This is a genomic window from Kitasatospora aureofaciens (assembly GCF_019192735.1).
GTDB lineage: Bacteria > Actinomycetota > Actinomycetes > Streptomycetales > Streptomycetaceae > Kitasatospora > Kitasatospora aureofaciens_A.
The window spans coordinates 57,672-108,813 of record NZ_JAHTKP010000026.1 but is presented as its reverse complement, the minus strand read 5'-3'; the positions used below and the strand labels follow the sequence as shown (position 1 = coordinate 108,813).

The following is a 51,142-nucleotide window of genomic DNA, read 5'->3' as shown; positions in this document are numbered from 1 at the left end:
CCAGCAAGTACGGCCCGAACGCCGGACAGCACCCCCAGAAAGCCCAGACCTATACCTTCCGCGCCGACATCACCTTCTTCGAGCACGGACTCGCTTCCCGCCCTCGAAGCTAAACGCAACGGTGTTGCTCTCCTCCCCGTTCCCGACGCGGACCTGATTCCGCGTCAGGGCGACGATCGCAGCCACCGGAAACCGGATCGAGGTCGGTCCGGCAGATGATCACTCCGGTAGGCGTTCGTGGGGGTCGACACGCACGGTGGCCCGCCGTTCCTCGACTTGGCGACGGTCGGACGGTTGGATGGGCCCGCGCCGAGCCGAGGAGCCAGCACCGTGAACGACACCCCCGCCGTCGAACCCGACCCCGCCGCCGCGGCCCGCCGGATCGCCGAACGGCGCGAACAACTCGGACTCACTGAGGCCGAGTTGGCGCAGCGGGCGGCGATGGCGCCGAACTACTTCCGGTACCTGCTGGAGGCCGGGCCCGGCTTCGACCCGGGCGGCTTCGTCCGCATCGCCGCCGCGCTCGGGCTCAGCCGGGCGGAACTGCTGGAGGGCCGCCGCGACGCCCCGCCCGGGCAGGGCGGCCCCGGGCCGCGCCCGCGTCTGCTCAACCTGACCGTGCCCGAGTGCTGGGAACTGGTCGGCACCCACGGGGTGGGCCGGATCGGCCTGCCGGTGCGGCCGGGTCCGGTCGTGTACCCCGTCAACTACGTCGTGGACGACCGGTCGTTCGCCTACCGCACCGCCGCGCGCAGTTCGACGGACCCGGGCGAGGGCGCGGCGGTCTCCTTCCAGGTCGACCGCATCGACGAGTACCTCGGCCGGGGCTGGAGCGTGCTCGTCCTCGGCACGGCGCACCACGTCGGGGCCCCGGAGGAGGTGGAGCACCTCGCGGGCCTGCCGGGCGCCACCCCGTGGGTCGGCGACCGCCCGCTCTGGGTGCGGGTCCGGCCGGACACCATCACCGGACGGCGTATCGTCAGCGGGTGAGCATCGGGCAAGTGGGAGGGGTCCGCGAGGGCGCGCGGATGCGGCCGTGGCGGTTCGTGGTCTGGTTCGGCATCATCAGCCTGCTGGCGGACTTCGTGTACGAGGGCGCGCGTTCCGTCACCGGTCCGCTGCTCGCCTCGCTCGGGGCGTCGGCCGTCGTCGTGGGCGCGGTGACGGGTGCGGGCGAGGCGGCGGCGCTCGGCCTGCGGTTGGTGTCGGGGCCGCTGGCGGACCGCACCGGGCGGTTCTGGGCGCTGGCGATCGCCGGGTACGCGCTCACCGTGGTCGCAGTCCCGCTGCTCGGCATCGCCGGGGCGCTCGTCCCGGCGTGCGTGCTCGTGGTCGCGGAGCGCGTCGGCAAGGCGGTGCGCTCCCCGGCCAAGGACACCCTGCTCTCCCACGCCACCGCCGCCACCGGCCGCGGCCGGGGCTTTGCCGTCCACGAGGCACTCGACCAGGTCGGCGCGGTGGTCGGGCCGCTCACCGTCGCCGGCGTGCTGGCGGCGGGCGGCGGGTACGGCGTGGCGCTGGGCGTTCTTGCGGTCCCGGGCGCGGCGGTGCTGGTCCTACTGTGGTGGCTGCGCACCCGGGTGCCCGATCCGGCGGCGTACGAGTCGGGGGCCGGCCGAACGTCGACCTCTCCTTCGTCTTCCTCCGAACAAACCGGGCTGCCAAGGGCGTTCTGGGTGTACGCGGCGTTCACGGCCACGACCATGACCGGCTTCGCCACCTTCGGCCTGCTCTCGTACCACCTGGTCCAACGCCACCTGCTCGCGGTCTCCCTGATCCCGGTGCTGTACGCAGGCGCGATGCTCGCCGACGCGGCGGCAGCCCTCGCCGCAGGCTGGCTCTACGACCGGATCGGCCCGCGCGTCCTGGCAGGGCTCCCGGCGCTGGCCGCCGCCGTTCCCGCCCTGGCCTTCACCGACACCCTCGCGGCAGCCGTTGCCGGCGCTCTCGTCTGGGGCGCCGCGACTGGCCTCAACGAGGCAGCCCTCCGCGCCACCATCGCCGACCTGATCCCCACCCCCGGCCGCGCCACCGCCTACGGTGTCTTCGCGGCCGTCACCGGCACTGCGACGCTGGCCGGCGGAGTCCTGACCGGCGCCCTCTACGAGGCGTCGATCCCGGCGCTCGTGACGACCGTCGTCGCCATCCAGGCGGCAGCACTGGTGGTGCTGGCAGTCGTCCGGAGGGCATGACGCCTGGTCAGGCATAGCCAGGATTGCTGCCATGGCCTGTTCCGTGCCCGTCGAAGCGCCTGCGCGGCCGCTCACGCATGGCGTGGTCGCCGTCAACATCCCACGGACAGTCACTCGATGCAGCGAAATCCGGGGATGGTGCGTATTGCTTTTGACGCAGCCCCCGTTCTCCAGTTGCGGTGCCAGTGTCGCCTGGTTTGGGGGGCGAGCCGACACATTTCCCGAGTGGCTACTTCCGGCGGGAGCGGCCAAACGAGAGGGCGCCGATACCCTGGTGACGGTGCCCGCCGGCCCCGTGGATCCGCAAGGGCCACGACCGGCAGGCGCCGTCGCCACTGACCGACCCACGGTACGGGTAGGAGGGAGAGGATCCGATGGGTTCGCAAGGCGAGCCGGCGCGGCCGCCGCACGTGGAACAGCCGATTGTCGCGTCGGTGACGGTCTCGGGGACCGACGCCGCGTTTCTGCGCGAACTCGCGGCGGTGCTGGGCCGCACCCCGCAGGCGCTGGCCCTGGAGTATGCGACCGGTGCCCTGAAACTGCCGGCCGACGCGATCGGGGAGAGCGAGTTCGCCGACTGGGCGCTGTTCGACGGCCCTCACGACCTGGCCGAGAAGACAAAAGGCGCCCTGCCGGGCCGAGGACGGCCCGGCAGGGCGCCGGGGAAGCAGGTCAGGCCTTCTTGACCACGCTCGACTTGAGCTGCATGGCGCCGAAGCCCTCGATGCGGCAGTCGATGTCGTGCCCGTCGACGCCGTCGACCAGGCGGATGTTGCGGACCTTGGTGCCGGCCTTGATCCCCGAGACGCTGCCCTTGACCTTGAGGGCCTTGATGACGGTCACGGTGTCGCCGTCGGTCAGCACGTTGCCGACCGCGTCCTTGATCTCCCGCTCGCCCGAGCCCGAGCCGGAACCGCTCTCGGCACCGCCGGCCGTGGGCACCCACTCGTGGCCGCACTCGGGGCAGACCATCAGCGCGTTCATCTCATAGGTGTACTCGCTGGAGCACTGCGGGCACGGGGGGAGGTTGTCGCTCATTCGTTCACGATATCGCAGGTCACGACGTGGCTGCGGCCCGCGCGAGCCGAGTGCTCGCGCGGGCCGCAGCCGCCTGGACGGGGACGCCTGGACGAGGACGCTACTTCTTCGCGAGCCCCGGCGGCAGCACGTTGTACGGGTTGTGGTGGTGGGCGCCGATGTGCAGCTCCTCCGCCGGCCTGCCGGCGAGCTCCGGCAGCACGTGGGTGCCGGTCGGGTCGGTGATCACGACGGCGTCACCGTTGCGGCGCACCTCGTGCGGCGAGCCCTTCGCGTAGGACGCGAGCTCCGCGCCCAGGCCGGTGGGGGTGGAGTCGGCGACCGTGCCGAACACGCTCGTCGGCAGCGTCAGCCCGGTGGGCGTCGCACCGAGCGTGGTGTACGCGGACTGCTCGCCGCCGTACGCCGCGCCGAAGCTGCCGCCGCCGGTGACGGTGGTGCCCGCGGGCACGGTGACCGGGACGGTGGTCCCGGACGCCCCCTGGACGGTGACCACGCCGCCCTGGATGTAGCCGGTGACCGAGCCCGCGTTCTGGGTCTGCTGCCAGGCGGCCTGCTGCTTCAGGACGGTCCCGGAGTCGGTGAGCGTCTGGTTGACCACCGGGGTGTCCGCGGTGAACCAGGTGCGGTAAGTGGACAGGATGCCGCTCAGGGTCTGCAGCGCCAGCTTGTCGTCGGTGAGGTTCGACTGGTGCATGAAGAACGGCCGCGGGTCGTTGGACAGCACGTACCCGAGGGTGATCTTGACCTGCATCGGCAGCACGTAGTTCGACCAGCCGGTGGTCAGGTCCAGCGGCGTGATGCAGGTCGTGGTGGCCGGGTTGGCCTCGCAGTTGCCGCTGCCGCCGTTCGCCTTGGAGGTGTAGAGCCAGTTGTACTCGCTCACCTCGTCGGACTGGGTGGAGACGTTGTAGAACACGTTGATCGGGTGGCGCGGGGTGCCCAGCGCGGAGGCGATCTGACGCTGGCCGGTCTCGCGGGAGGCGTCGACGCCGAGCCACTGGATGTTGTTGGCGCTCAGCGCCGCAAGGAAGTTGGGGTTGTCGTTCGGCTGCTGCGGCAGCATCACCGTGCCGGAGTGCTCGCCCGCGACCAGCTCGTTCGGCCGGAACGGAATGCCGTTGGCCTGGCCGAACTGGATGTTCTGGCTGATCTGGGAGCTGATGGTGGGCTGGTCGACGTACTGGATGTTCCCGGCGGCGTCGGTCTGGCACCGCCACGGGATCACCGAGAAGTCCTGTACGCAGCCCAGGAACGGGTGGTCGTAGGTGTGGTTGATCCACATGAAGCTGTTCTTGTTCGCCAGCAGCGCGGTGGTCAGCGGGTCGCTGCCGCCCTGTGCCTGCTGGTAGGCGACGCCGGGGCCGGCGTTGAACAGGAAGTCCAGCGTGTAGTTGTTCTGCTGCTGCCAGCTCACCGTGTTGGTGACGTCGGCGGCGGTCATCCGGATCGGCGTGGTGTTCGGCACGCCGGCGGCGCAGTCGCCCTCGCCGGGGGTGCACTTGCCGCTCTGGCTCCAGCGGGCGTTGGCGTTGAACAGGTCGTCGACGTGGGCCGAGAAGTAGTTGCGCCAGTAGCCCAGGTGCACGCCCCGCGTCACCCAGTCGACGATGCCGTGGGCGAGCAGCTGGAACTGCTGCTGGTAGTAGTTGTACGCGAAGGTGAGGACCAGCTGCTGCCGGCCGTTGCTGGTGTAGACCCCCGCGAGCACACCCTGCGTCGACGTGCCGGGAAGCGTCTCGGTGACGAAGGGCTCGAAGTGCGAGCCGGTGGCCGGGTTGTCGGGCAGCGGCGTGGGCAGCGCGCCGTACGAGCCGCTGCCGCCGGCGGTGCCCTCGAACGCCACCGGGCCGTTGAGGTACTGGAAGGCGTCCGCGCGGGCGGAGGAGGTCGCGGTGGCGGTGGTCGCGTCGAGCGAGCCGGTCCACTGCGGGGCGTTGAGGCCGGTGTTGGCGCCCGGCCACACGTAGGAGTCGACCTGCCGGACGTGGTAGGCCTGTTCGTAGCCGGTGAGGGCGGAGAGCTCGGCCGCGGAGAGCTGGCTGGGGGCGTCGCTGGGCAGGACGACGCCCTCGAAGTGGCCGTGCGGCGTACCGTCGGCCAGGGTGTCGGCCAGGAAGGCCGACGTGATGGTGGCGCGGTTGCTGCTGGTGAGGTCGACCACGGTGGTCGGCACGCCCTCGGACACCAGCTGCTTGCGGATGCCCTCGACCCAGGGGTTGCCGTCAGTGACGACGAGGACGTTCAGGTCCACCCGCGAGGTCGCGGCGGCGGCCGGGACGACCGTGCCGAGGGATATCACCGCGCCGGCCACGGCCAACGCGATCAGCGGCAGGGCGCGGAACGGCGTTTTGCGCGCGCGACCTGCGGCGGATGAGTTCTTGCGTTTCATGGTGATCACTTTGCCCGAGGCGGCGGGCGGTACTGCGCCGTTCCACGAGAGATTGACCAACTGATGGGGGATTGTTTGGAAACGGTTCTCATTTTTGATGACTCACGGTCAACATTAGGTTTGTGTACGGCGCTTGACGGGAGCCTGGGGCGGGCTCACGGCCGGGAGATGTCGTCCAGCTGCTCGGCGGCCGGGCGGACCGGGAACAGGTCGCCGCCGGGCGGGGCGGGACGTCCGGCTCCGCGCAGCGGGCGCCCCCGGCGGGGGCGGCAGCCGCACCGGTGACCGATGCGGCTGCCGTGACGCTCGCGGCGACGAGCAGACCGAGGCGGTTCCTCCAGGGCTTGCTGCTCAACTCGGCCTCCGTGGCGCTGACTTCGGGGGTGATTTGATCAGTGCTGGACGCCGGTGGAGAGGCTGAAGTGCGCGAAGTAGGCGTACTGGTCGGTGGCCGGGCCCCAGGAGGTGTCGTGGCCGCCGTAGAAGGTGGAGAAGAACACGCCGCTGAACGGGATCGACGCGAGGTCCGGCGCGCCCGCCCCGGGCTGGGTGAACACCTGGGTGCCGTCCAGCCAGACGGTGATGTCGCCGCTGCCGCGGTCGACCAGCTGCTCGACGTTGTGCCAGGCGCCGTCGGCCGGCCACTGCCACGACCCGAGGCCGAGGTCCACGCCGTAGCCGGTGGGGCCGGAGTTGGTCGGGGTGTACAGGTAGACCTCGCCGTTGCCGACGCCCGAGCCGGGGTTGCGCCACATGTAGCGGGTCGACCAGGCGTTGCCGTGGTTGCCGCCGGAGGCCTCGCCGGGGGAGCCGCCGTAGAGGCCGGGGAGCTTGCCGGCTTTGCCGAAGTCGAAGCCGGTGGGCAGCTTGAGGCTGTACTTCAGGTCCAGGGTGGTGGAGTTGGCGAGGTCGCCGAGGCCGAGGGTGGGGAGGTCGGTGTAGAACTGGCCGCCGCCGCTGGAGGGGCAGTCGGAGCAGGAGTTGGCCGAGGAGCCGGCGCCGTAGAACACCTGGAGCGCCGAGCCGTCGCCGGGCGCGGCCGGATCGTTGACCAGGCTGAGGTTCTGCTGCCCCCACTTGCCGCTGGACAGGGTGCCCCAGGCGGCGGTCCAGCTGCTGGTGCCGTAGCCGGTGAACTCACCGGTCCAGGCGGGGGCGTCGGTGGTGTCGGTGGTGGCAGCTTGGGCGGGTGTAACGGAGAGGAGCGCGAGGGCGGCGCACAGGGCGGTGAGCAAACGCTTCATGACGGTCCTTCGGGAGGGGGAGGCGTTCGTTGCTTGCTGCGTTGTGCCGGGGCCGCAGAGGGCCGCAACCATGACAAGGCCGGGTGGCCGCTTCAGTCAAGGCTCTGGACAGAGTTCATCAATGTGAACGCGGGCGGGGGTCGCGTGACCCGTGTCGGGCTATATTGCTCGCAGCCCACGCGCACGTGAACAGGGAGGATCCCCGATGGCGCAGCCGAGCCCCGCCGCAGCCGCCGCTGCGGGCGTGAAGTCCGCCGTCCGCACGATCGAGGTACTGGAGTACTTCGCCGCGCGCCCCGGACTGCACAGCCTCGCCGACGTGCAGGAGGAACTCGGCTACCCCAAGAGCAGCCTGTACATGCTGCTGCGCACGTTGGTCGACCTCGGTTGGGTGGAAACCGACCTGACCGGCACCCGGTACGGCATCGGGGTGCGGGCGCTGCTCGTCGGCACCGCCTACATCGACGGCGACGAGGCCGTCGCCGCCACCCGCCCGGCGCTCGACCGGCTCGCCGACGACACCACCGAGACCATCCACCTCGCCCGCCTCGACGGCACCGACGTGGTCTACCTCGCCACCCGCGCCTCCCAGCACTACCTCCGCCCCTTCACCCGCGTCGGCCGCCGGCTGCCCGCCCACGCGACCGCCCTCGGCAAGGCGCTGCTGGCGACGCTCCCGGACGAGGAGATCGAGCGGCTGCTGCCCGAGCGCCTGGAGCCGCTGACCGACCACACCCACACGACCCGGGACGCCCTCCTCGACGACCTCCGGGCCGTCCGCGAGCGCGGGTACGCGACCGACCGGGGGGAGAACACCCTCGGCCTGTGCTGCTACGCGGTCGCCGTGCCGTACCGCACGCCGGCCCGGGACGCGGTCAGCTGCTCCGTCCCGGTCGCACGGCTGACGCCGGGGCGCGAGCAGATGATCCGCGACGCGCTGTTCGAGGCCCGCGAGCGGCTGGCGCTGGCTACGCGTCACCTCTGAGAGGGGGCTTCTACAGGCCGAGCCGCTTGCGGACGACCGTGGCCGACTCCTCGTTCGGAGTTGGGGAGGCGGGCTAGCGAATCATGTAGCGGTACACCGGGGCGCCTTCCCAAGCCGGGGTCTTGTCGCCCAGCTCCCGGTAGCCAAGGGCTTCGTACATCTTCATGGCAGCCTGCGCTTCGGGCCGAACCGCAAGTGTGACGCGCTCCGCCTGGGCACCTTCGAGTACGGCCGCGTGCAGGGCCCGGCCGAGACCCTGCCGACGCCGATCCGGGGCCACAGCGATTTCCCGAATCACGAACGTCCGATGTCCGTCCTCGCGGGTGAAGTTCTCGTCCAGGCCGAGGCCATTCCACCAACGGCTGTCCGACTGGAGCAGGACGCCGAAAGCGAACCCGACCAGGGCACCTGCGCGGGCCAGCACCAGCCGAAAGCCGGGCATGGTCCGGAACGACTCGTAGCCCTCCAGAAACCCGGCCAGGTCGCGGGGCCCCTCGAAGTACGGCGGCTCTGCGAACACCTGCTCGTACAGCGGCGCTATCTCATCCAGCGCCTGGGCAGCGGCATCCGGGTCTGTGAAGGTCTCGAACTCGGTCTTCTCCACGGTTCTCCTTCTACGCGATCAGGTGGGCAGTGCTGGCAGCGGCGGCGGCCGGATCAAGGGCGTGAAGGAAAGAGTGCGCCTCCTGCATGGACGAGCGCGCCCGGCCCGACGACACCTCGGTCAGCAGGACCGAACCCGACTTCAGCTCGTTGGCGGATTCCTCTGCTTCGCCGGCCCGCGCGAGGGCTCCGGCGAGAGAGAAGCGCACCAGGGCTTCGTTCCTCGCGTAGCTCGTTTCTTGGTGTCCCAGCGAGCGGCGCAGCCAGTCCACCGCGGCCTTGTGGTGCCCGGACTCGGTGAACAGCGCGGCCTGCGCCATGGCCAGCTCGCCGGGCCCGTGGAAGACCACCCAATCCGGTAGCGGCCGTGCCCCCCGTTCCTGCTCGTAGACCCGGGTGGCGTTCGCGAGCGTAGAGCGAGCCGAGACGTGGTCCCCGAGCATGGCCAGCGCGCGAGCCTCCCGGGTGGCCAGGATCGAGAGCAGGGAGGGGGGCGCCCACCCCTTGGCCTTCTCCTGTGCTCCTCGGGCCAGTTCGAGTGCCTTGTCCGGCTGCTTCTCGCGGATGTTCATCAGCGCCATCGACGCCATCACCAGAACGGCAAGTGAATGGTCTTGCAACTCCTCGGCGCGGGTGAGGGCGTGGTGCCAGTGGACAAGGGCGCACTGGTTGTCTCCGGCGTCGAAGGCCAGCCATGCGACGTGTTCAGCCGTCTCCCCGGCGATCAGGCGCAGTTGCCGGCCGATCGTGCCGGGGTAGCTCGTGGTGGCGATGATCCGCTCGACTCGGGAGAAGTGCGCTTGCGCGAGAGGGCCCACGGTCGCGCCGCCGAACCGATCGTCCAGGCCGTACAGGGAAGCGAGACCGGTCCGCAGGTCCATGACTGTCTCGGCTCCGATCCGTGGCTGCGGGAGGGCGGCGGACACGGCGGCGCCCCCGGTGAGGGCGATGAAGGATCGGCGGTTCACGTCTTCCAACTCTTCTCGTGGTGCGGGTGGGATTCCTGATCGACGGTGGGGCGGCACGGTGAATCCCGCCTGCTCCAGCGGGACGTCGCCACACACCCCAATCAAGGAGAGTCCGCATTGAAGACCGCCATCGCCACCCGCGTCCCCGCCGGCTCCTTCTTCGACCTCGACCGGAAGGACCCGGACCTGATCCGTCTGCGCGAGGTGGGCGCGGAGAGCGCTCTGCCGTTCGCCCTGATGGAGCGCCTGGTGAAGTCGGGCACCCCCTACGCGGAGCACGCCCGCACCCTGCGTAGCGACAACGTGACCGTGGCCGGGGCGAACTTCGACTGGTTCGACGCCGAGCTTCCCGGCGAGATCGCCAACGAGATCAACCTGACGGACTACGAGATCGTCCAGCACACCGACGAGCGCCGCGCGGCGCTGACCCAGGCCCTGGACCGCCTGTCGCTGGCCCACCCCGAGGGATTCGCCCGCGTGCGCGAATTCGTTCGTGGGCTGCTGTGGGTGGGCCTCAAGCCCGGCGTCCGCACCTCCTCGCTGACCAGCTCCAGTGACCCGGCGCTCCCGTACGTCATCGTGTTCTCCGAGAAGGCCCGGCACCACATCCCGCCGAACACCGTCAGCCCGGAGCCGTCGCCCGTCTTCCTGGCGGAGAACCTGCTGCACGAGGGGACGCACCAGTCGATCAGCTTCCACGTCCTCCAGCACCAGGTCTTCGCCGACGGGTACTCGTCCAAGACGTCCCCCAAGATCGAGATCGCGTGGCGTGCCTCGCAGGGAGTGGCCCGCAACCAGTTCTGGGAGATTGACCGGGCGTTCCATGCGACCTGCGTGTACAACCAGCTGCTGCGGTTCCGCCAGACCGAACTGCGCCGCGACGACCTGACGCCCAACGAGCGCGCGAGCTTCCAGAGCGCCTACGACGAGGGTCTGCCGGCCGTCCGCTACCTCATGCGCGAACTCGAACTTCTGAGTGAGCACTTCTCCCCCCACGGGGTGGAGCTGCTGGCCGACCTGCGCCACCAGACCGACCAGCTGTAGTGCCACGCTGAGCAGAACCGAACGAGGGAAGGTCCAGTGCTCCAGCACCTCATCGACCAGGACGAGGGTCTTCGAATGGTCCCCACCGACCGCAACGAGCTGACCACCGCGGTCGGCCAACTCAACGAGGAACTGCGGGGCTTGCCCGAGGAGGCCGACCCCGCTCGTACTCGGGTCCTGACCAGGTGGATCGGCATCGGCCAGATGTGCCTGGGCCACCACGAGGAGGCCCGTACGTTTCTCCGGCAGTCGCTCGACCTAGCCGCAGCGATTGGCAACACCCGGGCCGTCGTCGCTACCGGGCTCAACCTCGGCGACGCTCACCGCTACGCCGGTGACGTGCAGACTGCGGACGCGCTCTACCGCAGTGCCCTGAACACCGCGCGAAGCCAGCACCCGGAACTTGTCGACTTTGCGCTTCAGCACACCGGCAAGCACCTGATGGAGCGCGGCGACCTCGCGGGTGCCCAGGCCCATCTCCAAGAAGCGCTGCGGCTGCGGATCGTCAAGGGGGACGCCGGGCTGGTCGAGTCCACGCAGGCAGCACTCGCCCGGGTGGAACTGCTGATCGGCCAGGCCGACGCAACGGCGGCAGACGGCGCGGTGCCGCGCCAGTGGAGCGGCCAGTGGACCTCATGGCTCCAGTCCCGCACCACGGCCCAGACGCCGGCCCGGTGGGCAGAGGACTTCCCTACTCTCCGGGACGCTGTGCGCGGGCTCACCGCACACCAGCGCGTGCACCCGCGCCACCTGCGTGATCAGTCGTTCCCCGCTGAGCTGATCACGCAGGTGGCGGAGGAGGCTGAGAAGGCCGTAGCCGTTGACGGGTACCTCCACAACGGCAAGTGGAACGCGGCCGTCGGCGACGCCGCGAGCCGTTTCGCCGGGCAAGTCGATCTCGCCGCAGTCGTAGCGCGGTCCACCGGTCTGGATGTCGAGCAGCCGCACACCGGCGTCTATATCGCGTACCTGGAGGAAGGGCAGTTCCTCGACTTCCACGTGGACGAGGTCGGCTTCGGCGAGGCCAACCTGATCCTGTGCCTCAAGCACGAGCGCCCCACCGGCGCACCCAGGGCTGGCACCACCGTCTTCATCAACGCCGACGGCTACCTCGAATGCGATCTCGCCGCCGGTGACTGCGTCGTATTCGACGGCGCGCTCACGCCGCACGGCCGGACGCCCCTCAGCGCCGGAGAGAGCGTCACCCTCATCAGCTTCGGCTTCCGCGCGCGTGACCAGGCTTCGCGCGCGGTCGGGAATCTTCCCCCGGCCCCGGGGTAGTGCCGGTGTCTACAGCCGATCTGAGGCCCCCGTCCCGATGCATCGGAGTTCGCACCAAGTTCATGACCTACGTGGGGCGGAAGGTAATGCCCTGAGAGCCCGCTGCGAGTCCGAGGTAGATAGGGGCCGCGGCACGGTCGTAGCCCCTTGTATCTCAGCCTCTTTCCGCAGGTCGGGAACAAGGTGCAAGCATGGTGCGTTCTTCCAGGTCGTGGCCCAGACGAGATCGAAGGGGAGCGCGGTCAACTCCGGGCCGTGGTCGGGGTTGAGCCAGACCTGCAGGGGCTTCGGGGACTTGTTCGCCAGCCCCCACCCGGTGAGCCGCCGCCGCTCGGCCGCTCCCCAGCGAGGGGTGAGCAGGCGGTACGTCTCGTAGCCGGCGGGCCGCCGGTGCGGCTTGCGGGCGGCGGGGTTGAGCGGCCCGTCGACGTCGAGTAGCAGTAGCGGCCGCATCGGCGCACGCCCTCCGTGATCTTCCCCGGACGGTAGCGGTGTTGGGAGGTCGGTGGCCACCGAGTTGCGAGCCGCTCGGCCGGGAAACCCCGGCCGAGCGTGTCTTGATATCGGGGCCGGTTCAGACCTCGCCGAACTCGCCGGCCTGGACGCCGGCGACGAAGGACCGCCAGGCTTCCACGGGGAAGATCAGGGCAGGGCCCAGGGGGTCCTTGGAGTCACGGACAGGCGTGACACCGGTGTATCCGTTGGCTACCTCGATGCACTGGCCCCCGTTCCCGCTGTAGCTGCTCTTGCGCCATGGGGCGCCGGTGAGGTCAACCTTCATGTTGAACAGTCCCCTTCGTGCCTTGCTGATGGTCATGAGCGACGCCGCCTGTGACAGCGATTCAACCTGGAACAAATCGTATTCCCTTGCCCAAGCACTCGCGGTTGGCCGGTCGTTCTCCAAGTAGCCGCGGTGATGCGTCTCGGTGTACCCGAGCAGAGAACCGTCGCTGAGTTCCAGGAGTGAGACGGACCGCATGAACGGGCGGAGGGCGCCCATGCTGAATGGCGCGACCTGGACCACGTAGTTGGGGCGGGAAGCCAGCTCCTCTATGCGATCGAGCTGACCGGACAGGACATCCGTGCCGCCCACCTGAGTGTAGAGGCAGCTCTCGTCCAGGATCACATGGATGAGAGGCTCCGGTTGACGGTCGACCTTCGCCTGCCTGTCGAGTAGGAGCCTGAGTCGTTCGGCGCCCTGCTCGGCGGTAACGCTGCCGCGTGCGACGGAAGCATCTTCCAGCGCTTTTGCGTACGCGGGAGTCTGCAGCAGTCCAGGCACGATGCCCAGTTCGAAGAGGCGGATGACACGGGCGTCCCGTTCCTTGGCCACGTACTCCTGGTACCCCGGCAGAAGGGCTGATCCCTGGAGGCTCCAGTACGTCAGTTCAAGGGTGTCACCGGTGCCTAGAGCGATGTCGGTTGCACGTACCCAGTCAAGTGTGGGATTTCGAGTACCTCTTTCGAGGTTGGAGATCTGACTGTCGCTCAGGCCCGTGATCTTCCCGAGGTCGATCTGCGTGAGGCCAGCAGCCTTGCGCAACCTGCGTACTTGGGCACCGAAGGCCTTGAGTGGGGAAGCTGATGGATCAAGCACTGTCTCAGGCATGGCCACACCTCCACTGAGTTCGCCATTCCACTGCGGAAACTGTCAAGTGGAAAACCCTTCCGATCGTAGGGCCGACCACGTCACCATGGCTACACAAGGTGATGCGCCAATAGCGCTGTGCGACTGCGGAGACCCCCATGTTCGAAGACCAGAGATCCGTGCTGTCCGAAGTCCCCCTCCTCCACGAGGTGGTGATCGATCGCGGCCACCTCGACGACGGTCGACCGCGCGAGGGCGTCTTCATGGAGCAGTGCGCCGGCCTCATGTACCTCCGTCCGGTCGGCGGCGGTGTGGAGTGGACGACGCGGGCCGACCAGGTCAGCGTGCTCGACCCCCGGCAGATCGCGCCCGGCGCCGGCGCGCGCTCGCGCCGGCGCCTGCTCAATGACGAGCCGACGTGAACTCGGGCGGTCTCCTGCTCGCCGGGCTCCACGTAAGTTGCCTGGCCGCCGCCGGATTTGCTGCCGTGGAACACGCCTCCGCCCTCCGGCGGAGAGCCTCGACCAATCAAGTCCTCATCTCAGGAGTCGAGTTGAACGACCACCTCATGCGGAAGCCGCCCTGCCGACGATTGGGCCAGCAAGCGTTCGTTCTCCACGAGAACTTCGACCTGGGAGGCGAACTCTGCGTCCTCCTCGTCGACCGGTCTACCGCGAGGGCTACACCTTGCCAGGCGGCAGCGCCGAGGCGGACGAGCTGCCCCACCTGGCCGCGCGCCGCCACCTGGAGTCGGAGACCGGGCTCGTCCTGCGGCTGCGGACGATCCTCACGGTCGACTACGTGGCCCGGCAGCAGTACCCGGAGGGGCTCAACTTCGTCTATGCGGGCGGCGTCGTGTCCCCTCGCCAGGCCAACGCCGTGCGCCAGTACCCGCCGCCGGAGAACATCCGGGCCCTGCACTGGGTGCCCCGCTCCTCGCTCGACGACGTGATGCAGGGTGACCAGAGCCGCCGGGTCCACGACGCATGGGACGCCTGGGAGCACGGAGCCGGTCTGCCGCTGCTCCTGCGCGGCGTCCCGGTTCCGGTCCGAGGAGAGACCGCATGTGCGACACCGCGGGTCGAGCTTCTGTCGTACCCGTCCGATAGGTTCCCGATCATGAATGACGGGATCGACTGGATAGACGCCGAACTGGGCGGTGAGGGCTTCTCCCTCACGATGGTGAAGGACATGGGCCATGAGGAGCTGGCCGTCCACCTGGGTGCGAAGCCGGGCACCCTCATGGACGCGGACACCGCCCGCGAGATGCTGGAGCTCTCGCCCGCTCCGTGGCGCCTGCCCGAATACGCGATGGTGGGGGACACCGGTAACGCCTGGGCATTCGCGATCGAGCCCCCGACGGCCCCAAGCCGTGCCGACCGGTACGCGTCGGGCAGGAGCCTCGCCGGACGGCGCACGTTCGTGCACGTCGTTGACAGCGCCATGGACCCGCCGATGATCGGCGTCTGCGTAGACGGGGAACACGATTGGAGTATGTCGGAGTACACGACCAACGACACGGATCACCCGCTCACCCGCCGCTTGGTCGCCGAAGGCGGATTCGTCGACGCCGGCGACCGTGTCCACAGGTGCGACGAGTCCGATGTGACGATGGCAGACGTGTATCGGGTCGTCGGTGAGTACTACGGGCTGACCCTGCCACGGCAAGCGATCGCCGACCGGCGTCTGCCGCACGCCTTCACCGAGCCCCGGGTGCTGGTGCACCCGCAGGCCCCGTGCCCTGCCTGTGGCGCGAGGATGCTGGTGCACGGTGGCGGCTCCTGGGCGCCGGGTGAGTACCGGTTGGTCTGCGTCTATTACAACGTCCGCAACGTTCCCGGCTACCCGCCGCGAGGATGCCCGGGAGAGATCAGTGCGCCCGTGCCGGCCGAGGCGGTGCGGGAGGAGCCGAACCTGAAGTACGACAACGTTCGCATGCCCTGGACGATGTGAACACCACTGACTTGACTCCATGGGACCTGTCGGATGCCGAGTGGGAGCAGCTGCGGTCGTTCCTGCCGGTGATCGTCCCCGGACGATGATGGTCTTCCACGCGCGGTCGCCGAATTACGAGCGTTGTGGCGGGTGTTACGACGGGCCCGTGCCTACCTTCTCGACGGCGGCGCGGACGGCGGTGAGGTCCTGGTGGGAGGCCAGGCCGAGGTGGTAGAAGCGCAGTTCGGTCGCGCCGGTCCCGGCCAGGTCGGTGCACCAGGCGGACAGGTCGGCGGGGTCGCCGCCGAGTCCCGCGACGGCGCCAACGGTGGCCGCGACGCGTCGACCGGGGGCGGCGTAGGCGCGGACGGCTTCGAGGGCGGCCCGCGAGCGGGTGGGGGCGAGGAGGACGGGTGCAGCGGCGTGTGCGTCCTCCGGGGCCAGGCCCGGGGAGGGGCCGAAGCCGAGTGGGTCCGGCTGGGCGTGCAGGAGGACGGGCAGGTCCGGGCGCTCCGCCGCCACGGCCGCGAGGACGGACCGCCGCAGCTCGGCCGCCGCGCGCACCCGCACCCGGGCCACGGCCGCGGCCGACTCGGGGTCGAGCGCGGCGTCCTGGGCGGTGCCGGCGAAGACCGGGTCGAGTGCGTCCCGCACCTTCGCGCGCAGGGCCCACGGTTCGGCGCCCTCCGCCCGGTAGCCGTCCCGGCAGTGCGGGCAGAAGCAGAGCGAGAACAGCAGCCGCGCCGACGGCGGCAGGGCCACCCCCGCGACCTTGTCGTGCGCGTGCAGGTGGTCGAAGCCGTACCAGCCGCAGGACTCCAACTCCATGCCGGATAGGCAAGGTTGGGCGGCGACCTCGGCGGCCAGCGTGGCGCAGTAGAGCCGCACGGCGGGGGAGGAGATGCACAGCGCCCATGGGTACCGGTCGCCGTAGGCGTTGAGCACGGCCGCCTCGGGGTGGCGTACGCCGAGGCGCTGCCCGTGCGCGAGGACCGTCCAGGCGTACACCTCCACCCCGGCCTCGGCCAGTGACTCCGTGGCCGGCCCGAAGGAGTGCGGCGACCACGGCGCCTCCACGGGCCGCAGCCGCCCGGCGCCGGACCAGCGGTCCTGGTCGGGCCGGTAGTAGACGGCGGCGTGCTCGGCGGTGACGACCTTGTGGCGCGGGTGGCGCGGGGTCAGCGCGCGCACGCTGTGGTACGCGGCGGCGACGGCGGCACGGCGGATGCCGAGGCCGGTGAGACGCGGGGCGCAGGCTGGGTCGCCGTCGGCGTCCCAGGGGTACAGGTACGCGCCGAGTTCCACCAGGGCCTCGCCGCTCATGCCAGGGCCTCGCGCGTCCGCTCAAGCAGCCCGAGCAGCGCCCGCACGTGTTCCGGCTCGGGTTCCGTCAGCGGGGCCCGGACGGGGCCTACCGGGTGTCCCGCTGCCCGGGTGGCGGCCTTGACCAGGGATACGGCGTAGCCGGGGCGCAGGCTGCGCAGTTCGACGTAGGGGCGCAGGAAGACGTCGATCAGTGTCGTCAGCACCGCCCGGTCGTCCTTCGCGAAGGCGCGGTGGAAGGCGAGGGCGAGGTCGGGGGCGAAGCAGAAGAGGGCGGAGGAGTAGAGCGGCACGCCGATGGCGCGGTAGGCGAGTTGGGTGGTTTCGGCGGTCGGCATACCGTTGAAGAACAGGAAGTCCGCGTGGCCGGCGGCGCGGACGGCGTGGACGGTGCGGAGCATCAGGTCGAGGTCGCCGCGGCCGTCCTTGAAGCCGATGACGTTGGGGAGTTCGGCGAGGCGCACGACGGTGTCCGGGGCGAAGACCGTCCGGTCGCGCTGGTAGAGGATCAGGTCGAGCGGGGTGGCGGTGGCCAGGGCGGTGATGTGGCGGATCAGGCCCTCCTGCCCGCCCTCGGCGCCGTACGGGGGAAGGACCAACAGGGCGTCGGCGCCCGCGTGTTCGGCGGCGCGGGCGTATTCGCGGGCGAGTGCGGTGCCGTAGCCGGTGCCGGAGACGACGGGGATGCGCCCGCCGGCGGCGTCGACGGCGACGCTGACGCAGCGTTCGTACTCGGCGGGGGCGAGGGCGGGGAACTCGCCGGTGCCGCAGGCGGCGAAGACGGCGGCGGGGCCGGCGGCGAGGCGGGCGTCGAGGTGGGCGCGGTAGGCGCCGGGGTCGAAGGCGCCGTCGGGGGTGAAGGCGGTGACCGGGAAGAAGAGGAGGCCGTCGAACGTGGGCGGGGTGCGTGCGGGCACGGGAGAGGATCCCTTCGTGGAGGAGGTCCAGCGGTGGGAACTCCGAGGAGCGTAGGAGTGTGCTCGGGGCGCGGTCAAGGGATTGGCGTTCGCGTATATGAACACCAGTCATTGTTGTGAACTCCCCGGATCCTCTGTGACCATGAGGTGGCATCCACCCCCGGACCCAGGGAGTCACCGTGCCCCGCATCCTCGTCACCGGCGCGGCAGGCGCCGTCGGAACCCTGATCCGCCCCCGGCTCGCCCGTCCCGGCCGCGTCCTCCGGCTGCTCGACGTTGCCGCGCTCGAACCCGGTGAGAGCGAGGAGGCCGTCCGGGCCTCGGTCACCGACCCGGACGCGATGCGCGACGCCTGCGAGGGCGTCGACGCCGTGATCCACCTCGGCGGGATCTCCCTCGAAGCGCCCTGGGAGCGGATCCTGGACGTCAACATCCACGGCACCTACACCGTGTTCGAGGCCGCCCGCCGCGCCGGCGTCCCGCGCGTCGTCTTCGCCTCCTCCAACCACGTCGTGGGCTTCCGCACGCCCGCCGAGTACCCGCTCACCGCCGCCACCCCGCCGCTGCCCGACACGTACTACGGCGTGTCCAAGGCGGCCGGCGAGGCGCTCGGCGCGCTGTACCACCACCGCTACGGCCTCGACGTCATCTGCATCCGCATCATGACCTGCTTCGCCGAGCCGCCGAACCCCCGCGCCCTCTCCACCTGGCTCTCCCCGGACGACTGCGCCCGCCTGCTGGAGGCCTGCCTCGCCGTGGAGCGCCCGGGCTACCGGATCGTCTACGGCGTCTCCCCGAACACGCGCGGCGGCTGGGTCTCCCTCGACGAGGCCCGTGCGCTCGGCTACGCCCCCGCCGACGATGCCGAGGTCCACGCCGAGAAGATCCTCGCCGCGCACGGCCGGCCCCCCGCCGACGACCCCGTCTTCGCCCATCTGGGCGGCCACTTCACGTTCCCCGACCTCGACGCCGACCACCTCTGATGGGCCCCTCGTGACCACGCTTCCGCCCGTCCAGGGCTACGCGCCCCGCACCGGGACGCAGGTCGGTCCCGTCGTCCCCGCCACGACGCCCGAGCAGCTCGACGCCGTCTGCTCCGCGCTCGCCGAAGCCGCCCCCGCCTGGGCGCACACCCCCCGCGCCTGCGTACGGCGGTAAGGCGAACGCACCGGCCACGTCCGGCTACGACGTGGCGGGTGCGTTCCAGGCGGTCGCCGAGAACTGGACGGAGGCGGGACTGGCGGTGACCGGGACGACCTTGACCAGGGCGACCGCCTTGGGAGTGGTCGTGAACTCGCAGTACTCGTTGCCGGGACGCAACTCGGTCACCTTGACGTCGAGACCGTTGTTCCCCGACCCGGCGGCGGCGTCTTCACACGCCTTCGCGCCGAACTGCGCCGCACACAGGGGCGACGCCGCGAAGCCGGCGGGTGCTGATCATCCGGTTCCCCCAATTCCGCCGAGTCACAGCCTGGTGACTGACGCCCGCAAGCTACCAGCTGCCATTGCGCCGTGGGGCGGTTTCGCCTGGGAACGCACCGCCCCACGAGCGGGACGGACATCGGCGAGGACGGGTAGCGGCGGGTCGCAACTTCGGACGCCCCGTGTGCCGACCGGAGTCCGGCCCGGCGACGACGGACCGCTTCGCGCCGGCGATCCGCCACGTCAGGGGATCTGAGCCTCGATGTGGGCGAGTTGGGCGGCAAGGATCTCCTCGAACGCGGCGCGGCGGTCCGCTCCGAGGGGGCGGATGTCGCGGGCGAAGTGGGCCAGGGCGGGGAAGCGCTCGGGGTCGGCGCCGAGTACCGCGACGCGGAACAGCTCCATGCCCTGTTCGTACTCCTCGGGGGTGATGGTGCCGATCCCGGCCTCGGAGGCGATCAGCGCGGCGAGGAGGATCACGATGCGGTGGTATCGCACCGGGACCTCCTCGTCGGGCAGGCCGGACGCGCGCAGGGCCTGCAGCAGCTCCTCCATGACCAAACGGGATCCGGTGCCGCCGGACGCATAGCGTCCCCACACCGTGGCGAGTTGGGGTTGCTCGCCGAATGCCTCGCGCAGGCGCAGGGCCAGGGCGGTGATGCGCTGCTTCCAGTCGCCCTCGGGGCGGTAGCCGTCCATGGCGGCCAGCAGGATCCGGTCGGCAACCGCGCGCAGCAGTTCGGTCTTATTGCGGAAGTGCCGGTAGAGGCTGGAGGAGTCGGTCCCGAGCGCTGCGGCGAGTTTGCGCACGCTGAACGACTCGGCGTCGCTCGTGCGCAGCAGTTCCGCCGCCGTGTCCAGGATCTCCTCGGTCGACCATCGCCTTCGGCCAGTCATCTCGCCCCTCTCGTCCGGACTCAGCTTAACCTATGCACTTGCTGATGCACGCACTGCGTGCATAATGAGGACAAGGTGCTGTCCGACCGCAATGACACACCCGGCAGCCGGCCGGGAGGGGAGAGGGAGACATGAGCGAGACCACTACCGCGGCGCGGCCGCTGGAGCCGGACTTCTCCGTGATAACGACCGAGGAACTGCTCGCCTACCGCGACGCGGAGAACCGCTTCCGGGCCTCCAGCGCGATGCGGGCGATCACCGGGGAGCCGGACCCCGGCGCAGCGATCGACTGGCAGCAGATCGCGCTGCCCGGCCGCGACCTGCCGGTCCGGGTGTACCGGCCGGCGTCGACGGGCGACGGCGAGGCCGCCGCCCGAGCCGACCTCCCACTCGTGGTCCATGTCCACGGAGGCGGCTTCGTGGGCACGGCGGTGCAGTGCGACTGGACCAACAGCCACCTCGCCGCCCGACTGCCCGCGCTCGTGATCTCGGTCGAGCACCGCCTCCTCGCCCCGGACAGCCCGCTCGCGAACGCCGCCGACGACGGCTGGGACGTGCTCGACCACGTGGTGCGGTACGCCGCGCAGTGGGGCGTCGACCCGGCGCGCACGGCCGTGTTCGGCGAGAGCTGCGGCGCGCTGATCAGCGCCCTGACGGCCATCCGGGCCCGGGAGGCCGGCCTGGAGCTCAAGGCGCAGGTGCTGGTCAACCCCGCTGTCGACGTGACCGAGACGATGTACGACTACCCCTCGATCGCCGAGTACGCGTACAGCCCGACCCGCGCCCTGCCGCAACTGCGGCTCATCCAGCGGCTCGCCGTCCTGCCGGGAACCGACACCCACGCATTCTCACCGCTGTACGCCGACGACCTGAGCGGCCTCGCCCCGGCGCTGCTCGTGGTGCCGACCCGGGATGCGCTCGCCGATCACGGCCGCCGCTACGCCGAGCGGCTGCGCGCGGCCGGGACGCCCGTGCGGCTTTCCGAATACCCGGGCGCGAAGCACGCGTTCCTCGCCATGCCCGGCGTGGAACCACAGGCCGAGGCCGCCCAGGCGGAGATCCTCCATTTCCTCCGTGCGGCCCTGGCGAAGTGACGGAGGAGCAATGCGCCCCACCCTTGGACCCGACGGCCTGAGACCGTGGCGAACTTCGTCGGACCGGCCGACGGATCCAAGCCGTGGCGTCATCCCGGGACCGGTGCGTGGCAGTTTCGGGAGTACAGGGCCTTCACCTGCGCAGGCCGAGCTCGATCTGCTCCAGCGTCCGGCCCTTCGTCTCCGGGACGACCCGGTACGTCAGCACGAGCAGCACCGCGTTGACCGCGGCGAAGACGTACATCGAGCTGCCGATCCCCAGGTGATGGTGGTCGGACATGATCGGGTACACGGCGGTGACCACCCCGGTCGCCGCCCAGAGCAGCACCGCCGCCACCCCCATGCCCGTGCCGCGCGCCTTGAGCGGGAAGACCTCCGCCATCATCACCCAGACCACCGCGCCCCACCCCAGCTCGTACCCGGCCAGGTACAGCACCAGCAGCACGACCGTCAGCGCGCCCAGGGTGCCCTTGTCGTGGACGTGCGTGACCACCCAGCCGGTGAGGCCGAGGGTCACCACCATCACGGCGCTGCCGATCAGCAGCAGCGGCTTGCGGCCCCAGCGGTCCACGACGAACACCACCCACGCGGTGAACGCGAGCTTGGTGACGCCGAGGATGATCGCCGAGAGCAGCGCGGTGTTGGTGGTGAGCCCGAGCGAGAGCAGCATCGTCGGGAAGTAGGCGTTGATCGCGTTGACGCCGCTGAACTGCTGGCCGACCGCGAGCAGGAGGGCCACCAGCAGCATCGGCCGCACCCAGGGCGCCCACAACTCCCGGACGCGGTAGGTGGTTTGCTCGGCGTCGAGGCGGATCACGGCACGGATGGACGCCAGCTCCGCCTCGATCTCGTCGGCCGGGTGGGTGGCGGCCAGGACGGCCCGCGCCTCGTCCTCGCGGCCCAGGTTGACCAGCCAGCGCGGCGTCTCGGGCAGGAACGCCAGCCCGGAGACCAGGATCACGGCCGGCACCAGCGCGCCCGCGAACATCCAGCGCCACAGGTGGTGCGGCTGGAGCCAGTAGTCGACCAGGAAGGCGATCAGGATGCCGCTGACGATGAAGATCTGGTTGAGCGAGCCCATCGCACCCCGGATCCGTGCGGGCGCCAGCTCGGAGAGATAGGTCGGCACGGTGGCGGAGGAGAGGCCCACCCCGAGGCCGAGCACGATGCGGAACGCCACCAGCGCCCCGAAGCCGGGCGCCAGCGCACAGGAGAGCGTGCCGACGATCACCACGCCGCCCGCCGCCATGATCGTGCGGCGGCGGCCGATCCGGCCGGTCAGCCGGGCGGCGAGGCCCGCGCCGAGCATCGCGCCGACCGCCAACGAGGCGGTCACGACGCCCTGTTGGAAGCCGGACAGCTGCCAGGTCTTGGCGATGACGACCAGGATGCCGGCGATGACGCCGAGGTCGTAGCCGAAGAGGATGCCGCCGAGCGCACCGAAGGCGTAGAGGGTGACGGGATTGATCCTGCGTGCGGAAGTGCGGGGTCGGCTCATGGGGGATCGCCTCGTCTCGTGGGTGGCGCGTGGGTTGTGGGGTGCCGTGCGAGGGAGGTGCCGATTCCGGGAGTGAAGCGGCTGGCGCGGGACAGGTCAAGACCTCTCGTCCACATCCACGAATAGCCGAGGCGGGTAACGCCCGTATATCAGAGCCTTTCTGGCGATTCACCCGTTCAAGTCGGTGAACTGTGAACGGGATTCGGAACGCAAGGAGCGCACGCAAAGAGAAAGCGGCCCGGGCGGATCACCCGCCCGGGCCGCTGGAGTCGGCGGCGCGCCGTCAGACGGGCGTGGCGGCCTTCGAGTCGTTGCCGGGCTTGACCGTGCCCGACCACGGGGTGGGGGAGATGAAGACGCACAGCGCGTCCCGGTCGTCGAACAGCCACCAGCGGCCCTGGCTCGGGTAGAAGTACCCGATCGAGCCGCCCGGCGGGACCTCGGCGGACTCCGTACGGGCCTCGCAGAGCCGTCGGGCGCTCTCCTCGACGGCGGCCACGCCCGGGTAGGACTTCCCGCCGGGGATTCGCGCCGAGGCGAAGACCTCCAGCCGGTGCGGCCGGTCGCACGGGACGATCTGGTAGTGGCTCGGCTCGGCGCGGAACTTGGCGAGGTCGTCGGCGGCGCAGTCGCCCGCCTTGAGGTACCAGGCGCCGGCCCGCCCGGCGGCGACCGGGTGCCCGTCCTTGCCGCGCGCCGGCCCGGACGTCATGTCGTGCAGGCCGTACGCGGCGACGCCGCCCACCGTGGCGGCCACGACGGTCCAGGTGCAGGCGAGCACCAGGCCCGCGACGGCGAGGCCGAACCCGCCCTGGCGCCGCCGGAAGATCCGGCGGAACGCGCCGACGGCGAGGCCGATCGACACGAGGGAGAGTGGCGGGACGAACCCGAGGATGCCGAGCACGAAGGAGGTGACGGCCAGCCCGCTGACCTTGGCCTTCGGCTTCGGCTGCGGGACGGCGTACGGGGGCCAGGCGTGCGGACCGGCGGGGTGAGGTCCGGAAAGGTGCGGTCCGGCGGCGTATGGGCCGGCCGGTTGCGGGTGGCCGGGTACGGCTTGGGCGTTCGGTTGCTCACCGGGCGGGACGACGGCCCCGGCGTCGCTCGGCGGCGGCGTGGTGGGCTGGTCGGCGGACGGGTCGTCTATGGGCCGTGACACGGTGGCTGGTTTCCCCGGAGAGTTCGGTGCGTGAGGGCCCGTTCCCGACGGGCTGCCCGGCGAATATAGCCGATGATCAGATCACCGCTGACCTGCATGCCCTGCCTGTCAGCGCGAGTGCGACGCGAGGCTCAGCAGCAGGTGGGCCGACTCGGGGTGCTGGAAGTCCGAGTGCGCGCCCGCCGGCGCCAGCCGGGTGGCCAGGCCGCCGTGGTAGACCCCGCTCGCGTCGACGTTGACGATCGGGTGGTCCAGCACCTCGCGCGGGTACGGCGCGTCGGTCGGGTGCAGCAGCGTCGAGAACTGGTGCACCGGCGCCACCCCGGTGCCCGAGTGCCCGATGCCCGGCCGGCCCTCGGCCCGCAGGTGCCAGAAGCCGGTCGCCCGGTCCCAGCGCGAGTGGGTCAGCACCAGCGGCCCGCGCAGCGGCGCGCCCGAGCGCCCGGGCACGGCGAACAGCCGGGGGAAGAGCCGGTCGAAGGCGTCCCGGGGCGCGGCCATCTGGAAGACCAGCGCGCTGTCCACGGTGAACGGCCGCGCGGGATCGCCCGGCCGGCTCCAGCCCAGCACGCGGGGGCCGGCCGGTCGCTGCGCCGCGTGCTGGACGGCCTCGCACAGGAACCGCCCGCCGAAGGAGTGCCCGACCAGGTGCAGGTACTGGCCGTTGCGGTTCGCCAGCACCGCCGGGTCGGCCGGGTGGCCGCGGTCCGCGTCCAGGTACCCGAGCAGGTGGCCGAGGACGTACCCGGCCTGGCCGCGGCCCGGGGTGCTCATGGCGTGCGCCCGCTCGCGGATGCGCCGGTACCCGCCGAGCGAGGGGAGGCTCGACGACGGCCAGCGCACCACCACGCACCACGGCCGGAACCCCCGCGCCAGCCCCGGGTACGCGGCCGGGGCCGCCCGGTGCAGTTCGGCGGCGCGCGCGAGCAGGGCCCCGGCCGCGCGGTCGGCCGCCGCGGCGCCGGTCTGCCAGCCGTGGACGTACACGTAGATGTCGGTGGCCCGCTCCGGGACGCGCAGGTGGCGGGCGAGGTGGTCGGCGACGCGCGCCTCGGGCACCGGCGTCCGGGTGCCCGGGACGAGCAGCCGGCCGTCCTCGTCGAGGTCCACGGCGGCGGGCCGGACGGCTGGTCGGCCGGCGGGCCTCATGCCGGGCACGGTGCTGGTCGTCACGGGGTCAGCTCCAGGATGCTGTCGATGCCGCAGTGCAGGGAGTAGGTGAGCGCCAGCGGGTTGCAGTACTCGCGGGCGAACCGCCGCACCAGCGCCTGGGTGATCTCGCCCGCCGTGAACTCGCCCGTCAAATACAGGTCGAGGAAGGCGAAGGCGTACTCGGCGGCGAACTCCTGCGGGATCTCGATCTGCGGCCCGAGCACCCCGTCCGCCCCCAGGTCGACCAACGCCCGCCCGAGGTGCTCCAGTTCGGCCGCCGCCGACTGCCCGGTGTGGCAGGCGTTCAGCAGCACGAACGGCCGGAACAGGGCGTCCGGCGCGTCCAGGTGCCGGCGGCGGTGGCGGCGCACCAGGTCGGCGTCGATGTGGCGGTCGTCGGAGAGCCGGACGGCGAGCTGCTCGTAGGCGGAGCCGTTGTCGACGAACTGGCCGTGGCACCAGAAGTACATGACGTCCTCGTCCAGCACCGCGGTGGACAGCGCCTCCAGCAGCCGGGCGGACTCGGTGCGGACGGTGAGCCGGGAGCGGTCCTCCAGCAGCTTGCGGACCTCGGGGGCGCGGCCGATGAGTTCGAGGGTGTCGTCGGTGTTGAGGCTGGTGACCGGCCTCGTCCGGGCCGGGTAGGGCGGCTGGATCGGCGGGTAGGCGGTGCCGGTCTGCTCCACCTGGTGCCGGTGGCCGAGGAAGTCCGTCCACGGGTCGGCGCGGCCGCCGTCGACGGCGAGCATGGGCCAGGGGAGGTGCAGGTCGGAGTCGAAGCTGACGCGCAGCGGGCCGTCCTCGGTGAGCGTGCGGGTGAGGAACGCGCGGAAGAGCGTCAGCTCGCGGTCCGTGCCGTCGAGCATCGTCTCCAGGAAGTACCGTCCCTCCTCGGCGAGTTCGGCCACCCGGTTCTCGGCGACCGGCGCGAGATGGGAGACGTCGGCGGTGGACGCGAAGGGGTAGTCCGCCGGCAGCCCGAGGTCGTCGACGGCGGCGTACCGGACCAGGCGGTCACGCCATATCGTCCGCAGACGGGCGGCCCTGGCGAGGAGCTTGGTTCCGGATATATCCAGGTCCGCGCGGTTCGGGCGGGTCCGTGGAGTGCGCTCGCCGGGCCGGAACGCGGAGATCTGAAGCGAGTCGTCCCGGTGGCGGCGCAGCGACACCACGAGGTCCAGCGGAGGAGGGTCCTTCGGGCCACCCTGGCGTGGCAGCCGGGTGTAGTCGGCGGACGGGTTCTGCTGGATCTCGACGAGGAGGTCCCGGGGCACGTGGTTACTCCTGCTCTTGCGGATGCGGCACGTCCACGACGACGGCGAGGTCCTGGAGGGCGGCGCCATGACCCCGGTCGTACACGGTGATCCGGACCCGGTGCGGCCCCGGCAAGGCCGGGACCAGCGCGAACGTGGCCGGCTCCCCGGCCGGGGCGCAGTCGGCGACGGTGGGTTCGAGCACGGCGTCCGAGGCCACGGCGGCCACCAGCCGCAGCTCCGGCAGCCCGCCCGGATCGGCGTCCGGCACGTCCGGCTCCAGCCGGAGGTGGAGCCGGACGGCGGCGCCGACCGCGGGCTCGTCGAGCAGCGTGATAACAGGGCGCCAGGCGGTGCGGGACACGGTGACGGACGTGCGGCGCGTGAGCCGGGCGGGCAGGGGCGGCTCCGGCACCCGGCAGATGGGCGCGGCCGGGAGGGGCGCGGGCTCTCCCTCGTCCAGCTGGACGAGGGAGAGCCCGCTCTCCACCGCCAGCGGATGACCGGGGCCCATGACCGCGTCCCGCCCGGCACAGACGGCGACCAGCGACTCCCGGGCGGCCTCGCGGCGTCCGGCCGCCGCGAGCGCCTCGGCAAGGCCGATCGCCAGGGTCGGGGAAGCCTTGATCTCCCACGGCCGTAGGGCACCGACGGACAGCATCCGCTCGGAGAGGTTGCGGTGGCCGTCGCCCAGCGCGGAGAGAGCCGCCGGCCCGGCCTCCGGGGCGCGGTCCGCGACGATGCCCGCGTACACCCGCACCGCCCCGGCCGGATCGCCGGCCCGGAACCGGGCGTGGGCCAGGCTCTGGCGGAGGCTCACGGTCACGGGATGGCGGGGACCGCGGCTGTCGGTCGCCTCCTCGACGAGCTCCTCCAGGAGGACGACGGCGCGCTGCGGACGGTCTCCCTCGACCAGCAGCAGGGCGTGGACCCTGCGGGCGAACAGGATCCCCTCGTAGGTCCTGTCCAGGCTCCCCCGGGCGGTTCGGGCGAGGTCGGCGGCCAGACCCAGCGCTGCGGTGTGGTCACCGCGGAGCTGAAGGGCGACGGCGAGCTCGGAGCCGACCCAGATGGACGACGAATGCTCCTCGTCCACCAGCTGCGCCACGCCGTCGGCCACGGACTTGTAGTCGTCCACCGCTTCGTCGAGGGCGTCGGCCGTCAGGCGGGTCTCGGCCAGGTCGCGGCGGAACTTCAGGACCAGAGGGTCCTCCTCGGCCAGGTCGGCGGTGGCGAGGTCAATGGCGGTCCGGTGGCAGGTCACGGATTCGTCGTAGCGGCCCGCATCGCGGTGGTTGAGCGCGATGTCGTCCCAGGCGTCCCAGGTGTCGGGATGATCGGCCCCCCGCAGTCGGGTGAGGGACACGCGGACGGCCTCGTAGAGGACACCGGCGCGCTCGTGCCGCCAGCTCCGGCGCAGCGCGTAGGCCAGGGCGGACAGGGTGGTGAGTGTGTCGGCGTGGTCAGGACCGTGGATGCGGGTCCGGTCGGCGGCCAAGGCCTGGTACTCGCCGATCGCCGCGCGATGGTGACCGGCGCGGAGGTGGGCCTGGGCAAGGTTCCCCCGTTCGTCGAGGGTGTCCGGGTGATCCGGCCCTTGGACCCGGGTCCGCTCTGCCACCAGCTCGCGATACGACTCCACGCCGAGCTCTGCCTCGCCGACCTCCTGGTACGTCCAGGCCAGGAAGGAACGCAGGCTGAGGGTGTCCGGGTGGTCGGCGCCCTGGACCCGGGTCCGGTCGGCGACCAGGGACTCGCGGTCCGCGCGGGCCTGACGGCACAGGCCCGCGTCGAACCGCGCGTCGGCGAGGTCGGCGCGCTCCTTGAGGGTGTCGAGGTGGTCCGGGCCCTGGATCCTGAGCCGGTCCCGGACGAGCGCCTCACGGAGTTCGGCGGCGAGCCGATGGCGGCTCGCCTCGTGGTGGACGCGGGCGAGCAGCGAACGCGTGCTCAGGGAGTCGGGGTGGTCCGGCCCGAGGACCCGCTCCCGGTCTGCCAGCAGTGCGGTGGAGAGCTCCACCGCGAGGTCGAGGTCGCGCTCCGCCAGGCGTTCCGAGGCGATCCAGTACCGGGCGTTCAGGACCTCCGGATGGTCGGGGCCCTGGATCCGGGTACGGTCGGCGAGCAGGCCCTCGTACAGCCCGATCGCACGCTGGTGATCCTCCGCGACGCGGCAGGCCGCGGCGAGTGAGGTGCGGGCCCTGAGTGTGTCGGGGTGGTCGGGGCCCTGAGTCCGGTCCCGGAGTTCGGCGAGCGTCTCGAAGAGCTGGATCGCGCGGCTGTGGTCCTGGGCCCCCGAGTACACCCAGGCCAGCTCGGCGAGGGTCGACAGGGTGTCGGGGTGATGGGCGCCCTGGACGCTGGTGCGGTCGGCCGAGAGGGCCTCCAGGAAGCCGATCGCACAGTCGTTGTCGCCCGCGTCCCGGTAGGCGATGGCCTGCCACGTACGGTTTCTGAGGGTGTCGGGGTGATCGGGTCCGTGTGCACGCGTCGAGTCCGCGACCAAGCGGTCGAAGAGTTCGGCCGCGCGACGGTGGTCGCCCGCGTTGCGGTGCGCGGCGGCCTGCCACCAGCGGGTGTTGAGGGCGTCACTGTGGTCGGGGCCCTGGATCCGGGCGCTGTCGGCGATCAGGGGCTCGTACAGCGACAGCGCGTGGGTGTGGTTCCCGGCGGCGGTGTGGGACCGGGCCAGTCCCAGGCGGTCGCTCAGCGTCTCCGGGTGGTCCGTGCCGCGGGCGCGCGCACGCTGGGCGGCAAGTTGCTCGAAGCAGCGGATGGCACGGTGGGCGTAGCCGGACTCCCGGTGGAACGTCGCCTGCCAGTGGCGCGTGTCGAGCGTGTCGGGGTGGTCGGGCCCCTGGGTCCGGGTGCGGTCGGCCAGCAGCGACTCGCAGAGTTCGAGGGCGCGGTGGTGCTCGCCCGCTCGGTGGAAGGTCATGGCCTGCCACATGCGGGTGTTGAGGGTGTCGGGGTGGTCGGGGCCCTGGATCCGGGTGCAGTCCGCGACCAGTGCGGCGATCAGTTCCTGCGCGCGCCGGTGGTCACCCGCGTCCAGGCAGACGGTGACCTGCCACCACCGGGCGTGGAGGGTGCCCACGTGGTCCGGGCCCGCGATCCGCAGCCAGTCCGCGACCACCCCGTCGCACAGCTCCACCGCGCGGAGGTGGTTGCCGACGTCACCGTAGGCCTGGGCCAGGTGCAACCGGGCGATCCGGGTCGCGGGGTGATCGGCTCCGCTCACCCGGGTGTGATCGGCGACCAGCCTTTCCCATTCGGCGAGCGCAGCGAGGAGGCGCCCGGCGGCGTTGAGCGCCCGGGCCAGGTCGGCGCGCTCTTCCAGCGTGTGCGGGTGGCCGGGTCCTTGCACGCGGATCCGGTCGGCCACCAGCCGTTCGCGTTCCGGCACTTCGCGGTGGCTCGGGCCCGCGAGCCGCAACGCGTACGCGAGGTCGCCGCGCTCCTTCAGGGCGTCGGGATGGTCGGGGCCCTGAACGCGGGCCCGGTCGCGTGTCAGGGCCCTGTGCTGCTCCACGGCGCGGCGGGGCTCGCCCGCGTCGCGGTGGGCGCAGGCGAGACCGTTGCGGCTGTCGAGGGTGGCGGGGTGGTCGGGTCCCAGCGCCCGGGTGTAGTCGGAGACCACGGCCGCGAGCTCGGTGACGGCCGCCGCCGGGCGGCCCGCCTCGCCCCGGGCGGTGGCGAGCCGGCAGCGGGCGGCGAGGGTCTGCGGGTGGTCGGCGCCCTGGACGCGGGTTCGGTCACGGACGACGGCCTCGTGCCCGGCCACGGCCGCCGGGTGGTCGCCGGCCACCGCGCGGGCGGACGCGAGCCAGCCGCGGCTGGTGAGTGTGTCGGGGTGGTCGGCGCCGAGCACCCGGATCCGGTCGGCGACCGCCTCCTCGTACAGGGCGACGGCCAACCGGTGCTCACCGGACCTGAGTCGGGCGAAGGCCAGGCCGATGCGGTGGGTCAGGGTGTCCGGGTGGTCGGGCCCGAGCACCCGGGTGGCGTCCGCGAGCAGCCGCTCGAACTCGGCCACCGCCTCCGCGTGCCGCCCGGCCGTCTGGAGCGCGTACGCGAGGCCCGCGCGGCTGGACAGGGTGTCGGGGTGGTCGGCGCCGAGCACCCGGGACCGGTCGGCCACCACGGCCGTGAACTCCTCGACGGCCCGGGCGTGTTCGCCCGCCCGCCGGTATGCGTGGCCGAGCGTGTTGCGGTCGGCGAGGGCGGCGGGGTGCTCGGGGCCGAGCAGCCGGGTGCGGTCGGCCAGGACCGCCCGGGTCATGTCGATCGCCCGTGCCGGGTCGCCGGTGCGGGCGTGCAGCTCGGCGAGCCGCCCGCGCGTGGTGACCGTGTCGAGGTGGTCGGCGCCGAGCAGCCGGGCCTGGCCGTCGGCCAGCGCGGTGACCAGCGGGATGGCGAACACCCGCTGCGCCTTGTCGGAGAGCTCGTCGGCGGCCAGCCGGTACAGCGCGATGGTGTCCGCCGTGGGCTGCTCGGACGGGCCGGTGGCGGCCAGCTCGCGGATGTGCGGCAGCAGAGCGCGGCGGATCCGCAGGTCGGCGTCGGGCCAGAGCCGGACGGCGGCCTCGGCCAGCCGGCGCTCGGCGCGCCGGCGCAGCTTCCCGCCGCCCTCGGCGGTGCGCAGGACGGTCTGGAGCAGGCGGTGGACGGCGACGGTGGTCCGGCCGAGGGTGATGAGGTTGAAGTCGGCGAGCAACTGGAGTGCGGCGTCGACCTCGTCCGGCCGCCGCCCGCCGAAGGGCACCAGCGCCTCGCGCGGCAACGCCTCCGGGGCGTACCAGGCCAGGGTGCGCAGCAGCTCGACGGCGAACGGGGCGGTGGTCTGGACGGTGCGCAGGGTGGTCTGCCAGAGCCGGGCCACGGTGTCGACGGCGCTGGGGACGGCCCCCGGACGTGCCGAGCGCAGCAGGCGGCGGCGGTAGGCGGCGAACGTGGTGCGGGTCTGCTGGACGAACGCCCCTGCCTGGGCGAGGGCGAGCGGGAGGTGGCCGAGCTCGTCGGCGAGCGCCTGGGCCTCGCCCTGCTCGGCCGGGTCGATGGCCGCGCCGGGGTAGGCGGTGTCGCAGAGCAGCCGGGCGGCCTCGGGGGCGTCCAGGACGTCGATGCGGACGCGCCGGATGCCGGGGTGCCAGCCGCTCGCGCGCCGGCTGGTGACGAGCTGGTGGCCGCAGCCGAGGAGCCGGCCGAGGTACGGGGTGAGGTGGAGCGGGTCCTCGGCGTTGTCGAAGACGAGCAGCCACCGGTCGTGGGCCCGCAGCCAGGCCAGCGCCCACTCGACCTGCTGGCCCGGGGGAGCGGTGAGCGCCCAGGACGGGTGGAGCTGGACGGCGAGGTCGGCGAACGCCTCGGCGAGCTGCTCCTCGGACTCGGCGGTGATCCACCAGATCAGGCGGTAGCGGTCGGCGTTGGCGTAGGCGTAGTGCAGGGCGAGGGTGGTCTTCCCGACGCCGCCGAGGCCGTGCAGCGTGGTGGCCTGGGTGACCAGGCCGCTGCCGTCGCCGTCGGAGAGCGCCTCGGCGATGGCCCGTAACGCGGCGTCCCGCCCGACGAGCCCGCCGCCGGAGGTGGGCGGCAGGTTGTGCCACGGGGGCGTTGCCTCGACGGTCAGTGCGGCCTGCGCGGCGGCGGGCGGCAGGACGACGGTGCGCTGCTCGGTGTGCGGGTTGCCGGCGGTCGCGGAGGGCGCGGACGGGCGCCGGCGCTGCTCGAACGCCTCGTGATCGGGCAGTCCGCCCTCGGGCCGGACATGCGTCGTCCTCGACGTGATCACTTCGGCGCCCCACCCCCGTTTTCGGTTCCGCTCGCCAACGGTAGTGGTGACGGAGCGGGCTGTCAGCAGATTCCCGCGGGCCGGTGGCCGGCGGAGCTCAGTCCGCCAGCCCCAGCGGGTCCGGCGCGTCCGCCAGCAGCTCGGGCCCGTTGGAGCGGACGCTGTTGACGGCCGTCGACACGGCCCGCACGCGCAGGGCCCCGTCGCCGGGCCTGCGGAGCAGGTGGTGGAGCTCGTCGGGGTCGGTGAGGTCCGGGGCGAGCCAGCTCGCCACGTCGTCCGGGGCGATCGTCAGCGGCATGCGGTCGTGCACGCGCCCGGCGGTGTCGGTGGCGTCCTTGGTGATGATGGTCGTGGTGGCCAGCCAGGCGGCGGGGTCGTCGTCGGCGCGGGTGCGGTCGCGCCAGAACTCGTAGAGCCCGGCCATCAGCATCACGGACCCGGTGCTCAGGAAGTACGGCTGCTTGTACTTCTTCCGGTCGGCCTCGGCCGGGACCTCGCGCCACTCGAAGTAGCCGTCGGCGGGGATCACGCAGCGCCGGGTGGCGAAGGCCTTGCGGAAGGCGGGCTTCTCGTTGACGGTCTCCGAGCGGGCGTTGATCATGCGCGCGCCGCCGGACGGGTCCTTGGACCAGGACGGGACGAGGCCCCACCGCAGCGGGCGGAACTGGCGCACCAGCTCGCCGGTCTCGCGGTCCACCCGCTCCAGCACGGCCGGCACCGGATCGGTGGGCGCGACGTTCCAGCTCGGCGCGAAGGCCTCGGCGGGATCCCAGCGGAGCTCGCCGAGCAGGCCGACGAGGTCCTGGGGCGTGGTGGTGGAGACGAAGCGGCCGCACATGCTCCCCACCTTGCCACTGCCGGCTGACAGTCGGCCACCGCTCGGCCCCCTGAGGCGGTCCGGGTCAAGGCGCCGGAGCGGTAGGCCCCCGGGGGTGTCAGCCGGTGACGGCCACCGTCGCGGTTTGCCCGGGGGCGAGGGGGACAGTGGCGACGGTGTAGGTCGTGCCATCCACGGTGGTGGTCCGCGCCGGGCGGGCGACGCCGTCGACGGTGATCCCGGAGTGCGCGCCGGGGAAGCGGGCCTCCCAGGTCAGCTCCGACGTCCCGGTGTTGGTGAGCGTGCTGCTGCCCCGCCCGTCGTGCCGGACCGTCACGCTGCCGTCGCCGACCGGGATGTCCGCGACCTGGAGCCAGCCCATCGACGCGGGCAGCCGGGAGGCCGTCACCACCGTGCCGGCGGCGGCGTCCGGCTCGACGCCGAGCAGGCCCTGGACGGTCTGGGTGAGCAGGGTGAACGGGACCTCGGGGTAGTCGCCGTTCAGCATCCGGCCGCTGGCGTGGACCTGGTCGGCGCCGCGGTAGATCTCCCGCATCCACTTCCACGCGGTGTCGCCGTCCTGGCCGGCGAAGAAGGCGTCCGGCAGGTAGGTGTAGGCCTCCAGGTTGGTGGAGTGCTGCGGGCCGGAGTCCTGTGCGTCGACGTACGCGAGGTAGGCGTCCCTGCGCGGGCCCGGGTCGAGCAGCCGCTTCGCGGGCATCAGGATGCTCGCTTCGTAGCCCCAGCCGGTGACCGGCCGGCGGGCGGTGTCGTAGCCGTGGACGACCTCGCCCGGGTGCTGCGGGTCCACGCTCCACGTGGAGTTGACGTACTGCTTGAGCGTGGCGGCGGCCTGCCGGTAACCGTCGGCGGCGGTGGCGTCGCCCCGGGCGTCGGCGAGCGTCGCGGCGGCGAGGTAGGCCTGGTACTGGGCGCCGAGGGCGTCGCCGGCCTGGGCGTAGGTGCTGGTGGCGTTCTCGGCGTAGCTGGCGGTCCCGGCGAAGATGCTCCGGCTGGTGGCCTGCGGGATCGGGACGCCGCCGTTGTCGACCGGGCCGGGGTGGCCGGCGACGAACGGGCCGAGGGTGTTCCGGACGTAGCCGGTGAGGGTGGGATCGTCGGCGTAGTCGCCGTCCCCGGTCCACCGGTACGCCTCGCCGGCCTTCTCGACCAGCTCGAACGGCGCGGGCAGCTCCCGGACGAAGCTCGCGGGGCTGCGGTAGTCGATGCTGCCGTAGGTCTTCGCGTCGAAGTTGACCGACCAGACCGGGTAGAGCTTGTTCACGTCGGTTGCGGACGCGGCGAAGGCGCGCAGCATGGTCTTGTTCTGGGCGTCGAGTCCCAACAGGTGGGCGCCGACCAGCTGGTGGGCGAAGTCGCGGCTGTAGAAGTCGGAGCGGAACGGGTAGCCGGCCCAGTAGGTGGTGTCGTAGGTGGCGGTGCCGGTGCCGTTCGGGTGGTTCTCGTCCAGGTTGACGATGCCGGGGGCGCCGGCCTGCTGCACCCAGCTGTTGGCCTTGGTCTTGGCCCAGTCGAACAGGGCGACGGCCTCGGGGTCGGAGGAGCTGATCCGCGGGTCGTTGGGGGCGGAGGGGGCGACCGAGGCGTCGTCCACGTTGACCCAGCCGGCGGGGGAGGAGTCGATGGCCAGGGTGAGCCGGTCGCCGGCTTCGAGGCGTACCCGGGGGAGCGTGTACTTCGCGTAGACGGCCTGGTCGGGGAGGGTGAGCTCGCGGACGGTGACGTCGTTGACGCCGACCGAGAACCTGCCGCCGGCCGCGCCGCTCGCGATCCAGGCGGACAGGTCGTACGTCCCGGCGGTGACGGCGGTGACCTGCTGGCTCACCCGGTAGCCGGTGCCCGCGTCGAGGTAGGCGAGGCGCGTGCCGGTGTGCGGGTTGTTGGTGGCGACGCCGGTGTGGGCGGTGAACGTCCAGCCGGTGGTGCCCTGTTCGAAGCCGGGGTTGGCGAGGACGAGCGGCTCGGTGCGGGTCAGTTTCCAGTGCTGAGCGGGCTTCTGCGTGCAGTGTTGAGCGCGGATCGGGGCGGTGGTCCGGGGTGGGGCGGTGAGGCAGCGGCCTCTCGTGGTCAGGGTGAAGCCGTCCGGGGCGGAGGAGACGGTGAATGGCACGGCGGTGGTGCAGTCGGCGGTGTTCGCTGCCTTGTCGTCGACGGTGAGGCAGCGGCCGGTGGCGGCGTTGACGAGGAGGTGTCCGGCGCCGCTGCGGCGGAGTTGCCAGCGCTGGCTGAGCAGCCCCTGGCAGGCGGCCGCGACGGCCGGGGTGCCGGTGGCGGCCTGGGCGTACTGTGGCCCGAGGCAACTACCGTCCAGCGTGGACGAGATGACGTAGCTTCCGCCGTCCACCGGCGCCTCGCCGGCCGCCAGGGCCGGGGCCGCACCGGCCGCCTGGGCGGCGAGGACGGCTATGGCGGAGATTACGGCGAGGCCCGACGGCAGGGCGCGGGTGGCGGGCATGGGGGGCTCCTGGGGGCCGTTCGGTGGGGGGCAGGTTTGAACGTTCAAACGCGGCGCGCCGGACAAGTCCGGACGCGAACCTCAGCGCATGGGTCTTGACCCATGTGACGGGTGACATGTGTCATTTCACATGCCGCACCGGGCGCTCGTCAACGGGCGTGCACGGGTGGCCGCTATCGTCCCCAGCTCCTTCACCGAGAGTCAGGACCTCCCTGTGCCCACAGCACGCTCCCGCCTTGGCGGGTCGCCCGGAAAGCTGCTGCTCCTCGCCCTCGCGCTCGGCCTCGCCACCGCCGGTACGGCCTCCGCCCAGGCGCAGCCGCCGTCGCCGTCTCCGGTTCCGTCCGCCGCGCCCGCCGACCCGCACCCCGCCGCCGAGGGCTGGCGGCAGATCGACGGCACCTGGGTGCAAGTCGGCGCCACCCGGCCGCACGTGATGCCCAATGCGACGACCTTCGCCCAGCGCCAGGCGGCCAAGTCCACGGCCGGCACCGCTGCGCCGCGCAACAACTACGACCTGCAGATGACGTACCGGGGCGGCCAGGACTCCATCGGCGTCACCACCGGTCAGCCCAAGGTCTACCTGATCTACTGGGGCAGCCAGTGGGGCACCCCGAGCACTGACCCGGCCACCGGCAACGTCAGGCTCTCGGGCGACCCCGACAGCGCCGCGCCCTACCAGCAGGACTTCTTCAAGGGGCTGGGAAGCAGCACCGACACCTGGTCCCGGGTGATGACCCAGTACTGCGAGGGCATCGCGGCGGGTTCGTCCTACTGTCCGGCCGACGCCAACCACGTCGGCATGCCGGTGGCCGACCAGACCCTCGCCGGCGTGTGGGTGGACAACGCGGCCCCCGCCCCGAAGGCCGCCACCGAACCGGAGATCGCGGCCGAAGTCGTCGCCGCCGCCAAGCACTTCGGCAATGCGGACCCGAACGGGAACCGTGACGTGCAGTACATCATCAACACCGGGCAGGGCCTGGACTCCGACAAGTGGAAGGAGCTCGGCTACTGCGCCTGGCACACCTTCATGCGCAGCTCGGCCGGCACCCTCGCCTACACCCTGATGCCGTACCTGACCGACGTGCCCGCCTGCGGCACCAACTGGATCAACCCCGGCGCCCGCGGCCGGCTCGACGGCTACGGCATCATCGGCGGCCACGAGTACGCCGAGACCATCACCGACCAGAACGCCTCCGGCGCCTGGACGGACGCCACCGGCCAGGAGAACGGCGACAAGTGCTCCTGGATCCCGGTCGGGCGCAACGGCGGGATGTTCAACCTCCAACTCTCCACCGGCGTCTTCCCGGTGCAGACCACCTGGTCCAACTACGACCACCTGTGCATGGGCGATGACCCGGTCTTCGCCAACGCACCGCTGCTGGTCACGCAGCCCTGCGAGCAGACCGTCCAGAGCGGAAAGCCGGTCGACATCCCGGTCCTCGCCTCAGACCGCGACGGCCGCCCGATCACGTACAGCGCCAAGGGCCTGCCCGCCGGCCTGCGGATCGACCCGGCCACCGGCCGCATCACCGGTACCACCCACACCACCGGCTGGAAGAACATCACCGTGACCGGCCGGGACGACCGGGGCAACACCCAGAGCCAGACCTTCCGGGCCGGGTTCTTCCGGGGCCCGCAGCTCGGTTGCACCGCGATCGAGCAGCTCAACGACCCGGGCTTCGAGAACGGCACCGCCGACCACGGCGTCTGGAACGCCTCCGGCTACAACGTCATCACCCCCTCCACCGCGCACCAGGCGCACAGCGGCTCGACGTACGCGTGGCTCGGGCAGAGCACCGCCAACGACGACTCGATCACCCAGTGGGTGGAGACCACCCCCGGGTACACCAAGGAACACCTCTCCTTCTGGCTGAACATCACGGGCAGCGCCCAGGGCGCCTCCGCCCCCGGCGGCACGGCGGTCGACACGCTCTCGCTGCAGCTCTACGACCAGTGGAGCGGCAACTACATGGCGACCGTGAAGACCTGGAGCAACCTGGACGCGACCGACGCCTACCGGCCGCAGTCCTTCGACCTGACGCCGTCCGTGGCGGCCGAGTTCGGGTCCACGGTGGGGATCAAGCTGGTCGCCCACTCGACCAGCGGGAAGACCGCGTTCCTGATCGACGACGCGTCGGTCAAGTTGTACTGAGCTGCGCTGCTTCGACGCCACTCGGCCCCGGTCCGCAGCGGACCGGGGCCGGGTTCGTAGGTGTCGGCGAGCAGCGGTGGGTTGATGCAGACCTCAACCGGCGGGAGCGCTCGCTGTTCGACCCGGCCTCGGTACGGGAAGTCGACCACGCCGACTTCCTGCGCCGCCGGGCGGAGATCGCCGCGTTCCTCCGGGGTGCCCTCACCGGGTGAAGGCCCGCGCTGCGCGGGGGCGGGCCGCGCGGCAGTCCGCCGGCAGCCTCAACCGGTCGCCGGCGTCACGGGGTCGAACGTGGGTACTAGCCTGGCGCGGTGACGATCAAGCTGAGTGTTCTGTCGGCGGTCTCCTTCCGTGGGCAGGAGGTCACCGCTCCCGGGGTGCGTGGGTTGTTGGCGTTGCTGGCGGGGGAGGTACGGGGTGGGTGCAGCAGTGGGCGGCTGGTCGCGGGGTTGTGGCCCGAGGCGCAGCCGGAGCGGCCGGGGAAGGCGTTGCAGATTCTGGTGTCGCGGACCCGGGCGCGGCTCGGGGCGGAGGTGATCGTCAGTACGCCGACCGGCTATCGGCTGGGGTTGGGGGAGGAGCAGGTCGACGCCTCCGCCGTGCTGCTGCACGCGGCCGCCTGTGCCGAGAAGTCGCGTGCGGGGGACCATGCGGGGGCGCTCGCCGAGGCGGAGGCGGGGCTTGAGCTGTGGGACGGGGACGGAGACGTGGAAGGTGCCGACCCGGTCTCCGCGCTGCGTGCCGAGCGGGTGGTGACGTACCGTGCGCTGCTTCGCGGCCGGGCGCTGGGCCTTGCCCGTACCGGGCGTCCCGCGGACGCCGTCGGGCCGCTCGCGGCGGTCATGGCGGCGCAGCCCCGGGACGAGGAGCTGCTGCTCGAACTCCTGCGCTGCGAAGCGGACACCGCCGGGGCGGCGGCCGCGCTCGCGCGGTACGACCGGTACCGCCGCGCCCTGCGGGACGAACTCGGCACCGACCCGGGCCCCGCGCTGCGCGCCCTGCACCAGGAGCTGCTGCGCGCCGAGGCGCCCGTCGTCCGGCGCGGGGTGCCGCACGAGCCCAACGCCCTGCTCGGCCGGGCCGACGACATCGCGGCGGTCATGGCGCTGGTGCGCGGCTCCCGCGTCACCTCGGTCGTAGGGCCCGGCGGGCTCGGCAAGACCCGGCTGGCCGCCGCCGTCGGGCGGGAGGCGGAGCAGCGGGCCGTGCACCTGGTGGCGCTGGCGGGGGTCGCCGGCGACGACGAGGTGGCGGGCGCGATCGCCTCGGCCCTCGACTCCCAACAGGCGGCGACACCGGCCGGTATCGCGGCCGCTCTCGGTCCCGGGCCCGTGCTGCTGATCCTGGACAACTGCGAGCAGGTGGTGCGCGGCGTCGCCGACCTCGTCCACGCCCTGGTCGCGGTCACCCGCGACCTGCGGGTGCTCACCACGAGCCGCGCGCCGCTCGGCATCTCCGCCGAATCCGTCTACCTGCTCCCGGAGTTGGACGAGGCGACGACCGTCGAACTGTTCACCCAGCGAGCCCGGGCGGCCCGGCCCGGTGTCGAGCTGCCCGCCGGGCCCGTGGCGGAACTGTGCCGCCGCCTCGACGGGCTGCCGCTGGCAGTCGAGTTGGCGGCGGCCCGGGTGCGGGTGATGTCCGTCGCCGAGATCGCCGGCCGGTTGGCGGACCGGTTCGCGCTGTTGCGCGGCGGGGCCCGGGACGCGCCGCAGCGCCACCGCACCCTGCAGGCCGTCGTCGACTGGAGCTGGAACCTTCTCGATCCGCCCGGCCGGGCCGCGCTCCGCGCGCTCTCCGTCTTCCCCGGCGGCTTCACGGCGGAGGCTGCCGAGCATCTGCTGTGCGGGCACGAGGAGTTCGGGGATGCGGATGCCCTGGGGGTGCTGGAGGACCTCGTCGACCAGTCGCTGCTCAAGCTGACGGACACGCCGTCCGGCAGCCGCTTCCGGATGCTGGAGACCGTCCGGGAGTTCGGCGCCGTCCATCGTGAGCAGGCCGGGGAGAGTGAATTGATTGAGCGTCAATTCACTGCATGGGCACGCAACTTCGGCCTCCGCCACCACGACGGGCCGTTCGGCTTCGAGGCGGTCCGTGCCTGGCGGTTGATCCGGGCCGAGCGGGACAACCTCGTCCGCGCCCTGCGGCTCGGGCTGGCCGGCGAGGACGCGGAGACCGTCGCGGCGGTCGCCGCCGTCCTCGCAGGCCTGTGGACCACCGAGGGCAACTACGTCCGGCTGACGGCCCTGGCCGAGGACACCGGCGGGCTCGTCTCCCGCCTGCGGCCGGGGCCGGAGACCGTCGAGGCGGTCCGCACCCTGACGGCCCTGGTCACCGTCAACGGCCTGTTCATGGTGGGCGGCGGCCTCGGCTTCGGGGTCGGCCCGCTGCGCCACCTCGCCGCGCTGCGCCGACTGCCGCCGTCCGCGCCGGACACCGCCGCCCGGGCGGTCGCTACCGTCATGGCGGCCGTCCCCGAGGTGCTGGGCCCGGAGCGCGGCCGCCTCCGGGCCTGGTGCGACGGGCCCGAGCCGCTGCTCGCGGGCGTCGCCGAGGGGCTGGCCGGCTACCTGTGGGAGGCGGGGCACGAGCCGGAGCGGGCGATGGCCTCCGCGCGCCGGTCGCTCGACGTGTTCGGGCCGCTGCCGGTGCCGTGGCTGCGGGTGCTGGCGCTGTCCCGGGTCAGCGAGCTGTGCCTGCAGACCGAGCGTGGTGCGGAGGCGCTGCCGCTGATGCGCGAGGCCATGCTCGTCCTGGACGAACTGGGCGACTGGAACGACATGTTGAACCTGCGCTGGGGCCTGGTCATCGGCAACCTGCAGAGCGGCGACCTGGACGCGGCGGAGCACTGGCTGGACCAGGCGGTGCGGCACCGGCCGGAGGAGGCCGTCGACCTGCTCACCCCCGAGCTCGGGGTGCGGGCCGAGATCGCGCTCGCGCGTGGCGAGACCGAGGCGGGCCTGGCCCTGTGGCGCCGGGCGGCCGGCCTGCCCGGGCGGCCGGCGGGGCCGCTCGCGGGCGCGTCCTGGCTGGTGGAGCTGGAGGCGGCCTGCGTGACCGCCCACGCCTGGCACGGCCGCCTGGACGAGGTGGCGGAGCCGGCCGCGGAACTCCCGGACCGGCTGGCCGCGTTGCTGGCCCGGCCGACCGGCGACCTGGTGGAGATCCCGCTCGCCGGGGCGCTGCTGCTCGCGTTCGGCGCGTCGGCACTCGCGCATGGGGAGGATGTCACCGGGGTGCGGCTGATCGCTCTGGCGGAACGGTTCCGGTGCCTGCGCACGTTCGGGCCGACGATGGGTTCGGAGCGGGCCCGCCTCGCGGCGGAGGCGGCCGACCGGGTGGCGTACGAGGCGGCGGTCTCGTCGTACGCGGGCCTGGAGCGGGAGGCGCTGGCGGAGGTGGCCCTGGGCTTGGTCCGCAAGGGTTCGGGCAGTTGAGGACCGGCTGAGGCCGGCGTCCGCCGGTCGTCAGCGGTGGCGGCGGTAGTAGGAGACCGTCACGGCGGCGAGCAGTGGGCCCCAGAGGACCAGCGGCTGGTAGAGGATGCCGACGATGGTGTGCCAGGGTCCGAGCATCGCCGGCTTCTCGTCTACGCTCCACCAGAACAGCAGGTCGGTCCAGAGGAGGACGAGGGCCAGTGCGCCGACGGCGGCGGGGACGACGGCGGCGAGCGGGTGGACGCGCCGGCCACCGATGACCGGGATCCAGCGCGGCACCACCTCGCCCCAGGGCTGGACCAGGCCGAGCGTCAGTAGGGCGAAGGCCTCGGTGGCCACGCTGAGCCCGACGACGTAGGCCGCACCCCAGCCGGGGATGTGGAAGCTCTCGCGGAGCACCTCGTCGCTGTAGCCCACCGGAAGGCCGAGGGCCATCGCGATCCGCCACAGCCCGGACGGCACGGCGGTGAGGGCTGCGGCGTGGGCGGCTCGGATCGCCCAACGGGGTGCGGGAGCGGGAGTGGTCATGCGTCCAGCCTGGCCGATGCCCGCCGGCGGCACGTCGTTCCGGAGGCCCGGAGCCGTCCCCCCCCGCCGGGGGAGATCCGCCGGCCCGCGGGCCGGCCCGGCGGCGTACGAGGCGGGTGTCCTCGTACGCCGCCCCGGGGTCACAGGCGGACCGGGAGCTTCAGCAGGTGGAAGCCGTCGGCCGGCCAGTGGCCGAACTCCAGCTCCTCCCGGCCGACGGCGAGGGCGGTGTCCGGGCGCTTCAGGAGCACCTCGTCCAGGACGACCGACGTGACCAGCCGGCCGAGGGCCGCGCCGAGGCAGTAGTGGGCGCCGTGGCCGAAGGCGAGGTGGCCGTCGCCGCGGCCGAACTCGCGGGCGACGTCGAGGCGTTCGGGGGCGTCGCCGTACTCCTGCGGGTCGTGGTCGGCGGCGAGGAGGGCGACCGTGACGGTGTCGCCCTTCTTCAGGGCCGTCCCGGCGAACTCGAAGTCCTCGGTGGCGTACAGGGTGGCGCCGATCCGGACCAGGGTGACGTAGCGCAGCAGCTCGGGGACGGCGCGCTCCAGGAGCTGCGGCTCGGCGCGCAGGCGGGCGAGCTGGTCGGGGTGGTCGAAGAGGGCGAGCAGGCCGTGCGCGAGGAAGAGCGCGGGCGGCGTGATGCCGGTGTTGATCAGCAGGAAGACGACGGTCACCAGGTCGTCCTCGTCGAGTGCTTCGTCGCCCTCGCGGAGGCCGTGGATGAGTGCGGAGATCAGGTCCTCGGTGGGTTCGGTCCGCCGGCGGGCGATCAGCTCCTTGACGTAGTCGACGATGCCGACCAGCCCGTCCGCCATCCGGCTGCCGTCGCCGTACGCGAAGTCGCGGATCCACGCGCAGACCTTGGCCCGGTCGGCGGCCTCGACGCCGACGAGTTCGCAGATCACGTAGGTGGTGAGCGGGTAGGCGAACTCGCCCAGCAGGTCCGCCGGTTCGTCCTTGGCGGCGAGTTCGTCGAGCAGCTCGGCGGCGGTGCGCTCGACGAAGGTGCGCAGGGCGGCGATCCGACGGGCGGTGAAGGCGCGGGTCAACGGGGCGCGGCGGCGGGCGTGTTCCTCGCCGTCGAAGAGGGCGAGGTGGCCGGTGAGGTACTTGGCGTAGTCGGCGGGGAAGGCCTCGAAGGCGGCGGCCAGCAGTTCGTCCTGCGGGTCGGAGCCCTCGGTGCCGCCGGGGATGCTGGAGCGGTCGCGGATGAGGCGGGGCTCGATGAGGGCCGCCTTGACGTCGGTGTAGCGGGTGACGAGGCGGACCGGGGTCTCCAGGCCGGGGAGCACGACCTGCGGGAGTTCGGCCTGGGTGCGGAAGGCGGCGTAGGCGCCGACCGGGTTCTCGATGTCCTCGGGGGTCAGGTGGACGGGGTCCGCGGTCATCGGTTCGGCCTCTCTTTGGCGATCGTTCGGCTTGACGACTGAAAGCTTGCGGGAGGCCGCTTTCAGCGCGGTTGCACCGTGGTTTCAGCGCACCCGCGACGGTTTCAGCGCGCCTTGCCCGCTGGCTTCAACCTGCTCCCCGATGGCTTTACCGTGCCTCAGCGGGCCGACTTTGAACGTGTTCAAGTTTCGGGTTACGCTCAGAGCCGGACATGAGGGGGAGCCTGATGAAGATCGTCATACCCGGAGGATCCGGGCACCTCGGCAGGCTGCTCGACCGCACCCTGACCGCCGCCGGCCACGACGTCGTGATCCTCACCCGTCGGCCCCAGCGCGAGCGCGAGGTCGGCTGGGACGGCGAGACTCCCGGCCGCTGGACGGCCGAGGTGGACGGCAGCGACGTCGTGGTCAACCTCGCCGGTCGGAGCGTCAACTGCCGCTACACCGAGGAGAACCGGCGGGCCATGATGGACTCCCGGATCAACTCCACCCGGGTGCTCGGCGAGGCCGTCGCCGGCGCCGCGCGCCCGCCGGCCGTCTGGCTGCAGATGAGCACCGCCACCGTCTACTCCCACCGCTACGACGCGCCCAACGACGAGCGGGACGGCCTGATCGGCGGCGACGAGCCCGACGCCCCCGCGTACTGGCGCTACAGCATCGACATCGCGCGCGCCTGGGAGCGGGCCCAGCAGGAGGCCGACACCCCGCACACCCGCAAGGTCGCTCTGCGGACCGCCGTCGTCCTCGGCCCCGAACGCGGCGGCTCCTTCGACGCGCTGTCCTGGCTGGCCCGGCTCGGCGCCGGCGGCCCGATCGCGGGCGGCGCGCAGTACGTCTCGTGGATCCACGACCGCGACTTCGCCCGCGCCGTCGAGTTCCTGGTCGCCCGGGACGACCTCGCCGGGCCGGTGAACCTCGCCGCCCCGGACCCGCTCCCGCAACGGGAGTTCATGCGCGCGCTGCGCACGGCCTGGGGCGTGCCGCTGGCGCTGCCCGCGACCCGCTGGATGGCCGAACTGGGCGCGTTCGCGCTCCGCTCGGACACCGAACTGCTACTGAAGAGCCGCCGGGTCGTGCCCGGACGGCTGCTTGACGCGGGCTTCGCCTTCGAGTACCCGCGATGGCCGATGGCGGCCGGCAATCTGGTGCACCGCCTGCGCGGTCGCTGACGTGCTCAAGTCACCTGCACGTAGCGGGAGTTACCAGGAAATGAAGAGTTGTCACGGGGCTTCCCGAGCGGGCCCGAGGCTCGCACACTCAGTGGCATGACCCGAACTCTACGCGCGTGGAAGATCTATGCCACCGCCGCCACCGTCGCCCTGATCACCCTCGCCCCCGTCGCGGTCGCCACCGACGCGAACGCCGCCGTGAGCGGCAACGTCTGCCTCACGGCCCTGCCGCTGCAGGCCAGAACCACGCTCAACCTGATCGCCTCCAACGGGCCGTTCCCGTACAGCCAGGACGGCGTCGTCTTCCAGAACAAGGGCAGCGTGCTCCCGCGCCAGTCCTACGGCTACTACCACGAGTACACCGTGGTGACCCCGGGCGCCCCGACCCGCGGCACCCGCCGGATCGTCACCGGCAAGCGGTCCCACGAGGACTACTACACCAGCGACCACTACGCGACGTTCCGGCTGATCAACTTCGGCTGCTGACAGATCGGTTCGACCGAGAGCCCGGCCCCGGTGCACCCCGCGCCGGGGCCGCGCCGTTCTCCGAGGGCGGGCGCCCGCCCCGCCGAGGCAGCGACGGACCGTGTTCGCCAACGGGCCGGAAGTCTCGCAAATTCCTTAGCGGTGCCTCTGGTTCGCTGACTGTGCCGAAATCGGCCCGCGAGCAGTGGCTGAAGGAGAATGGATGTCCAAGCGTGCACTGATCACCGGGGTGACCGGCCAGGACGGGTCGTACCTGGCCGAGCACCTGATCTCCCTGGGGTACCAGGTCTGGGGCCTGACCAGGGGGCAGGCGAATCCGCGGAAGGACCGGGTCAGCCGGTTGATCCCGGAGCTGCGGTTCGTCGACGGCGACCTGATGGACCAGGGCAGCCTGGTCTCGGCCGTCGACACGATCCAGCCCGACGAGGTGTACAACCTCGGGGCGATCTCCTTCGTGCCGATGTCCTGGCGGCAGCCGGAACTGGTCACCGAGGTCAACGGCACCGGCGTGCTGCGGGTGCTGGAGGCGATCCGGATGGTCAGCGGGATCAACAAGCCGGCCGCACCGGCCGGTGGCGCGGGGCAGATCCGGTTCTACCAGGCATCCAGCTCCGAGATGTTCGGCATGGTCGCGGAGACCCCGCAGAACGAGACCACCCGGTTCCACCCGCGCAGCCCGTACGGCGTGGTGAAGACGTACGGGCACTACATCACCCGCAACTACCGCGAGTCCTACGGGATGTACGGCGTCTCGGGGATCCTGTTCAACCACGAGTCCCCGCGCCGCGGGGCGGAGTTCGTGACCAGGAAGATCTCCCTCGCGGTCGCGCAGATCAAGCTGGGCCTGCAGGACCGGCTACTGCTCGGCAACCTCGACGCGGTCCGCGACTGGGGCTTCGCCGGGGACTACGTCCGGGCGATGCACCTGATGCTCCAGCAGGACGAGCCGGGCGACTACGTCATCGGCACCGGCCGGATGCACTCGGTCCGCGACGCCGCCCGGATCGCCTTCGAGTGCGTGGGGCTGAACTGGGAGGACCATGTGGCCGTCGACCCGGGGCTGGTGCGGCCGGCCGAGGTGGAGACGCTTTGCGCCGACGCGGAGAACGCGCGCCGCACGCTGGGCTGGGAGCCGAAGGTCGACTTCCCCGAACTGATGCGGATGATGGTCGAGTCCGACCTCGAACAGGCGCGGCTGGCCCGCGACTACGACGAAGTGCTGGCGGGCGCGCGCTGGTGACGGCGCTCCCGCGGGAAAGGGCGGTGGGGACCGGGTCGGCCGGTCCCCACCGCCCTTTCCCGGTCAGGGCTGCTCGGGGGCCGGGCCGGACGACGGGCGGGACAGCTCCAGGATCGCCAGCGCGATCCCGGCGCCGGGATCGCCGAGCCGGGCGGCGTACCGGCGCAGCATGGCGTTCTCCTGGGCGAGGCTGCTGGTCGGCAGCCCGGCGGCGCGCCGGCTCAGCTGGTGGCCGCGGGCCATCCGGATCCGCTGGACCAGCTGGGCGATCAGCTGCTCGTCGAGCTCGGTGAGTTCGGCCGCCGCCTCGTCCGCGGCACCCTCGGGGGAAGTCCGCGGCGGTCTCGGCGGGTTGCCGCGCAGGACGGATTCGGGCATGGCGGTGATCCTCGTCGACGTCGGTGGCCCGGGGCGTCGCCCGACGGGCCGCACCCCTGGCTCGCGCAACTGACGATCCAGCCGAACGCCCCGGCAAATCCCTAGAGTCGGCCCGGCGTTGGTGACCTGATCTAGGGAAATTCCGCGCGGGCCGGATCGAGACTGGGCGCTGGAGTGCGGGAATGCGAGCGCTGCGCGTGCGGAGCACGCGGGCTGTCCACAGCGGATCCCCCTGCCGTTCGCCGGTCTTCCAGATGGGTTGCGTCGATGATGGACAAGGAACAGAAGCTCCGGGACTACCTCAAGCGGGCCAGCGCGGACCTCCAGCGCTCCCGGCAGCGGGTGGACGAACTGGAGGCGGCCGCCCGCGAGCCGATCGCCGTCGTCGGCATGAGCTGCCGCTACCCCGGCGGGGTGGCGAGCCCGGAGGACCTCTGGGCCATGCTCGTCGCCGGCGAGGACGGCATCACGGGCCTGCCGGCCGACCGCGGGTGGGAGCTCGACCCGGCGGAGGGGCCGACCGACGTCCGGGGCGGGTTCCTGCAGGGCGCCGCCGACTTCGACCCCGGCTTCTTCGGCATCTCGCCCCGCGAGGCGCTGTCCATGGACCCGCAGCAGCGCGTGCTGCTGGAGGCGTCCTGGGAGGCCTTCGAGCGGGCCGGCATCGACCCGACCACCATCCGCGGCACCCGCACCGGCGTCTTCGTCGGCGCGATGCCGCAGGACTACCGCACCGGCCCGGACGACGACGTCCAGGGCTTCGTGCTGACCGGCAACGCCACCAGCGTGATCTCCGGCCGGCTCTCCTACGTCTTCGGCGCCGTGGGCCCGGCCGTCACGGTGGACACCGCCTGCTCCTCCTCGCTCGTCGCCCTCCACCTGGCCGCCCAGTCGCTGCGGGCGGGGGAGTGCGGCCTGGCGCTCGCCGCCGGCGTCACCGTCATGTCCACCCCCACCACGTTCGTCGAGTTCGCCCGCCAGGGCGGGCTGGCCTCGGACGGCCGCTGCCGGTCCTTCGCCGACTCCGCCGACGGCACCGGGTGGGCCGAGGGCGTCGGCGTCCTGGTCCTGGAACGGCTCTCGGTGGCCCGGCGCAACGGGCACCGGGTGCTGGCCGTGGTGCGCGGCACCGCGGTCAACCAGGACGGCGCCTCCAACGGCCTGACCGCGCCGAACGGCCCGTCCCAGCAGCGGGTGATCGAGCAGGCGCTGCGCAACGCCCGGCTCTCCGCCGACCAGGTCGACGTGGTCGAGGCGCACGGCACCGGCACCGTGCTCGGCGACCCGGTCGAGGCCCAGGCGCTGCTCGCCACGTACGGGCGCGGACGCGACCCCGAGCGGCCGCTGCTGCTCGGCTCGGTGAAGTCGAACCTCAGCCACACTCAGGCCGCGGCCGGCATGGCCGGGGTGATCAAGACGGTGCTGGCGCTGCGGCACGGCCTGCTGCCGAAGACCCTGCACGTGGACGTGCCGTCCTCGCACGTCGACTGGGAGTCCGGCGCCGTCCGGCTGCTCACCGAGGCGACCGCCTGGCCGCAGGGCGCCGAGCCGCGGCGGGCCGGCGTCTCCTCCTTCGGCCTCAGCGGCACCAACGCCCACGCCATCATCGAGGAGGCCCCGGAGGCCGAGCCCGCCGAGGCCGACCCGGTGGAACCGGGGGTGCTGCCCTGGCTCGTCTCCGGCCGCACCCCGGAGGCGCTGCGGGCGCAGGCCGAGCGGCTGCGCACCTTCCTGGAGGGCGATGCCACCGGTACCGACGCCGACCTCGCCCGCGCGCTCGCCACCACCAGGGCGGCCCTGGAGCACCGCGCCGTGGTCACCGCCTCCGGCCGCGCCGAGGTGACCGCCGCGCTCGCCGCGCTGGCGGCCGGGCAGAGCGACGGCCGCCTGGTGCAGGGCACCACCCGGGGCCGGGGCAAGCTCGCCTTCCTGTTCGCCGGGCAGGGCTCGCAGCGGCTCGGCATGGGCCGCGAACTGGCCGCCCGCTTCCCGGTGTTCGCCGCGGCGCTGGACGAGGTGCTCGGCGAGCTCGATGGCCGGCTCGACCGGCCGCTGCGCGAGGTGATCTGGGGCACCGACGAGGACCTGCTGCACCGGACCGGCCACGCCCAGCCCGCGCTGTTCGCCATCGAGGTGGCGCTGTTCCGGCTGCTGGAGTCCTGGGGCGTCCGGCCGGACTTCCTGGCCGGCCACTCGGTCGGCGAGATCGCCGCCGCGCACGTCGCCGGGGTGTTCTCGCTCGCCGACGCCGCCACCCTGGTCTGCGCCCGGGCCCGGCTGATGCAGGCGCTGCCGGCCGGCGGCGCGATGGTCGCGCTGCAGGCGAGCGAGGCCGAGGTCCGTCCGCTGCTCGGTGACGGCCTGTCGGTCGCGGCCGTCAACGGCCCGCAGGCCGTGGTCGTCGCGGGCGAGGCCGGGCCGGTCGAGGCCGTCGCCGCGCACTTCGCCGAACTGGGCCGCAAGGTAAGCCGGTTGCGCGTCTCGCACGCCTTCCACTCGCCGCTGATGGAGCCGATGCTCGACGAGTTCCGCGCCGTCGTCGCCGGCCTCTCTCCACAGGCGCCGGTCATCCCGATCGTCTCGACGCTGACCGGCGCGCTCGCCACCGTCGAGGAGCTGACCTCCGCCGACTACTGGGCCGACCAGGCCCGCCGGGCCGTCCGCTTCGCCGACGCCGTCGGCTGGCTCGGCGGCCACGGCGCCGGACTCCTCCTCGAACTCGGCCCGGACGGCACGCTCGCCGCCCTCGCCCAGACCTGCCTCGACGAGCAGGCGACCGCGCTCGCCGCCCTGCGGCCGGGCCGCGACGAGACCGAGGCCCTCACCGAGGCGCTGGCCGGCCTGCACGTCCGGGGCGTGCCCGTGCAGTGGGACGCCTACTTCGCCGGGACCGGCGCCCACCACGCCGACCTGCCCACCTACGCCTTCCAGCACCGGCGCTACTGGCCGAAGAGCGCGCTCGCCGGCACCGGCGACGTCCGGGCCGCCGGGCTCGGCTCGGCCAACCACCCGCTGCTCGCCGCCGCCGTCTCGCTCGCCAACGCCGACGGCCTGCTGCTGACCGGCCGGCTCTCGCTGCGGACCCACCCCTGGCTGGCCGACCACGCCTTCAACGGCACCGTGCTGCTGCCCGGCACGGCGTTCCTGGAGCTCGCCGTCCGCGCGGGCGACGAGGTCGGCTGCGACCGGGTCGAGGAGCTCACCCTCACCGCGCCGCTGCCGCTGCCCGAGCAGGGCGGCGTGCAGGTGCAGGTCTGGGCCGGGCGGCCCGACGGGACCGGGCGGCGCACCGTCGGCATCTACGCCCGCCCGGAGGGCGCCGAGGACGCCCCCTGGACCCAGCACGCCGACGGCCTCCTGGCGCCGGGTGAACACCGCGCCTCCGTCGAGGAGTTCACCGCGTGGCCGCCGGCCGGCGCCGAACCGCTCGACCTGGACGGCCTGGACGAGCGGCTGGCCGGCGCCGGCTTCGGCTACGGCCCGGCCTTCCGTGGGCTGCGCGCCGCCTGGCGCCGGGGCGAGGAGGTGTTCGCCGAGGTCGCGCTGGACGAGGGGGCGAGCGGCGAGGCGGGCGCGTTCGGGATCCACCCGGCGCTGCTGGACGCGGCGCTGCACGCCACGGCGTTCCTGGGGCAGGGCGGGGTGCCGTTCTCCTGGCAGGACGTCAGCCTGCACGCTGCCGGGGCTTCGGCCCTGCGGGTGCGGCTGTCCCCGGCGGGCGAGGACTCGGTGGCGGTCGCGGTCGCCGATGCCGCGGGCGGCCCGGTCGCCTCGGTGGGCTCGCTGCTGCTGCGGGCGCTGCCGGCCATGGCGGGCGCGGGGGCCGGGCCGGGCCGGGACACGATGTTCGAGCTGCGCTGGACGCGGCCGCGCGGCGGCGCCGAGGCGCCCGCCTCGGTGGCCGTCCTGGGCGCGGACCCGCTCGGGCTGGGCACGCTGCCGCAGGCGGGCGGGGCGCGGACCGACGTGGTGCTGGTGCCGCTCGCGGGCGATCCGGCCGACCCGGTCGGTTCGGCCCACGCGCTGACGGCCCGGGCCCTGACCCACCTCCAGCAGTGGCTCGCCGACGAGGCGGGCGACGGCTCCCGGCTGGTCTTCGTGACCCGTGGCGCGGTCGCCACCGGTGCGGACGACGCCGTCACGGACGTGGCCGCGGCCGCCGTCTGGGGCCTGGTGCGCTCCGCGCAGGCCGAACATCCCGGCCGGTTCGGGCTGGTCGACCTGGACCCGGCCGGCGGCCCGCTGCCCGAACGGGCGCTCGGCGGCGACGAACCGCAGCTGGCCGTCCGCAACGGCGCGGTGCTCGCGGCCCGGCTGGCCCGGGCGGGCGCAGAGACCGGGACCGGGACCGCGGCCGCATGGGACCCCGAGGGGACCGTCCTGATCACCGGTGGCACGGGCGGGCTCGGCGCCCTCCTGGCCCACCACCTGGTCGCCGAACACGGCGTCCGGCACCTGCTGCTGGCGAGCCGCCGCGGCCCCGCCGCCGAGGGCGCCGCCGACCTGGCCGCGGGGCTCACCGAGGCCGGCGCCCGGGTCACCGTCGAGGCCTGCGACCTCACCGACCGCGCGGCCGTCGACCGGCTGCTGGCCGGTGTCCCGGCCGAGCACCCGCTGACGGCCGTGGTGCATGCCGCCGGTGTCCTCGACGACGGTGTGATCGCGTCGCTGACGCCCGAACGCCTCGCCGCCGTCCTGCGGCCCAAGGCCGACGCCCTGTGGCACCTGCACGGCGCCACCCGCGAACTCGGCCTCGCCGCCTTCGTCGTCTTCTCCTCCTTCGCCGGCACGGCGGGCGCGCCCGGCCAGGGCAACTACGCCGCCGCCAACGCCTTCGCCGACGCCCTCGTGCGGCACCGGCGCGCCGCCGGGCTGCCCGGCCAGTCGCTGGGCTGGGGCCCGTGGGCGGCGGCCGACGGCATGACCGGCGGCATGACCGGCGGGCTCACCGAGGACGATCTCGACCGGCTGGCCCGGCTCGGCACCCCGGCGCTCTCCGCCGCCGACGGCACCGCGCTGTTCGACGCCGCCCTCGCCCGGCCCGAGGCCGTCCTGCTCCCGGTCCGGCTGGACCTCCCGGCCCTGCGCGCCCGGGGCGAGGTGCCGCCGCTGCTGCGCGGCCTGATCCGCACCTCCGCCCGGCGCGCCGCCGTGGCCGCCTCCGAGGCGGCCGGCGAACTCGCCCAGCGGCTCGCCCGGCTGGACGACCGGGGCCGTACCGAGGCCGTGGTCGAGCTGGTCCGCGCCCAGGTCGCCGCCGTGCTCCGGCACACCGACCCGGCCGAGGTC

Annotated in this window: 37 protein-coding genes and 1 pseudogene (1 of these 38 running past the window's edge); 17 read left to right on the top strand and 21 right to left on the bottom strand. The window is 72.7% G+C overall.

The window, feature by feature from the left end; genetic code table 11:
• The first annotated feature begins 330 nt into the window (after positions 1-330).
• From KV557_RS23965 to KV557_RS23955, 3 genes are all read left to right on the top strand, one after another.
• A complete protein-coding gene (locus KV557_RS23965) occupies positions 331-990 on the top strand; it encodes a pyridoxamine 5'-phosphate oxidase family protein (protein ID WP_218203520.1) in 660 nt (219 codons plus the stop codon).
• Entirely contained in the window at positions 987-2,192 is a 1,206-nt protein-coding gene (locus KV557_RS23960) for an MFS transporter (RefSeq protein WP_308130043.1), read from the top strand. Before KV557_RS23965 ends, KV557_RS23960 begins: the two co-directional genes overlap by 4 nt.
• Before the next feature lie 374 nt (positions 2,193-2,566).
• A complete protein-coding gene (locus tag KV557_RS23955; protein WP_218203519.1) occupies positions 2,567-2,878 on the top strand; it encodes a hypothetical protein in 312 nt (103 codons plus the stop codon).
• On the opposite strand, the gene KV557_RS23950 is transcribed toward KV557_RS23955, so the two are convergent.
• From KV557_RS23950 to KV557_RS23940, 3 genes are all read right to left on the bottom strand, one after another.
• A complete protein-coding gene (locus KV557_RS23950) occupies positions 2,865-3,230 on the bottom strand; it encodes a zinc ribbon domain-containing protein YjdM (protein WP_218203518.1) in 366 nt (121 codons plus the stop codon). The genes KV557_RS23955 and KV557_RS23950 overlap by 14 nt on opposite strands.
• 100 nt (positions 3,231-3,330) lie before the next feature.
• On the bottom strand, positions 3,331-5,622 hold the full coding sequence (locus tag KV557_RS23945) for a hypothetical protein (protein WP_218203517.1): 2,292 nt from the start codon (positions 5,620-5,622) through the stop codon (positions 3,331-3,333).
• A 392-nt stretch (positions 5,623-6,014) separates the two neighbouring features.
• On the bottom strand, positions 6,015-6,866 hold the full coding sequence (locus KV557_RS23940; RefSeq protein WP_218203516.1) for a polysaccharide lyase: 852 nt from the start codon (positions 6,864-6,866) through the stop codon (positions 6,015-6,017).
• Positions 6,867-7,071: 205 nt separating this feature from the next.
• Here KV557_RS23940 and KV557_RS23935 point away from each other — a divergent pair, with 205 nt between their 5' ends.
• Complete coding sequence (locus KV557_RS23935) at positions 7,072-7,851, top strand: IclR family transcriptional regulator (RefSeq protein WP_218203515.1); 780 nt, start codon at positions 7,072-7,074, stop codon at positions 7,849-7,851.
• 73 nt (positions 7,852-7,924) lie between these two features.
• On the opposite strand, the gene KV557_RS23930 is transcribed toward KV557_RS23935, so the two are convergent.
• Both KV557_RS23930 and KV557_RS23925 read right to left on the bottom strand, forming a co-directional pair.
• Positions 7,925-8,455: a GNAT family N-acetyltransferase gene (locus KV557_RS23930; RefSeq protein WP_218203514.1), complete on the bottom strand. Its 531-nt coding sequence runs from the start codon at positions 8,453-8,455 to the stop codon at positions 7,925-7,927.
• Positions 8,456-8,465: 10 nt separating this feature from the next.
• Positions 8,466-9,431: a hypothetical protein gene (locus KV557_RS23925; RefSeq protein ID WP_218203513.1), complete on the bottom strand. Its 966-nt coding sequence runs from the start codon at positions 9,429-9,431 to the stop codon at positions 8,466-8,468.
• 108 nt (positions 9,432-9,539) lie between these two features.
• On the opposite strand from KV557_RS23925, the gene KV557_RS23920 reads away from it, so the two are divergent.
• Both KV557_RS23920 and KV557_RS23915 read left to right on the top strand, forming a co-directional pair.
• On the top strand, positions 9,540-10,466 hold the full coding sequence (locus tag KV557_RS23920) for a hypothetical protein (RefSeq protein WP_218203512.1): 927 nt from the start codon (positions 9,540-9,542) through the stop codon (positions 10,464-10,466).
• A 36-nt stretch (positions 10,467-10,502) separates the two neighbouring features.
• The gene (locus KV557_RS23915; protein ID WP_218203511.1) at positions 10,503-11,747 is read left to right on the top strand and encodes a tetratricopeptide repeat protein; all 1,245 of its coding nucleotides are present in this window, start codon (positions 10,503-10,505) and stop codon (positions 11,745-11,747) included.
• Between the two features lie 198 nt (positions 11,748-11,945).
• Here KV557_RS23915 and KV557_RS42935 read toward each other — a convergent pair.
• Both KV557_RS42935 and KV557_RS23910 read right to left on the bottom strand, forming a co-directional pair.
• Positions 11,946-12,200 (bottom strand): annotated as a pseudogene (locus tag KV557_RS42935) (hypothetical protein); the annotation flags it as partial.
• Positions 12,201-12,321: 121 nt separating this feature from the next.
• Entirely contained in the window at positions 12,322-13,356 is a 1,035-nt protein-coding gene (locus tag KV557_RS23910) for a Scr1 family TA system antitoxin-like transcriptional regulator (protein WP_218203510.1), read from the bottom strand.
• A gap of 137 nt (positions 13,357-13,493) precedes the next feature.
• On the opposite strand from KV557_RS23910, the gene KV557_RS23905 reads away from it, so the two are divergent.
• Both KV557_RS23905 and KV557_RS23900 read left to right on the top strand, forming a co-directional pair.
• Positions 13,494-13,757, top strand: a complete 264-nt coding sequence (locus tag KV557_RS23905) for a hypothetical protein (protein ID WP_218203509.1) — start codon at positions 13,494-13,496, stop codon at positions 13,755-13,757.
• Positions 13,741-15,288 carry an NUDIX domain-containing protein gene (locus KV557_RS23900; protein ID WP_256177867.1) on the top strand — a complete coding sequence of 516 codons (1,548 nt, stop codon included), beginning with the start codon at positions 13,741-13,743 and terminating at the stop codon, positions 15,286-15,288. Before KV557_RS23905 ends, KV557_RS23900 begins: the two co-directional genes overlap by 17 nt.
• 135 nt (positions 15,289-15,423) lie before the next feature.
• Here KV557_RS23900 and KV557_RS23895 read toward each other — a convergent pair whose 3' ends face one another.
• Entirely contained in the window at positions 15,424-16,575 is a 1,152-nt protein-coding gene (locus tag KV557_RS23895; protein WP_218203524.1) for a hypothetical protein, read from the bottom strand.
• Positions 16,576-16,589: 14 nt separating this feature from the next.
• Complete coding sequence (locus KV557_RS23890; protein ID WP_218203507.1) at positions 16,590-17,510, bottom strand: 5-dehydro-4-deoxyglucarate dehydratase; 921 nt, start codon at positions 17,508-17,510, stop codon at positions 16,590-16,592.
• A 179-nt stretch (positions 17,511-17,689) separates the two neighbouring features.
• Here KV557_RS23890 and KV557_RS23885 point away from each other — a divergent pair, with 179 nt between their 5' ends.
• Positions 17,690-18,493 carry an NAD-dependent epimerase/dehydratase family protein gene (locus KV557_RS23885; RefSeq protein WP_308130042.1) on the top strand — a complete coding sequence of 268 codons (804 nt, stop codon included), beginning with the start codon at positions 17,690-17,692 and terminating at the stop codon, positions 18,491-18,493.
• A gap of 10 nt (positions 18,494-18,503) precedes the next feature.
• Complete coding sequence (locus KV557_RS23880; protein WP_218203506.1) at positions 18,504-18,668, top strand: hypothetical protein; 165 nt, start codon at positions 18,504-18,506, stop codon at positions 18,666-18,668.
• 24 nt (positions 18,669-18,692) lie between these two features.
• On the opposite strand, the gene KV557_RS23875 is transcribed toward KV557_RS23880, so the two are convergent.
• Both KV557_RS23875 and KV557_RS23870 read right to left on the bottom strand, forming a co-directional pair.
• A complete protein-coding gene (locus KV557_RS23875) occupies positions 18,693-18,839 on the bottom strand; it encodes a hypothetical protein (protein WP_218203505.1) in 147 nt (48 codons plus the stop codon).
• 336 nt (positions 18,840-19,175) lie between these two features.
• Positions 19,176-19,829, bottom strand: a complete 654-nt coding sequence (locus KV557_RS23870; protein WP_218203504.1) for a TetR/AcrR family transcriptional regulator — start codon at positions 19,827-19,829, stop codon at positions 19,176-19,178.
• 131 nt (positions 19,830-19,960) lie between these two features.
• On the opposite strand from KV557_RS23870, the gene KV557_RS23865 reads away from it, so the two are divergent.
• A complete protein-coding gene (locus KV557_RS23865; RefSeq protein WP_218203503.1) occupies positions 19,961-20,923 on the top strand; it encodes an alpha/beta hydrolase in 963 nt (320 codons plus the stop codon).
• A 133-nt stretch (positions 20,924-21,056) separates the two neighbouring features.
• Here KV557_RS23865 and KV557_RS23860 read toward each other — a convergent pair whose 3' ends face one another.
• The 7 genes from KV557_RS23860 to KV557_RS44155 form a co-directional block, all read right to left on the bottom strand.
• A complete protein-coding gene (locus tag KV557_RS23860) occupies positions 21,057-22,421 on the bottom strand; it encodes a sugar porter family MFS transporter (RefSeq protein ID WP_218203502.1) in 1,365 nt (454 codons plus the stop codon).
• Between the two features lie 283 nt (positions 22,422-22,704).
• Entirely contained in the window at positions 22,705-23,580 is an 876-nt protein-coding gene (locus KV557_RS23855) for a DUF4190 domain-containing protein (protein WP_218203501.1), read from the bottom strand.
• 108 nt (positions 23,581-23,688) lie between these two features.
• On the bottom strand, positions 23,689-24,753 hold the full coding sequence (locus KV557_RS23850) for a hypothetical protein (RefSeq protein ID WP_308130041.1): 1,065 nt from the start codon (positions 24,751-24,753) through the stop codon (positions 23,689-23,691).
• Entirely contained in the window at positions 24,750-26,006 is a 1,257-nt protein-coding gene (locus tag KV557_RS23845; RefSeq protein ID WP_218203500.1) for a CHAT domain-containing protein, read from the bottom strand. Before KV557_RS23845 ends, KV557_RS23850 begins: the two co-directional genes overlap by 4 nt.
• 4 nt (positions 26,007-26,010) lie before the next feature.
• Positions 26,011-31,776 carry an FxSxx-COOH system tetratricopeptide repeat protein gene (gene fxsT / locus KV557_RS23840; protein ID WP_218203499.1) on the bottom strand — a complete coding sequence of 1,922 codons (5,766 nt, stop codon included), beginning with the start codon at positions 31,774-31,776 and terminating at the stop codon, positions 26,011-26,013.
• Positions 31,777-31,873: 97 nt separating this feature from the next.
• The gene (locus tag KV557_RS23835) at positions 31,874-32,617 is read right to left on the bottom strand and encodes an SOS response-associated peptidase (RefSeq protein WP_218203498.1); all 744 of its coding nucleotides are present in this window, start codon (positions 32,615-32,617) and stop codon (positions 31,874-31,876) included.
• 97 nt (positions 32,618-32,714) lie between these two features.
• On the bottom strand, positions 32,715-35,072 hold the full coding sequence (locus KV557_RS44155) for an RICIN domain-containing protein (protein WP_218203497.1): 2,358 nt from the start codon (positions 35,070-35,072) through the stop codon (positions 32,715-32,717).
• A 214-nt stretch (positions 35,073-35,286) separates the two neighbouring features.
• Here KV557_RS44155 and KV557_RS44535 point away from each other — a divergent pair, with 214 nt between their 5' ends.
• Together KV557_RS44535 and KV557_RS23820 are read left to right on the top strand one after the other, a co-directional pair.
• Entirely contained in the window at positions 35,287-37,227 is a 1,941-nt protein-coding gene (locus KV557_RS44535; protein WP_218203496.1) for an Ig domain-containing protein, read from the top strand.
• A 311-nt stretch (positions 37,228-37,538) separates the two neighbouring features.
• A complete protein-coding gene (locus tag KV557_RS23820) occupies positions 37,539-40,664 on the top strand; it encodes an ATP-binding protein (RefSeq protein ID WP_218203495.1) in 3,126 nt (1,041 codons plus the stop codon).
• A 30-nt stretch (positions 40,665-40,694) separates the two neighbouring features.
• Here KV557_RS23820 and KV557_RS23815 read toward each other — a convergent pair whose 3' ends face one another.
• Together KV557_RS23815 and KV557_RS23810 are read right to left on the bottom strand one after the other, a co-directional pair.
• Positions 40,695-41,192 (bottom strand): hypothetical protein, encoded by a 498-nt coding sequence (locus KV557_RS23815; protein WP_218203494.1) that lies wholly within the window; start codon positions 41,190-41,192, stop codon positions 40,695-40,697.
• Between the two features lie 140 nt (positions 41,193-41,332).
• The gene (locus tag KV557_RS23810) at positions 41,333-42,580 is read right to left on the bottom strand and encodes a cytochrome P450 (protein WP_218203493.1); all 1,248 of its coding nucleotides are present in this window, start codon (positions 42,578-42,580) and stop codon (positions 41,333-41,335) included.
• 227 nt (positions 42,581-42,807) lie between these two features.
• Between KV557_RS23810 and KV557_RS23805 the strand changes: the two genes are divergently transcribed.
• The 3 genes from KV557_RS23805 (at position 42,808) to KV557_RS23795 (ending at position 45,475) form a co-directional block, all read left to right on the top strand.
• On the top strand, positions 42,808-43,749 hold the full coding sequence (locus KV557_RS23805; protein WP_218203492.1) for a TIGR01777 family oxidoreductase: 942 nt from the start codon (positions 42,808-42,810) through the stop codon (positions 43,747-43,749).
• A 96-nt stretch (positions 43,750-43,845) separates the two neighbouring features.
• Positions 43,846-44,235 (top strand): ribonuclease domain-containing protein, encoded by a 390-nt coding sequence (locus KV557_RS23800; RefSeq protein WP_218203491.1) that lies wholly within the window; start codon positions 43,846-43,848, stop codon positions 44,233-44,235.
• A 202-nt stretch (positions 44,236-44,437) separates the two neighbouring features.
• Complete coding sequence (locus KV557_RS23795) at positions 44,438-45,475, top strand: GDP-mannose 4,6-dehydratase (RefSeq protein ID WP_218203490.1); 1,038 nt, start codon at positions 44,438-44,440, stop codon at positions 45,473-45,475.
• Between the two features lie 63 nt (positions 45,476-45,538).
• On the opposite strand, the gene KV557_RS23790 is transcribed toward KV557_RS23795, so the two are convergent.
• On the bottom strand, positions 45,539-45,853 hold the full coding sequence (locus KV557_RS23790; RefSeq protein WP_218203489.1) for a chorismate mutase: 315 nt from the start codon (positions 45,851-45,853) through the stop codon (positions 45,539-45,541).
• Positions 45,854-46,123: 270 nt separating this feature from the next.
• Between KV557_RS23790 and KV557_RS23785 the strand changes: the two genes are divergently transcribed.
• A protein-coding gene (locus KV557_RS23785; RefSeq protein WP_218203521.1) for a type I polyketide synthase crosses the window boundary here: on the top strand, positions 46,124-51,142 show its 5' portion. It continues 23,106 nt past the right edge of the window; 5,019 of the gene's 28,125 nt are visible here — the first part of the coding sequence; it begins with the start codon at positions 46,124-46,126; its stop codon lies off the right edge, out of view.

Excerpts from the sequence above, each read along its gene's own strand:
- KV557_RS23955 (WP_218203519.1), top strand. The coding sequence starts at position 2,567 with ATGGGTTCGCAAGGCGAGCCGGCGCGGCCGCCGCACGTGGAACAGCCG.
- KV557_RS23950 (WP_218203518.1), bottom strand. The coding sequence starts at position 3,230 with ATGAGCGACAACCTCCCCCCGTGCCCGCAGTGCTCCAGCGAGTACACC.
- KV557_RS23945 (WP_218203517.1), bottom strand. The coding sequence starts at position 5,622 with ATGAAACGCAAGAACTCATCCGCCGCAGGTCGCGCGCGCAAAACGCCG.
- KV557_RS23940 (WP_218203516.1), bottom strand. The coding sequence starts at position 6,866 with ATGAAGCGTTTGCTCACCGCCCTGTGCGCCGCCCTCGCGCTCCTCTCC.
- KV557_RS23935 (WP_218203515.1), top strand. The coding sequence starts at position 7,072 with ATGGCGCAGCCGAGCCCCGCCGCAGCCGCCGCTGCGGGCGTGAAGTCC.
- KV557_RS23910 (WP_218203510.1), bottom strand. The coding sequence starts at position 13,356 with ATGCCTGAGACAGTGCTTGATCCATCAGCTTCCCCACTCAAGGCCTTC.
- KV557_RS23905 (WP_218203509.1), top strand. The coding sequence starts at position 13,494 with ATGTTCGAAGACCAGAGATCCGTGCTGTCCGAAGTCCCCCTCCTCCAC.
- KV557_RS23900 (WP_256177867.1), top strand. The coding sequence starts at position 13,741 with ATGACGAGCCGACGTGAACTCGGGCGGTCTCCTGCTCGCCGGGCTCCA.
- KV557_RS23870 (WP_218203504.1), bottom strand. The coding sequence starts at position 19,829 with ATGACTGGCCGAAGGCGATGGTCGACCGAGGAGATCCTGGACACGGCG.
- KV557_RS23865 (WP_218203503.1), top strand. The coding sequence starts at position 19,961 with ATGAGCGAGACCACTACCGCGGCGCGGCCGCTGGAGCCGGACTTCTCC.
- KV557_RS23860 (WP_218203502.1), bottom strand. The coding sequence starts at position 22,421 with ATGAGCCGACCCCGCACTTCCGCACGCAGGATCAATCCCGTCACCCTC.
- KV557_RS23835 (WP_218203498.1), bottom strand. The coding sequence starts at position 32,617 with ATGTGCGGCCGCTTCGTCTCCACCACCACGCCCCAGGACCTCGTCGGC.
- KV557_RS44155 (WP_218203497.1), bottom strand. The coding sequence starts at position 35,072 with ATGCCCGCCACCCGCGCCCTGCCGTCGGGCCTCGCCGTAATCTCCGCC.
- KV557_RS23815 (WP_218203494.1), bottom strand. The coding sequence starts at position 41,192 with ATGACCACTCCCGCTCCCGCACCCCGTTGGGCGATCCGAGCCGCCCAC.
- KV557_RS23810 (WP_218203493.1), bottom strand. The coding sequence starts at position 42,580 with ATGACCGCGGACCCCGTCCACCTGACCCCCGAGGACATCGAGAACCCG.
- KV557_RS23805 (WP_218203492.1), top strand. The coding sequence starts at position 42,808 with ATGAAGATCGTCATACCCGGAGGATCCGGGCACCTCGGCAGGCTGCTC.
- KV557_RS23800 (WP_218203491.1), top strand. The coding sequence starts at position 43,846 with ATGACCCGAACTCTACGCGCGTGGAAGATCTATGCCACCGCCGCCACC.
- KV557_RS23795 (WP_218203490.1), top strand. The coding sequence starts at position 44,438 with ATGTCCAAGCGTGCACTGATCACCGGGGTGACCGGCCAGGACGGGTCG.
- KV557_RS23790 (WP_218203489.1), bottom strand. The coding sequence starts at position 45,853 with ATGCCCGAATCCGTCCTGCGCGGCAACCCGCCGAGACCGCCGCGGACT.